Origin of the sequence: Vibrio zhanjiangensis (genome assembly GCF_030161235.1) — a bacterium.
GTDB classification, from domain to species: Bacteria; Pseudomonadota; Gammaproteobacteria; order Enterobacterales; family Vibrionaceae; genus Vibrio; species Vibrio zhanjiangensis.
Map to the genome: position 1 here is coordinate 1 of NZ_BSPW01000054.1, position 57,671 is coordinate 57,671.

Annotated in this window: 46 protein-coding genes (1 of these 46 running past the window's edge); 19 read left to right on the forward strand and 27 right to left on the reverse strand. The window is 42.2% G+C overall.

Annotated elements, in window-relative coordinates; genetic code table 11:
- Positions 1 to 49: 49 nt before the first annotated feature.
- Both hutZ and hutX read right to left on the reverse strand, forming a co-directional pair.
- Positions 50 to 529, reverse strand: a complete 480-nt coding sequence (gene hutZ / locus QQK21_RS12975; protein WP_284192616.1) for a heme utilization protein HutZ — start codon at positions 527 to 529, stop codon at positions 50 to 52.
- A 41-nt stretch (positions 530 to 570) separates the two neighbouring features.
- Positions 571 to 1,086: a heme utilization cystosolic carrier protein HutX gene (gene hutX / locus QQK21_RS12980; protein ID WP_284192617.1), complete on the reverse strand. Its 516-nt coding sequence runs from the start codon at positions 1,084 to 1,086 to the stop codon at positions 571 to 573.
- Between the two features lie 214 nt (positions 1,087 to 1,300).
- On the opposite strand from hutX, the gene QQK21_RS12985 reads away from it, so the two are divergent.
- The 7 genes from QQK21_RS12985 (at position 1,301) to QQK21_RS13015 (ending at position 7,059) form a co-directional block, all read left to right on the forward strand.
- Positions 1,301 to 2,014 carry an energy transducer TonB gene (locus QQK21_RS12985; RefSeq protein WP_284192618.1) on the forward strand — a complete coding sequence of 238 codons (714 nt, stop codon included), beginning with the start codon at positions 1,301 to 1,303 and terminating at the stop codon, positions 2,012 to 2,014.
- Positions 2,015 to 2,016: 2 nt separating this feature from the next.
- Positions 2,017 to 2,688, forward strand: coding sequence for a MotA/TolQ/ExbB proton channel family protein (locus QQK21_RS12990; protein ID WP_284192619.1), 672 nt, complete (start codon positions 2,017 to 2,019; stop codon positions 2,686 to 2,688).
- Positions 2,685 to 3,101 (forward strand): ExbD/TolR family protein, encoded by a 417-nt coding sequence (locus QQK21_RS12995; protein WP_284192620.1) that lies wholly within the window; start codon positions 2,685 to 2,687, stop codon positions 3,099 to 3,101. Before QQK21_RS12990 ends, QQK21_RS12995 begins: the two co-directional genes overlap by 4 nt.
- Before the next feature lie 10 nt (positions 3,102 to 3,111).
- The gene (locus tag QQK21_RS13000; protein ID WP_284192621.1) at positions 3,112 to 3,966 is read left to right on the forward strand and encodes a heme/hemin ABC transporter substrate-binding protein; all 855 of its coding nucleotides are present in this window, start codon (positions 3,112 to 3,114) and stop codon (positions 3,964 to 3,966) included.
- A gap of 10 nt (positions 3,967 to 3,976) precedes the next feature.
- Positions 3,977 to 5,014, forward strand: coding sequence for a FecCD family ABC transporter permease (locus QQK21_RS13005; protein WP_284192622.1), 1,038 nt, complete (start codon positions 3,977 to 3,979; stop codon positions 5,012 to 5,014).
- On the forward strand, positions 5,014 to 5,796 hold the full coding sequence (locus QQK21_RS13010) for a heme ABC transporter ATP-binding protein (RefSeq protein ID WP_284192623.1): 783 nt from the start codon (positions 5,014 to 5,016) through the stop codon (positions 5,794 to 5,796). The genes QQK21_RS13005 and QQK21_RS13010 overlap by 1 nt, the downstream gene beginning before the upstream one ends.
- A 570-nt stretch (positions 5,797 to 6,366) precedes the next feature.
- Positions 6,367 to 7,059 carry a MaoC family dehydratase gene (locus QQK21_RS13015; RefSeq protein ID WP_284192624.1) on the forward strand — a complete coding sequence of 231 codons (693 nt, stop codon included), beginning with the start codon at positions 6,367 to 6,369 and terminating at the stop codon, positions 7,057 to 7,059.
- 28 nt (positions 7,060 to 7,087) lie between these two features.
- Here QQK21_RS13015 and QQK21_RS13020 read toward each other — a convergent pair whose 3' ends face one another.
- Positions 7,088 to 7,906 (reverse strand): phosphate ABC transporter substrate-binding protein, encoded by an 819-nt coding sequence (locus QQK21_RS13020; RefSeq protein WP_284192625.1) that lies wholly within the window; start codon positions 7,904 to 7,906, stop codon positions 7,088 to 7,090.
- 137 nt (positions 7,907 to 8,043) lie between these two features.
- On the opposite strand from QQK21_RS13020, the gene QQK21_RS13025 reads away from it, so the two are divergent.
- Positions 8,044 to 8,397 carry a DUF3024 domain-containing protein gene (locus tag QQK21_RS13025; RefSeq protein ID WP_284192626.1) on the forward strand — a complete coding sequence of 118 codons (354 nt, stop codon included), beginning with the start codon at positions 8,044 to 8,046 and terminating at the stop codon, positions 8,395 to 8,397.
- 73 nt (positions 8,398 to 8,470) lie between these two features.
- Here the strand turns inward: QQK21_RS13025 and rnb are convergent, their stop codons facing one another.
- Positions 8,471 to 10,456: an exoribonuclease II gene (gene rnb / locus QQK21_RS13030; protein ID WP_284192627.1), complete on the reverse strand. Its 1,986-nt coding sequence runs from the start codon at positions 10,454 to 10,456 to the stop codon at positions 8,471 to 8,473.
- Between the two features lie 493 nt (positions 10,457 to 10,949).
- Between rnb and QQK21_RS13035 the strand changes: the two genes are divergently transcribed.
- Positions 10,950 to 12,830: a DEAD/DEAH box helicase gene (locus QQK21_RS13035; RefSeq protein WP_284192628.1), complete on the forward strand. Its 1,881-nt coding sequence runs from the start codon at positions 10,950 to 10,952 to the stop codon at positions 12,828 to 12,830.
- Positions 12,831 to 12,877: 47 nt separating this feature from the next.
- On the opposite strand, the gene QQK21_RS13040 is transcribed toward QQK21_RS13035, so the two are convergent.
- Positions 12,878 to 13,846 (reverse strand): ABC transporter substrate-binding protein, encoded by a 969-nt coding sequence (locus QQK21_RS13040; RefSeq protein ID WP_284192629.1) that lies wholly within the window; start codon positions 13,844 to 13,846, stop codon positions 12,878 to 12,880.
- A gap of 128 nt (positions 13,847 to 13,974) precedes the next feature.
- Here QQK21_RS13040 and QQK21_RS13045 point away from each other — a divergent pair, with 128 nt between their 5' ends.
- On the forward strand, positions 13,975 to 15,909 hold the full coding sequence (locus tag QQK21_RS13045; protein ID WP_284192630.1) for a sensor histidine kinase: 1,935 nt from the start codon (positions 13,975 to 13,977) through the stop codon (positions 15,907 to 15,909).
- 14 nt (positions 15,910 to 15,923) lie between these two features.
- Here the strand turns inward: QQK21_RS13045 and QQK21_RS13050 are convergent, their stop codons facing one another.
- Entirely contained in the window at positions 15,924 to 17,474 is a 1,551-nt protein-coding gene (locus QQK21_RS13050) for a DUF3369 domain-containing protein (protein WP_284192631.1), read from the reverse strand.
- Positions 17,475 to 17,926: 452 nt separating this feature from the next.
- Here QQK21_RS13050 and QQK21_RS13055 point away from each other — a divergent pair, with 452 nt between their 5' ends.
- Entirely contained in the window at positions 17,927 to 18,367 is a 441-nt protein-coding gene (locus QQK21_RS13055; protein WP_284192632.1) for an RDD family protein, read from the forward strand.
- Positions 18,368 to 18,665: 298 nt separating this feature from the next.
- Positions 18,666 to 19,214: an MSHA operon transcriptional regulator gene (locus tag QQK21_RS13060; RefSeq protein ID WP_284192633.1), complete on the forward strand. Its 549-nt coding sequence runs from the start codon at positions 18,666 to 18,668 to the stop codon at positions 19,212 to 19,214.
- A gap of 17 nt (positions 19,215 to 19,231) precedes the next feature.
- Here the strand turns inward: QQK21_RS13060 and QQK21_RS13065 are convergent, their stop codons facing one another.
- Positions 19,232 to 19,969 carry a substrate-binding periplasmic protein gene (locus QQK21_RS13065; RefSeq protein WP_431313118.1) on the reverse strand — a complete coding sequence of 246 codons (738 nt, stop codon included), beginning with the start codon at positions 19,967 to 19,969 and terminating at the stop codon, positions 19,232 to 19,234.
- A 304-nt stretch (positions 19,970 to 20,273) separates the two neighbouring features.
- On the opposite strand from QQK21_RS13065, the gene QQK21_RS22410 reads away from it, so the two are divergent.
- Both QQK21_RS22410 and QQK21_RS13075 read left to right on the forward strand, forming a co-directional pair.
- A complete protein-coding gene (locus QQK21_RS22410) occupies positions 20,274 to 21,584 on the forward strand; it encodes a methyl-accepting chemotaxis protein (protein WP_284192635.1) in 1,311 nt (436 codons plus the stop codon).
- 136 nt (positions 21,585 to 21,720) lie between these two features.
- On the forward strand, positions 21,721 to 21,972 hold the full coding sequence (locus QQK21_RS13075; protein WP_284192636.1) for a DUF2999 family protein: 252 nt from the start codon (positions 21,721 to 21,723) through the stop codon (positions 21,970 to 21,972).
- Positions 21,973 to 22,018: 46 nt separating this feature from the next.
- Here the strand turns inward: QQK21_RS13075 and QQK21_RS13080 are convergent, their stop codons facing one another.
- Both QQK21_RS13080 and QQK21_RS13085 read right to left on the reverse strand, forming a co-directional pair.
- Positions 22,019 to 23,845, reverse strand: coding sequence for a M4 family metallopeptidase (locus QQK21_RS13080; protein ID WP_284192637.1), 1,827 nt, complete (start codon positions 23,843 to 23,845; stop codon positions 22,019 to 22,021).
- A 394-nt stretch (positions 23,846 to 24,239) separates the two neighbouring features.
- Positions 24,240 to 24,815: an aldolase/citrate lyase/malate synthase family protein gene (locus QQK21_RS13085; protein WP_284192638.1), complete on the reverse strand. Its 576-nt coding sequence runs from the start codon at positions 24,813 to 24,815 to the stop codon at positions 24,240 to 24,242.
- A gap of 160 nt (positions 24,816 to 24,975) precedes the next feature.
- On the opposite strand from QQK21_RS13085, the gene QQK21_RS13090 reads away from it, so the two are divergent.
- Positions 24,976 to 26,496 carry a DUF3612 domain-containing protein gene (locus QQK21_RS13090; RefSeq protein ID WP_284192639.1) on the forward strand — a complete coding sequence of 507 codons (1,521 nt, stop codon included), beginning with the start codon at positions 24,976 to 24,978 and terminating at the stop codon, positions 26,494 to 26,496.
- 345 nt (positions 26,497 to 26,841) lie between these two features.
- On the opposite strand, the gene QQK21_RS13095 is transcribed toward QQK21_RS13090, so the two are convergent.
- From QQK21_RS13095 to QQK21_RS13105, 3 genes are all read right to left on the reverse strand, one after another.
- Complete coding sequence (locus QQK21_RS13095; protein WP_284192640.1) at positions 26,842 to 27,276, reverse strand: Mpo1 family 2-hydroxy fatty acid dioxygenase; 435 nt, start codon at positions 27,274 to 27,276, stop codon at positions 26,842 to 26,844.
- An 85-nt stretch (positions 27,277 to 27,361) separates the two neighbouring features.
- Positions 27,362 to 28,714 carry a diguanylate cyclase gene (locus QQK21_RS13100; RefSeq protein WP_284192641.1) on the reverse strand — a complete coding sequence of 451 codons (1,353 nt, stop codon included), beginning with the start codon at positions 28,712 to 28,714 and terminating at the stop codon, positions 27,362 to 27,364.
- A 294-nt stretch (positions 28,715 to 29,008) separates the two neighbouring features.
- Positions 29,009 to 29,944 (reverse strand): DMT family transporter, encoded by a 936-nt coding sequence (locus tag QQK21_RS13105; protein ID WP_284192642.1) that lies wholly within the window; start codon positions 29,942 to 29,944, stop codon positions 29,009 to 29,011.
- Between the two features lie 91 nt (positions 29,945 to 30,035).
- Between QQK21_RS13105 and QQK21_RS13110 the strand changes: the two genes are divergently transcribed.
- Positions 30,036 to 30,923, forward strand: a complete 888-nt coding sequence (locus QQK21_RS13110) for a LysR substrate-binding domain-containing protein (protein WP_284192643.1) — start codon at positions 30,036 to 30,038, stop codon at positions 30,921 to 30,923.
- A gap of 314 nt (positions 30,924 to 31,237) precedes the next feature.
- Positions 31,238 to 32,410, forward strand: a complete 1,173-nt coding sequence (locus QQK21_RS13115) for a GGDEF domain-containing protein (protein ID WP_284192644.1) — start codon at positions 31,238 to 31,240, stop codon at positions 32,408 to 32,410.
- Here QQK21_RS13115 and QQK21_RS13120 read toward each other — a convergent pair.
- Positions 32,397 to 32,684, reverse strand: coding sequence for a hypothetical protein (locus QQK21_RS13120; protein WP_284192645.1), 288 nt, complete (start codon positions 32,682 to 32,684; stop codon positions 32,397 to 32,399). The two genes, QQK21_RS13115 and QQK21_RS13120, sit on opposite strands and share 14 nt — an antisense overlap.
- 333 nt (positions 32,685 to 33,017) lie before the next feature.
- On the opposite strand from QQK21_RS13120, the gene QQK21_RS13125 reads away from it, so the two are divergent.
- Positions 33,018 to 33,509: a DUF2850 domain-containing protein gene (locus QQK21_RS13125; protein WP_431313117.1), complete on the forward strand. Its 492-nt coding sequence runs from the start codon at positions 33,018 to 33,020 to the stop codon at positions 33,507 to 33,509.
- Between the two features lie 163 nt (positions 33,510 to 33,672).
- The gene (locus tag QQK21_RS13130; protein ID WP_284192646.1) at positions 33,673 to 34,770 is read left to right on the forward strand and encodes a mechanosensitive ion channel family protein; all 1,098 of its coding nucleotides are present in this window, start codon (positions 33,673 to 33,675) and stop codon (positions 34,768 to 34,770) included.
- A gap of 95 nt (positions 34,771 to 34,865) precedes the next feature.
- Here the strand turns inward: QQK21_RS13130 and QQK21_RS13135 are convergent, their stop codons facing one another.
- The 14 genes from QQK21_RS13135 to QQK21_RS13200 form a co-directional block, all read right to left on the reverse strand.
- Positions 34,866 to 35,480, reverse strand: coding sequence for a fumarylacetoacetate hydrolase family protein (locus QQK21_RS13135; RefSeq protein ID WP_284192647.1), 615 nt, complete (start codon positions 35,478 to 35,480; stop codon positions 34,866 to 34,868).
- A 177-nt stretch (positions 35,481 to 35,657) separates the two neighbouring features.
- Positions 35,658 to 36,665, reverse strand: coding sequence for a porin (locus QQK21_RS13140; RefSeq protein ID WP_284192648.1), 1,008 nt, complete (start codon positions 36,663 to 36,665; stop codon positions 35,658 to 35,660).
- Between the two features lie 447 nt (positions 36,666 to 37,112).
- Positions 37,113 to 38,504, reverse strand: a complete 1,392-nt coding sequence (locus QQK21_RS13145) for a sensor histidine kinase (protein ID WP_284192649.1) — start codon at positions 38,502 to 38,504, stop codon at positions 37,113 to 37,115.
- Positions 38,505 to 38,577: 73 nt separating this feature from the next.
- A complete protein-coding gene (locus QQK21_RS13150) occupies positions 38,578 to 39,231 on the reverse strand; it encodes a response regulator transcription factor (protein WP_284192650.1) in 654 nt (217 codons plus the stop codon).
- 93 nt (positions 39,232 to 39,324) lie between these two features.
- The gene (locus tag QQK21_RS13155; RefSeq protein WP_284192651.1) at positions 39,325 to 39,939 is read right to left on the reverse strand and encodes a class I SAM-dependent methyltransferase; all 615 of its coding nucleotides are present in this window, start codon (positions 39,937 to 39,939) and stop codon (positions 39,325 to 39,327) included.
- Between the two features lie 134 nt (positions 39,940 to 40,073).
- The gene (locus QQK21_RS13160) at positions 40,074 to 41,075 is read right to left on the reverse strand and encodes an HlyD family secretion protein (protein WP_284192652.1); all 1,002 of its coding nucleotides are present in this window, start codon (positions 41,073 to 41,075) and stop codon (positions 40,074 to 40,076) included.
- A gap of 34 nt (positions 41,076 to 41,109) precedes the next feature.
- On the reverse strand, positions 41,110 to 42,126 hold the full coding sequence (locus QQK21_RS13165; RefSeq protein WP_284192653.1) for an NADP-dependent oxidoreductase: 1,017 nt from the start codon (positions 42,124 to 42,126) through the stop codon (positions 41,110 to 41,112).
- Positions 42,127 to 42,215: 89 nt separating this feature from the next.
- Complete coding sequence (locus tag QQK21_RS13170; RefSeq protein ID WP_284192654.1) at positions 42,216 to 42,842, reverse strand: hypothetical protein; 627 nt, start codon at positions 42,840 to 42,842, stop codon at positions 42,216 to 42,218.
- Positions 42,839 to 44,428 (reverse strand): MDR family MFS transporter, encoded by a 1,590-nt coding sequence (locus QQK21_RS13175; protein WP_284192655.1) that lies wholly within the window; start codon positions 44,426 to 44,428, stop codon positions 42,839 to 42,841. Before QQK21_RS13175 ends, QQK21_RS13170 begins: the two co-directional genes overlap by 4 nt.
- Complete coding sequence (locus QQK21_RS13180) at positions 44,425 to 48,510, reverse strand: amino acid adenylation domain-containing protein (protein ID WP_284192656.1); 4,086 nt, start codon at positions 48,508 to 48,510, stop codon at positions 44,425 to 44,427. The genes QQK21_RS13175 and QQK21_RS13180 overlap by 4 nt, the downstream gene beginning before the upstream one ends.
- 93 nt (positions 48,511 to 48,603) lie before the next feature.
- Positions 48,604 to 54,132 (reverse strand): type I polyketide synthase, encoded by a 5,529-nt coding sequence (locus QQK21_RS13185; RefSeq protein WP_284192657.1) that lies wholly within the window; start codon positions 54,130 to 54,132, stop codon positions 48,604 to 48,606.
- A 137-nt stretch (positions 54,133 to 54,269) separates the two neighbouring features.
- Complete coding sequence (locus tag QQK21_RS13190; protein WP_284192658.1) at positions 54,270 to 54,545, reverse strand: phosphopantetheine-binding protein; 276 nt, start codon at positions 54,543 to 54,545, stop codon at positions 54,270 to 54,272.
- Between the two features lie 18 nt (positions 54,546 to 54,563).
- Positions 54,564 to 56,060: an amino acid adenylation domain-containing protein gene (locus QQK21_RS13195; RefSeq protein WP_284192659.1), complete on the reverse strand. Its 1,497-nt coding sequence runs from the start codon at positions 56,058 to 56,060 to the stop codon at positions 54,564 to 54,566.
- Between the two features lie 55 nt (positions 56,061 to 56,115).
- Positions 56,116 to 57,671, reverse strand: partial view of a non-ribosomal peptide synthetase gene (locus QQK21_RS13200; RefSeq protein WP_284192660.1) — the 3' portion only. Its footprint extends 1,498 nt past the window's final position; only the last 1,556 of its 3,054 coding nucleotides appear in the window; its start codon lies off the right edge, out of view — the gene reads right to left on this strand; it ends in the stop codon at positions 56,116 to 56,118.

Consider the following 57,671-nt stretch of genomic DNA (forward strand, 5'->3'; position numbering starts at 1 on the left):
AATGTAAGGATACGACAGAGTCGAATGGTATTTATCCCGTCAAGATCCCTCAGTAATGACAAGAGACCTGATAAGCTTGGCCAAAGCCCTTTACATAAAGTCCCTTCTCAGGTCGCATACTAAATAAAACAAAATCCTGAAGCTGACTGAGGTTATCAATAATATCACCAAATCGAATCTTCATTTGTGTAATCGCCTCGAGCCATAGCGCTGAGTCTCTTTCCACCATCGTAGCAACCGCATCGAATGTTAATCGTTTACGAGCAAAAAGCTGTTTGGCCCCCCCCTCGTCTTCAATCATCATAATTGAAACATTCGGATTGACTTGAAGATTACGTGCATGACGAGCGATTTCCGAAATTAAAACGAAATAGCCGTTAGAGTTTTGGACAAATGGTGCATAGCTCACATTAGGTTGGCCTTGCTCATCCACCGTCGCCAGCTGAAGCGTGTATCGTTCTTGACGGAACTCCTGAATTTCTGGTCCCAAGCGATTTTGTAAGCGCTCTTGTTTAACTTGTGTCTCCATCTCTAAACTCCTTAATTAGTACGACTTGTTCTTCGAACGCGTTACACAAATGCTCGTTCGCGTAACTCTTGTTGCCAACGCTTAAAAGCGGCCACCTGCTCAGTAATCAACTCTCGCTGTTCATTTCTGCCAAGATACACTTTAAAAATATTATTACCCTTTTCACAAAAGAAGCCAAAGTAGTGACTTTCTCGTCCTCTGAAAGGCTTACTAACCAAAGCAATATTTTCCACATTACTCAGCTTCAAATGGCCATGAAGTTCACCATTTGTTCCCATAAGGTTGTAATATCCCCGTGCAACTTTGCCTTTTGGAAAGGGCGCTTTCACTTCAAAAATTGAACCAAATGAATGGACAATGGTAGTCACTGGGCCAAAACCAACTAATCGCTCAAGATAGGTTTGAGCTTGCTCTCCAGAAGCAAGTGCGATCATCTCATCGGGTAATGAACTCACCACCTCATACTCAGAAATACCCAATTTTTCAGCCATTTCCACAGGCAATATCGATGGCTCGTCTTCAATCAAGCGGGAAACTTTTTCCTTTAGCGTTTGCATAGCAGTTCCTCATGACGCCTTACTAAGTAGAAAAATTATTTCAATAATATAGATAAAAGAATCTTTATCGTCGTAGTAAGAGGTCTGTGCAATAAAATTCAGGCAATATTAGAATCATAGAAATGATAATGCAATTGATAATTGATATTATTTAGATTCTAATGGATAATAAGATTTCTTGGTGCTTGATTGTCGTGAAAATCGATGTGAGTTTATGAATTTGAGAAGGTATTTTATTGCGGGTAGCTTATCGATCGCTATCCACAGTTCTATTTTTTGGACCGGCTACGAAACCAAAGCGTATGCCATGCCAACCGGTTCCCATTCCTCATCCGTCACGATTCGATTTTCACCCGTATCTGTTCCGAACACAGTACAAAGTACCAAACCCAAACAGGAACCAGCACCATCGGCTAAGTCTGCCTTAAATGAGATCAAAAGCGCACCTGTTGCAAAAGAACTAACCATACCTAAAGGCAAACCAGCGAGGATAAAAGCTGAGACTGACATTATCGCTAGTACCACGTCTCAAAAGCTTATCGAACAAAATCAACCAAAGAACCCAATAAAAACACCGTCAGTTGAACAACCAAGTAAAGAGACGCTTCCCCAACCTACCGACGTACAACGAGGAGTGAGTACTAAGCCTTTGCTTGTCAACCAGCCGAGTTTTCTCTCCAAACCGACACCACCGGTTTACCCGCGTTTGGCAAGAAAGCGAGGCCTCACTGGTGTCGTAACTTATGAAGTTTGGCTTGACGAATATGGTATGCAAATTTCACAAACGCTCATTTCTTCATCTGGTCAAGCTATCTTAGATAAATCCGCACTCAGGGCTATTAAAACGTGGAAGTTCTCTCCGCACAGTGTCAATGGTCAGAAGATAGCCCATAGAGTAAGAATTCCCGTACGTTTCAATATGGATTGACAATGGAACACATACAACAACTTCAACAACAATTGGGCCTTATGACTTGGCCTCTCATACTCTGCTCTGCGCTGACAGTTATGATTATCCTAGAACGACTGATTCAAGTCGTGATCAGCTCAGGTGCGGGAAGGCAGACCATTCATTTCGAGCTCAAGCAACTGTCTCCGTCAGACGAACCACAATTGCGTTCCCTTGCGGAAAAGCTCGCAAACCGTCGCCCTCTTTTGTGCCAAGGGGTGGCTATGTTACTGAGCCATCATTCTTTTCCCAAAAACTTGAGAGAAGACACTGCTGGGATGTGGTTGGAAGAACAGCGCATTCTATTGAATTCTGGCCTTAAACTCTTAAGCTTAATTGGTGTTATTAGCCCTTTAATTGGATTGCTAGGCACAGTTCTTGGCCTCATTGAGATGTTTAAGGGTGTAGCCGCTTCAACAGGTAATATTACTCCTAATGACCTAGCCGATGGTTTAGGCATTGCGATGAGAACAACAGCAGCTGGTCTAATGATTGCGTTACCTGCGCTCGCTAGCGCGCAGCTGCTCGGCCTCTGGGCTGACAAAATCATAGCTCGACTCGAGCACACGCTCAATTTTGTCAATTTATGGTTGGAAGGCGTAAATCTTCAAAGTGCAAGAGATCAAACCATATCCAATGAGGCAACAAGATGATCAAGGTGTCTCGACAATCTCATGATTTAGGGTTAACGCCCGATCTGACTCCGTTATTAGATATCATTTTTATCGTGATGGTTTTTTTGATGCTAACAGCCGCAGTCAAACTTGAGTCTTTAGAAGTCGATTTACCCACGACTGACACCACGGTTACGTCAAATGTAGAAAACCAATCAATTACCGTCAATATTCTCCCAACAGAACCTCATTGGGCGATAGACGGCAATCAATACTCAAGCTGGGATGCTTTTTCACAAGCGGTAATCGAAAAACAAAGATCTAGCCAAAAGCCCATTGTGATTGGTGCTGAAAAAACCGCTGATGTTCAACATCTAGTGAAATTGCTCGCTTTCTTACAAGAAAACCGTATCGAAGCCACCCAATTGCTGATTCAAGACCCCCAACAATAAGGCCTACATCATGCTTAACTCCATATTTACTCGCGGAATAGCGGCTATCTCGCTAATCATTCTTGCTGCATCAGCAACCGCCACTGAAAGAATTATCAGCGCAGGTAGCGCCGTTACTGAATTACTAGTAGCACTTGGTAATCAAGATCAGCTCGTCGCAGTTGATATCACCAGTGAATTACCTTCTGAGATGGAACTGCCAAAGATTGGTTACCACAGAAACTTATCAGCCGAAGGATTAATGTCTCTTAATCCAACCCTGATTATTGGTTCGGAAGAGATGGGCCCGAAAAATGTTCTGGGGCAGCTCAAATCATCAGGAGTAAAGATCAATATCATCAACACAACACCAACGCCTGAAGGCTTGTTGGAGCGCATAGATAGCATTGCCTCGCTTACTCAAAGCCAGAACAATGCACAAGCTCTCAAGCTAGATATTCAAAAGCAAATCAAGCGTATAGAAAATAACAAGTCACGATCACAACGTAAACAAAAGGTGTTGTTTCTCCTTGTTCATGAGGGGCGAGCGGCAAACGTAGCAGGAGCCAATACAGTGCCTGATACGATTATAGCGCTGGCTGGTGGAATTAATCCGGCAGCTCAAAAAGTTGATTCCTACAAACCACTTTCTACAGAGGCAATGTTGGAAATGCAGCCTGATGTTATTTTGGTTAGTGGCCGAAGTCTTAGTGAGCTTGGTGGCGTTGATACCATCTTTGATAAAATGCCAATGCTTGCTGCGACGCCTGCAGGAAAAACCAAAAAAATCATCTCGATTGATGGACACGCAATTATTGGCGGATTGGGGCTAAAAAGCCTCTCTGAAGCTGAACGCCTAAGTAAAATGCTTAATCCGACACTATAGAGCCCTTTTTATGCTGCTGCGTCATACTCCTCTTTTTTCTACCTTAGCCTTTTTGGGTTCGTTCCTTGCTCTTACGACGATAGTATCGGTAAGCGTGGGACCAATGGATATAAGTTTCAAAGACAGTGTGGTGAGTATCTTTGCAGATTCGAATCAGTTGCCGACTCAAATTAACTTAGTGATCCATGAAATCCGTTTACCTCGAACTTTGCTGTGCATAGTAGTCGGTGCGATATTGGCCATATGTGGTACTGTCACACAAGGGCTATTTCGTAATCCCCTTGCAGAACCGGGAATTATTGGTGTATCTGCTGGCGCGTCTTTAGGTGGTGCTCTCGCGATAGTCTCTTTTTCCCAATACAACGCTGACTACCCAAATATCATCAATATTGTTGCGGTGCCCCTGTTTGCCTTTTTCGGTGCGATATTGGCCACTGGTCTGGTGTATAAACTAGGTACAAGTAAATTCGGAACATCGGTTACCATCATGCTATTGGCTGGCGTCGCCATGACCGCTCTATCATTTGCGGGCTTAGGCTACATCAATTTCATTGCCAATGATCAGATGCTCCGAGACATTTCCTTGTGGCAAATGGGATCTTTAGCAGGAGCAAATTGGACCAGTGTTATACTTTGCACCGCCACTCTTTTTCTGTTGGTGCTCTATTTCACCCGCAATGCAATGCCTTTGAATGCATTACTACTGGGCGAGGCAGAAGCGTCTCATTTGGGAATTTCAGTACAAAAGTTAAAGCGTTCATTGATGCTTTGTACAGCAATAGGAGTTGGGGTAGCCGTGAGCGTGTCCGGCATGATAGGCTTTGTAGGGCTAGTCATTCCCCATCTAGGCCGTATGTTGGGTGGTCCTGATCATCGTACCCTCATACCAATATCAGCGTGTATGGGCGCGTTGCTCCTCACGTTTGCCGATATGATTTCACGAATTGTTCTTGCACCGACCGAACTGCCTGTTGGAATCATCACAGCATTGATTGGTGCGCCATTCTTTATCTATCTCCTATTCCAGCAAAGAGGGAAAATTCTCTAATGAGCATTAATGCACTTTGTGCGCACAACATTTCGATACGCTTAGGTTCTCGTTTTATTCTGAATAATGTAAGCCTGAGCATTCGGGTTGGGGAAGTGACCACCCTGCTGGGCCCAAATGGTGCGGGAAAAAGCACCTTACTCAAAGTTCTTTGTGGTGAAATCTCATCCAACGCAGAGATCGAATATTTTGCTAAACCCAAACATCAATGGGATTCCAAAGAGTTAGCGAAACATCTAGGTATGTTACCCCAGCACAGTACACTAAGTTTCCCATTCTCAGCACAAGAAGTGGTCGAGTTAGGCGCTATTCCACTCATGTTACCCAACAAAAATGTGCAGGAGTTGGCAAGTTACTATATGAAAATCACCGATGTTGGACATCTAGCAACGCGTCTCTATCCTTCCTTGTCAGGAGGAGAGAAACAAAGGCTGCACTTAGCTCGTGTGTTGTTGCAATTAGCTCATTCAGATGAGCAAACAATATTGATGCTCGATGAACCAACATCCGCACTCGACTTGGCACATCAACATAATACTTTGTCTTTGGCTCGTAAGTTGGCCGACACTCACAACGCTGCGGTTGTGGTCGTGCTCCATGATTTAAACCTTGCCGCTCAGTATTCAGACCGTTTAGTCGTGCTCCATGAGGGTCATCTTGTATGCGATGCACCACCATGGGATGCGCTAACTAAAGAAATGCTTGAGTCGGTATATGGGTATCGCTGCCTGGTAGCAAAACACCCAACATTGGACTTTCCGGTAGTTTACCCCTCAACCTAGAAAAAGTTTGCCGTGCTGAGAACAACTTATTGCCGCTGAAAGAAATTAACGACTTTCTGTACAAAGACTCCAAGAGCAAGATAAGGTTTACAATGAAGTCGTCAACAACCAGAAGACAAAAATATACAAATCCACTTAAAAACAAAGAGTTAGCATTTAAAAATAGCCGAGAGATACGGATTTTAACCCTAGATATGCTATTAACATTTGTCGGTTTTCAAAACCGGTACGTTCAACCACTCAGGCATTTCTTTCTTCACCATTCAACGTTAAATATTGGCACGAGTTTTGTTAAGTGTGTATTTGGTGGTTCATGTTGGAGTGAGTAGTTAATACCCACTAAAGCAGGCATTAATTATAATAATGGCAGTAAAAACTGGGTATTTATGTAGTATTAATACTCTAATGAAAATTATCTAATAAAATAATGTTTTTTTGATATGGCATTGAATTTAAAGGATAAACAACTAAATAGGCAACATGTGTACGCTCGAAAGTCATTGCGTACAATTGTGAAGTGTTTCAAAATTAATACGTTGACGTATATTAATATCAGATTTCTGAGGTTTTATGAAAGTCGCAGACCTATTTAAACATCGCGGTGAAAAATCACAATCCGAATTTATGCAGTGGATGTCTCCTGCTGTTCGTGAGTATTGGGATGATTTTATGCAAAAGACGCAAAATCACCAGCTATTCGCGCGTTTTTGGGATATGCAAAGACCTGCGGTCAACGATGAGGTTCAGACGCCAGAGACAATCAATAGTGATCAACAAAAAGCGATCGAGTTAAAGCCTGAAGCGCAAAAATTATATGACCAACTGAAAGAGCAGATCGGGCAAGTCATTCATACTGGTGATTGGTTAGACATCTCTCAGCAACGTATTGATCAGTTTGCTGAAGTGACTGAGGATATGCAGTGGATACACACAGATCCAGAGCGTGCTGAAATCGAGTCTCCTTTCAAAACGACGGTTGCTCATGGCTTCCTAACTCTGGCGATGCTGCCTAAGCTCACAGATAGCGTTGATCCCAAGCATTCTCTTTTCCCTACGGCAAAAATGGTAGTCAATATTGGCCTCAATCAAGTCCGTTTTCCATACCCGGTCAAGGCCAATAGCCGCGTTCGTGCAGTCAGCAAGTTATCTAAGGTGACTCCGATTAAGAAAGGACTGGAGATAGAAAGAGAAATTAAAGTGGAAATTGACGGTATTCGACGTCCAGGGGCTATTGTCGTTTCTGTTATTCAACTTCATTTTTAGGGTAGAGAAGTTCTCTACCCTAACTTATCTATTGGCTTACTGGCGCATAACCATATTGAAGAATTAAGCTTCGTGCTTGTTGCCCGCGTAAATATTCAATAAAGGATTTTGCCTGTTCATCGAGATCCGAGCTTTTGTAGAGCACAAGAAAAGGTCGAGACAGACCATATTTGTTCGTCGCCAAAGTTTGATTGCTTGCCTCTATCCCATCGAACTTGATCGCTTTAACGGAATTATCGACTGAACCTGTCGATATAAAGCCAATGGCTTGCTTGTTGTGGCTTACTATGGTTTTTACCATGCTATTGCTATTTACAACAAGATTATTTGAACTAATCGAAGAGACTTGTTGACCGTTAACAACTTTGGTCAGTCCTAGCAGGCTTTCAAAACTGTATCGTGAACCCGATGAGGCCTCTCGTGTTACAACCGCAATTTTTTGATCATAGCCTCCCAATGTTTTCCAGTTGGTAATCTTACCTTTATAGATGTCAAAAAGCTGCTCTCGACTAATATCGCTTATTGGATTGGACTTATTCACAACCACAGCTAACCCATCATAAGCTAAAGGGATAACTGTAAGCGTTTCATCCTGCTCACTGTCCGTCAGATAACGTGAACTCATACCGATGTCAGCGACACCTTTTTTTAATAAAGTAATACCAGCAGTTGAGCCAATACCCTGAACGGCAATATAAGTTTCTGGGTGACTTTGATGGTAGTTTTCCGCAAGCACATCCATAACTCTCGCCACAGAAGTAGAGCCTGATACATTAACTTCATTTGCTAATACAGGGCTTAAGCTAAAATATAAAGCTAACAATGCGGTTAAAACAGCGCGAATCATAACAATCTCCGATTCCGATAATAGAAATACATTGAGTTATGATATTTCGATAAGATTACATTTTTGTGAAAAGCTATACAGACTATAAAAGCTGATGTACATACTATGTATCATAAGACACAGAGCTTGGGGTCAGAATGGGACTGGTCAGTTTACTGCAAAGACAAGTAGAAAGCCGAGCGCAGATTATTTGTTCTCAAAGAAACAAAAGTCTGCCGGCTGAGTTAGGTAAGGCGAGCTACGAAGTCACCGAAAATGGTGTCGTATTTATCAAACAGCACTTTTTGCTTGATTCAGCACACTGTCATTACATGCTACCAGTGGCTAAAGTGGTGTGGGACCCAGAGAAACGTATTTGGTTATTGATGGTTCCAGACGAAGTCAGTGAATCAAATTGGATTCCCTATCCCTACCTTGCACAAAGTCAAGATTTAACGGCGATAATGCGTGAAGTTGGCAAGGACCCAAAATCATTATTTTGGGAAAACTAGGAGTCCAGCTCTATAGATAGGTAAGAAAATTTTTTTTCCCACCTATCTATTTTTATCACTCAGGCTGTTTTTATCACTCAGGTTTTTCTACCTCAGCAAACACCTCAAGAGGTTTAGCAATAATACTTCTTGTCTCTTGATTTACGTCCGTAAGCACCACCTTAATCACATCACCTACACGGTAAATTGTCTTATCATCAATAGACACTGAACCTTGGTCAGAATGACATTTTAAGCGCTCTTTATTAGCCAAAATCAGTGCACTAGGAATAAACACACTGGCCCCATTTTCAAGTATACGAATACGCAGCCCTGCCCTAGAGACATCGAAAATCTCACCATTAAAGATGGTACCTTTAGCGGGTTCATCAGCTAAAGTGCGGACATAAAGCCAGTCTGCGACACTTCGTTCAGCGGTTTTATGATGCTTACGGTGAAGTGCTAATTCATCACCAAGATGACTATCAGCCACTTGAATGGGTTCTTTGCCCAAAATATGAGCCTTTAGCATGCGGTGATTCACCATATCCCCATATTTACGAATTGGGGAAGTCCAAGTAGCATACAGATCAAGCCCCATTGCAAAATGAGGTAATGGCTGATTACCTATTTCACTATAGGCTTGATACTTGCGAATTCGGTGATCAAGATAGCCGGTTTCTTGCTTAGCCAACCAACGACGAATCTGTGAAAATCCTTCAAGCGTCGCAATCCCATCAACCGTAAATTGTTGGGCACCACCTTCGTTATGGATAAGTTCGATAACCTCACTCAACTTGTCGTGCTTAAACCCAGAATGTGTATTAAAGACACCAGAGTCAAAACTGCTTTTTAACACTTTACCAGCGCATATATTGGCAGTAATCATACATTCTTCAACTAAACGATTGGCGCTACGGCGAACATCCGCATGGATAGCGACCACATCATTGTCTTCACTCAGCTCAAAGCGATAATCGGGTCTATCGGGGAAAACAACCGCATTTGTTTCACGCCATTGAACACGAGCTTGGGCGCAGTCATAAAGCGCACGAACTACAGATGCAACGTCTTCGTTAGGCTGCCAATCATCTGATTGACCGTTCTCCAGCCAATCCGATACATACTCATAAACCAAACGAGCATGGGATTTAACTGTCGCTGCAAAGAATGTCACCTTGTCTTCTAGCTCCCCATCCGGCTTAATTCTCACTGAGCAACAAAGCGCAGGTCTTAATTCTCCTTCAAGCAAAGAGCATAATCCATCGGCCAATTCTCGCGGAAGCATGGGAATATTGCGCCCGGGCAGGTAAATGGTAAAACCACGCTCACGAGCAACTTTATCCATATCGGATTCTGGTGCTATATACGCTGTGGGGTCGGCAATGGCGACTGTCAATTCATAGCTACCGTCATCCATTTCCTTAGCGTACAAAGCATCATCCATATCTTTAGTGGACGCACCATCGATAGTCACAAAAGGAACATGGGTCATATCGACTCGTTCTAGATCGACATCATCTTCGATTTGCCAGTTTTCAACGCCCAGCGGTTCCGTATTGGGTAGATCATTTTGCGCTAACGTCACCCACCAAGGTGCTATTTTGTCGTCAGCATCAGTGATCTTGTTTGATATTTCAGCCAAGAAACCATTGTCATCAGACAATGGATGTTTGATAAGGTGAGCAACAACCCAGTCGCCTTCTTTGAAGTCATCGCGTTTAAGCCCAGTAGCCACGCGAGCTTTCAGTGATAGCTTTTTGAGTTGGGGAAGATCTGGATGAACATTTAACTTGCCTTTGAACCATTTAACTCGCCCGATAAAACGGTTAACACCTTGCTCTAACAAAGCCTCCGGCTCAGCAACTTCACGGTCTTTCTCCGTGCGAATAATGGCTCTAACTTTATCGCCGTGCATACATTTTTTCATGTACGGTGGGGGAATAAAAATACTCGTTTTGCTGTCAACCTCTAAAAAGCCGAAGCCTTTTTCCGTTGCTTTGATCGTACCTTCTTTCTTAGGAAGGTTTTCTTGCATTTGTTGCTTAAGTTGAGCCAATAGGGGGTTATCTTGGAACATGTTAACTTCTAACTAAATTCGTTTTATGTTCTGGATGGGATACATCCAACGTCGTGGTATTGCCTATAACATCAGTCATCAACATAGACCAATAGCGGCCATTGCTAGCGGGACCAATTTTCTACCTTTCATACTACTAGGTAATGCCATCAATGTATATCGTAGAAGTTTGTCAGAAAAACACACCGACATTTTCAAAATAACGCAAGTGCTAATAAAAACATTTATTGCCCAAAGCACCATTCACCGTAATATAAGAATCATTCAAAATGTTCTATTCAATCAAAGCTAGGAAAAATATGTGATGTATTTCAATTTTTTCTGGCTTTTTTTATGCTTTTAGGGAATAATACGCCCCCTTATATTTGTCCCTAGCGGCTTGATGCGATTTACGACTTATCCGCATCTGAACGGATTCAGCACTCACTGGATTGGTAATGGAATTGGTAGAGCTCATGGGACCTTTTGTTGACATTAATTTAGTAGGATCCCAATGACAGATTCTGTAATTCAGTTTAGCGACTTGGCGCTAAACGACTCTATCCTTTCCTCTCTTGACGGTATGGGTTTTGTAACACCCACCCCCATTCAGGCGGCTGCTATACCTCATCTTATGGAAGGTACTGACGCACTAGGCAAAGCTCAGACTGGTACTGGTAAAACGGCAGCATTTTCTCTACCTTTACTGAACAAGCTGGATTTAGCTCAGCGCAAACCTCAAGCGATTGTCCTTGCGCCAACTCGTGAGCTAGCCATACAAGTTGCCGCAGAAATGAAAAACCTAGGCAAGAACATTTCTGGCCTAAAAGTACTCGAAATCTACGGCGGTGCATCAATCGTTGATCAAATGAGAGCACTTAAAAATGGTGCACATATCGTTGTCGGTACACCAGGTCGTGTTCAAGACTTGATCAATCGTGAGCGTCTACACCTAGATGAAGTACACACGTTTGTGCTAGACGAAGCCGATGAAATGTTAAATATGGGCTTCGTTGACGACGTGACCGAAATCATGGAGCACGCTCCTGAATCTGCTCAGCGCGTTTTATTTTCTGCAACTATGCCTCCAATGCTGAAAAACATTGTAGAGCGTTTTCTGCGTGACCCAGTCACCATCGACGTTGCTGGAAAAAACCATACCGTAGACAAAGTAGAACAACAGTTCTGGGTAGTGAAAGGCGTTGAAAAAGACGAAGCAATGTCTCGTCTGCTAGAAACGGAAGAAACGGATGCATCGATTGTCTTCGTGCGTACTCGTCAAGATACAGAACGTTTGGCTGATTGGCTATGTGCTCGCGGCTTTAAGGCCTCTGCTCTACACGGCGATATCCCTCAGTCTTTGCGTGAACGTACTGTTGACCACATCAAACAAGGCGTAATCGACATTCTAGTTGCAACTGATGTTGTCGCTCGAGGACTCGATGTCCCAAGAATTACGCACGTATTTAACTATGACATCCCATTCGATGTTGAGTCTTATATTCATAGAATCGGCCGTACAGGTCGTGCAGGACGTAAAGGTAAAGCGATTCTTCTAGTACGAACTAACCAGATTCGTATGCTTCGCACTATTGAGCGCGTCACTAAGTCATCAATGGAGGAAATTCAGCTTCCCCTACGTGACAAAGTAGCAGAGGCTCGCCTAATTAAATTAGGCGAAGAGCTTGATCAAGACAAAGAACATAAGTCGTTGGAAAAATTCACGGCTCTAGTAGAAAAACTTCAAGAGAGTTTGGACATTGACGCGACAACACTGGCTTCTATTTTATTGAAACGTCAGCAAGGTAAACGCCCATTATTTTATATTGGCGAAGATCCTATGGTTCAAGCGATCGAGCGAGATAAACAGCGTCGTAAAGAAAGACGTGACGGTGGCAGAGATGGTCGTGGAAAAGAGCGTAGCTTTAACACGCAAGATTGGGATACTTACCAGTTGCAAGTTGGACGCGATCAAGGCGTACAAGTGAAAGACATCGTAGGCGCACTAGCAAATGAGCTTGGCTTAACTAAAGGCTCTATCGGTGCTATCAAGCTTGCTCAAGGTGAAACTTACGTTCAGCTTCCTAAGGCTATGCCTTCTGAGACTGCAGGCAAACTTCGCAAGCTTCGTATCCGCCAGAAACAAGTGGATGCAGTGGTGTGTGATTTCGATGACTTCCGTGAACCTCGTGGGCGTCGTGATTCAGGCCGTGGCCGTGATGCTGGTCGCAGAGATGGTGGTTTCAAAGGTAACCGTGAAGGCAGTCGTCGTGAAGGTGGCTTCCGTGGCAATCGCGAAGGTGAACGTCGATTTGATCGTAATCGTGGTGGAGATCATCGCGGAAATTACCGCGGTGAACGTGGTCATGGTCGTGACCGCCGAGCTGAAGCATAACGACATACAATAATGTTAAAAAGCCCACTATAAAGTGGGCTTTTTTATCAATTCATTACGCTCCAATGAGGTGGTGGCGTCAATCCCCAGCGCTGCATCTCTTTTTCAGAGTATATGGCTCTTCCTTGCTCACCAATGGCAATTGGGAGGTTGTTCGCATCTTTACCCGCCAAAATCTCGTTCACAAGTCCTGCAGCCTGCTTGCCTTGACTCTCTCCGAACAGCACTACGCCACCACTGGCCTTACCCTCTCCAACGGCAAAATCCCAGAACGCGAATAGTGGCACTGTCGAGTTTTCATTTGTCCAACTTAATATTTCAGATGCAGGAACACTCTTACCATCTTGATCCACCAGCGTATGATACAGGCCAACAATAATGACTGAGACACCCTCTTTTTCAGCGTTGTTAACCATTGTCTGCCATTCTTCTTTCGTTCCTATGAGCGCTATTTCAGCCTCAACTTTGAGGTTTTTTTCAATCAGCTCATATTGCCTTTTAATGTGCTTAGCCGCTTCCTGAGACGTAACACCAGAATCAAACATCACCCTGAACTTGTGCTTCTTCTTCGGTAACATCTGTGTCAAATCACGGATATTTTTAACGAATAAGGGCAGTTCTAACACACCTGTAACTTTGGCTTTACCTTTGTATTTAGCCAATAGCGCTCGAGGGTTGGAATTTATACCTAAGAAAACGATCGAAATCGGCTCTTGATACAGTTTGGGAAGCATGAACTTTAGCGCATTGTCATCACCCAAGATGACAATATCTGGTTTCACTTTCTGATAGTAGTCAAAGGCTTCCTGTGCCTTAGTCTCATAGTGTTCAGAAGGCACCCGCTTTGTATCCATCTGAAAGGTTAACAGTTCAGTCGAAGATGAGATTGTCTCCTTAAGACCCTTTACATAGCTCATATCCCATGGATATTCAGCATGATAGCTCTCAATCAGTAACACTTTCGCTGCCTGAACACTACCTGTTACTAGCAACAAACACATTATCAGCACGCGCATAATCGCCTCCCAAATTTATTTAGTACGTAGATAGTTTAGGTTGAAATATAAGAATAAGTTGGTTTTATTCTTGATAAAAAATCAAAACAGCAAGCTATACTCAAACTAAAACACTATCTCTGAGTATTATGAGTCGAAGCAAAAAAGTAGAAGAAAGCATTAACAACCCTTTGCAGAGTCGAATTGGACGGCGCATCATTCTATTGATGGTGACGCTAAGTAGCTTTGTGACTTTATTTACTACCGTACTGCAACTGTCTTGGGACTATAAAAAGGAATTCAATGATGTCGAACAACGCCACATAGAAATACGCGATGTTCATGCTGGGCTTCTGGCTTCATCATTATGGTCATTCGACTTAGCCGTTTTACAGGAAAGACTCGATGGCCTAGTCAATTTGCCCAAAATTGACTATCTCAAGGTAGAGTCTGGTAACTATACCTTTCACTCTGGGAAATCGGAGACTAAAAATGTCGTTCACGAAACTTTTGCTTTAACCTATCGCGATCCCGAGGATGGCCACTCAGAGCAAATCGGTACCATTTATGTCGAGTCAAATGCTCAAGAAATATATAACTACTTAATCAACCAATTCATTTCTACACTCATACTCAATGGCCTCAAAACAACGCTCGTCTGCTCGATTATGCTGTTAATCTTCCATGCCAGTGTGAATAGACGTATATTCCAGATTGCTCAATATTTGCGAGCCTTCAATCCAAGGCACCCTAGCAAGCCCTTAGTACTAACCAAAAAGCGTTGGATTTCAGAAAAAGATGACGAGCTGGATTGGTTGGGAGAAAGCACAAACAAAATTAGCAGCAATATGACACTGCTGTATAACAATATTAAAGAAGAACAGGACCGATTGGCCGATTTTACTAATGTCTCTTCTGATTGGTTATGGGAAACAAATGAACTGGGTCAACTTACTTATTGCTCTGATGCAATGAAAGAGGCACTGTCTCTTGTTGCGGTACATGGCGTAAGTTTATCCGATGTCGAAATTCTTAAGGATGCCAATGAACTGCACCAAGCAATAGCAAGGCGTAATGACTTCGCTCAAATAGAAGAAAGCATAACAATCAATAGCATAACGTTACATTTGCTTTTTCAAGCAACAGCAAGATATGAAAAAAGCCAGTTCTTAGGTTTTAGAGGTACGGCCATTAATATCACTGAATTAAAGCTGACTCAAATTGAACTCGAAGAACTTAATCAAAACCTAGAACGAATGGTGGCTTCCAGAACGCTAGATCTTAAACAGAGTATGGAACAGCTACAAGATGCGCAAGACAAGTTAGTCGAATCTGAGAAACTGGCAGCACTGGGAGGATTGGTAGCTGGTGTCGCTCACGAAGTTAATACGCCTTTGGGAATTGCAGTAACCGCAACTTCTGTTATCCGAGACGTCACCAGCGAACTTAATGCGGCGTTTGCATCACAAACTTTAACGAGTACCCAGTTCGAATCGCTCATGAAGCGTATGTCTGACAGCAGCCAAATGCTCGAGCACAATCTCAATCGAGCAGCTCAGTTAGTCAGAGACTTTAAACAAACCGCCGTAGACCAAGTTTCCGAGGCTCGCTCACAATTTAATGTCTCACAGGTGTTGGATGCCTTGTTGGCAAGCTTACATCCAGAAACACGCAAAGTACCCGTTAAGCCTGAAATAACAGGCGATCGTGCTATCGTTATGAACAGTTTACCAGGTGTTCTGACGCAGATAATATCTAACTTAGTGATGAATAGTATCAATCATGCTTTTGATAACCAACCCCAAGCAGAAATATCGATAAGCTTCTATCAAGAGGGAGATACGATCATATTTGAATATCGCGATAACGGTAGTGGTGTAGATGAAGCATTACATCAAAAAATCTTCGAACCTTTTTATACAAGTAAACGAGGCCTTGGTGGTTCAGGGCTTGGACTCAACTTAGTGTTTAACTTAGTACATCAAAAACTTAAAGGAGAGCTGGAATTCAGCTCTCAAGTGGGCAATGGTGTGTTTTTTAAACTTATTGTTCCCTTGAATTTACCATTAGAAGTCAATACCTAGCGGGAACTTCTCGTCTAGTCCGGAAGGGAATTTCTAATCTCCAAAAACTCATCCCAATGCTTGACGAGAAGCTCTACTAATTCCGGTTCAAATTGCTTCCCTTTCTGAGCAACAAGTTCAAGCATTATTTGTTCATCAGTCCAAGGTTCTTTATAACTGCGTTTAGACCCCAAAGCATCGAACACATCTGCAAGTGCAGTAATACGGCCAGCAACAGGGATGTCAAGCCCAGATAGACCGTTGGGGTACCCCGTACCATCCCATTTCTCATGATGGTAGCCGGCAATTTCTTTGGCAACTGTCATCAATCGACGTTTTGATTTGCTTAAAATCTCGACCCCATGATCTACATGCTTTTTCATAATCTCCCATTCATCAGCATCCAACTTTCCTGGCTTGTGAAGAATAGAATCAGGTACAGCGACTTTGCCAACATCATGAAGTGGTGAGGCATGTTTAATCATAGAAGCATCAGACTCACTAAGGCCGTATAAAAGCGCCAACTTCTCACTAAATAGTGAGACTCTTTGTACATGCGCTCCTGTTTCCTTACTTCGCGCCTCTACAGCATTAGCGAGGTTATAAACTAGTTCTTTTGATGTTTCACGAACATCCAACATTAAGCTCAAATTCTCAAAAGTAAGACCTATATTCTGCATATAGATCTCTAGAAGCTGCATATCCAGCTCAGTGAGTTCTCGGTTAACATTGACATAAAGAATACAGTCAACACCTTGCTCATCATGAGAATACAGGACATAAGCATCACCAAAATTCTCTGATTGGCAAGATTGAAACACCTTCTTACAGCGACTCGCGACCTCTTCAGGCAATTTATCAAACGTACATTCACTGTATGTGTCAACAAACGAGCCAGTAGCCGCTAAGGTCATAGCTCGAGATTCTTCGCCCTCTGGTCTTGGCTGAACAATACAATAAAGCGCTGAGTTATCTAGCTTTAATAAAGAGGTAAGTTGCTCTAGAACTGAAGTAGCATAAGTTTGAAGTGTTGTCGTATTTTGGACACATGCAGACGCTTCAATGACTTTGCTCAGGCCTCTCTTCTGTTGCTCTATCAAGCATAAATCTCGATAGGAGCGTAACATAGAGTAAAGGAGGGTCTTGAGCTTTTGAGTGGTCAGCTCTGTTTTTTCTTTATAGTCATCAATATCGTATTCACGGATAACTCTATCTTCCGGGGCTTGGCCCGCTTGACCCGTTCTCAATACCAGTCTTACCAAGCTATTTTCTAGGGTTCCACGAATATATCTTACTAGATCTAAACCGGCGTGCTCAGTTTCCATTACCACATCAACGAGAGCTAATGATATATCGTCATGCTGAGTAAATAATGCTCGAGCTTCGTCCCCTGAAAAAGCAGAAATTAGCTCTAGCTTTCGTCCTTCAAATTCAAAGTCTGACAATGCAAGCTTAGTGACTTGATGCATTTGTTCGTCATCATCTATCAGAAGGACTTTCCAAGGCAGCAAGGGCTGTTGAGCTAGCTTATGAGCATCACCTTTATCAGGCTGGTCTGACTGTCGTTGGTCCGCAAACAATTCCATCTATCTGGTTTCCCCTTGTCACACTTCTCTATCTTTAGGTTTAGCACAAACTGGCAAAAAAACCCTAAAAATGAACCTATATCAAATCGAATTACAACCATGTTTTTCAACCATAGATAGAAAAAATTAGCACGTAGATACAGAAGGTTACTATTACATAAGAAAAAGGTAATATTGATAAGGCATACCCATTGACTGAATAACGAAAGTTACCAGTCCGGTACCCATCTTGAAAGACTATTTTTCCTCAGCTATTTAATAACTCGTTATATTCACACATTGCTTAGGCAGTACTTAGTAAGTATCGCTATCCATGTCATAATTAAGTGAAAATTTATTCCAACAGGCCCCAACACCCTTAGCCTCTGGTATATTTTTCTTCGATTAAAAAATATAAGAATGATAAGCTCTTATAATTCATTTGCTTTTCTCATATTGATAAGGTTAATACAATGAATAGCAGTTCGCTTCAATACGCGGGTTTTTGGCTTCGACTTGGTGCAACATTGATTGATACAATCCTGTTGATGGCATTGATTATGCCACTAATGTTCTGGGCATATGGTGAGCTTTACTGGAATTCAAATGATTTTCTATTGGGAGGCTGGGACTTGCTACTTAACTGGATATGTCCTCTATTTGCGACAGTTGTATTTTGGATATACCGTTCAGCAACACCCGGAAAAATGGCTTTTAAGCTTGAAGTAGTAAATGCAAAAACAGGTGACAAGCTAACCATTTCCACTTCAATACTACGCTATTTATCATATTACATAAGCGCTATTCCATTATGTTTAGGGTTTATTTGGATAGGTTTCAATAGCAAAAAACAGGGCTGGCATGACTTAATAGCGGGAACTTTTGTGGTGAAAAAAGTCACTCACAAGAAATAGAGTCAACCATATCATCACTATAACAATGAATAAACTCATTCAGAACAAAAATTCACATTATACTCATTTCAAATAAATTTTCGGTATGAATACAGCCTCAATTAACTGGAAAATTTTTTAGTGCATCAGTTATTTTACTCCAAATTTGGCTGATAACTACTAGAAGTAGACGTAATAATTCTCTACAATGTGCGTCGGGTTCGCGTGCTGCCAGCCCAACCATTATTTCAGAGTGATAATCACCGACTACTACCTTTGAGATAGGCTTTACTCAACCTGACGATCTGTGTATTCATTTATGGACCAAGATAAGTTTACCCACATCTATCGATTACCTACTGCGATACAAATACGTATTGCCAAATGGCAACAAACGTTTAATGGAACTTCAGATATTGTTATTCATAAAGCGATAGAAGTACGCAATAAACAATACCGTAAACCAGACTTTTTCCTTACCGGCTGGAGTGTAAACTTATTCGACAAAAACGACATCTCGATTACCAACCACGGTAAGTATATTCAGACGGCAATGAGAACAATGCTCGACCGTAAAGTATCATACAAACGTATCTACCTAACACGATTACCATTGGAGCAAGCAGAACCTGCATTGACAAATTTTAAGCTAGAGTGGATATCTAGACATAATCACGTAGCTCGTAAGTATAACCAAATTAAGAAAAAAGAATTCCTACGTTATGCTCGCGAAGAAGAGGAAACACTCTATCCCTCCATACCCAAAGGAGAATTTGATAAATCTCTGTGGAATCGATTGGTCGTATCTGAGCTGGGACCTGAGAAAAAATTTGATAACCCATATTTTGTAAAAAAGGCCAAAGTGTAGCGCTAGATTAACATCAACTACTCGTACTTAGACATAATCTCTTGATAGAGCGAGGTTCCTGACTCACCTTTAGTATTTTTAAGTAGGTCAATACCTTTTTGTAGTTTAGCTTTAGCTTCATCGCTCACATTGGTGTTGAAAGCAAAGTAGACCTCCCCTTCTTTTAGCGTGTACACCGACTCAAACAAATCTGGATCAACATTGGCTTCTTTCGACCACCAAATCGCAGCTCGGTGTGCGTAAACCAATAGGTTAATCCGCCTTTTCATCAGTTGCTCGGATAGCGTTGTCACATGATTCGCTTCCTGCATCGCCGCTCTGGGAATCCCAATTTCTAATAAAGACTGCTCACCAATGTCGTCTCTTATTACGCCAATACGGTACTTCGCCATATCCATAGGCTTACTGATTTTTATATTCGCATCTTTGCGAGCCATAACGACTATCTTTATATCGGTTATTGGGCCAACCCAGCTAAATAGTTTTTCACGATGTTCAGAGCGAGTAGTCGAAAACAGCACTGAATTATCTTCTGTTAACGTTGTTCGGTAAGAGCGAGCCCAGGGCTGTAGGGTAACTTGTGACAAGTCTATTTCCTCGCCCACAAGTTTACTGGCTTCTACAAGTATATCGACAGCATAACCGGATATTTCACCATCTTTTAAATAATTGCCTGGGGGGTAAGATTCGGTGAAATAAGAAAGCTCACGCAAGTCAGATGTGCCTTTCGCTAGACTTGCAAAACTCACACACATTGTCGACAAGATAGCCAAGGACAGAAGACTCTCAAACCGCTTCATTACCTTATTCCCAAAGTTAGTAACCATTATATAAACTTAGTTCATCAAGCCGGAGTTCTAAAGAAAAATGCCCATAAATACATGAGGCTTAGATAACTAATTAATTTCTCGCATAATCTTTTGCCATAATCTTCCAATTACCTAGCTGTATATCCGCTCTCTAGAACATTCTCGATAAATGTTATGCGTCTAGTTTGATTTACCAAGAACAGCAGCCATACTTACTAGTGATAAAAAAATCATTAGGGAGAAAGGCACTATGTGGCCCTTTAAGAACCGTGTCGATAGTGATAAACAAGCAGAAGGCGAACTCCAAGGTTACAAACACATTGTTGAGTCGATGAATCAATCGCTGATCACTATACATTTTGACCCAAGCGGACATATTCAGTCTGCCAGCCCACTTTTTCTTAACGCCATGGGTTACCAATTAAGTGAAATACTAGGGAAGCACCACAAAATATTTTGTGATCCTCAATACACAGAAACACAAGAGTACCGTAATTTTTGGGCTGACTTGGCCATGGGTAAGGTTAAAACGGGAACTTTTGAGCGCTACAATAAGAGCAAAGAACGGGTGATTATAGAAGCAACCTATTTCCCAATAAAAGGTGAGAGCGGCCAGATTGAAAGCGTAATAAAAATTGCCAATGACGTTACCGAGAAAATGACGAACGCCAGTTCACAACAGGATCTAATAAAAGCGCTTCACCAAAATTTCGCGGTCATAGAGTTCCAACCGGACGGAACCATTATCGAGGCGAACAACAATTTCCTCAATGCTCTAGGTTATACCCTTGATCAAATAAAAGGAAAACATCACAAAATGTTTTGTTTTGACGACTTTTACCAGCAAAACCCAAGTTTTTGGAAGGACTTGTCTAGCGGGCGAGCTTTCTCTGGACGATTTTTGCGTAAATCCCAGCATGGTGAAGAAGTCTGGATTCAAACGTCGTATAGTCCTGTGTGTGACAGCAAAGGTAAGGTTTATAAAGTGGTCAAGTTTGCCTCTGACATCACAGATGATGTCACAAGAGAGTTAGCGGTATCGGATGCTGCAAATATTGCTTACAGTACTGCATTGGAAACTTCCCAAGTTACCCAAGAAGGAAAAAAAGTACTAGAAGATACTGTCAACATTTCTCAGACTATGATGAAGAACCTAAACCAATCCATCAATCAAGTCCAAGAGCTCGCCTCCTTATCCAACGACGTCTCAGAAATTGTTAAAACGATAGGTGGTATTGCAGATCAAACTAACTTATTGGCTTTAAACGCAGCCATTGAAGCAGCCAGGGCTGGCGAACAAGGGCGTGGGTTTGCAGTTGTGGCCGATGAAGTGAGGCAACTTGCATCCAGAACCTCTGAATCAACCGAAGAAATTACTCAGGTTGTCAACAAAAACATGTCTCTAACTCAAGAAGTCACCAAGGCAATGAATGACGTAAATAGCGTAGCTGAGCAGACAAGCTCGCGAATCGAGGAAGTGTCTCGCACAATGGATGAAATATACAGTGGAGCAGAAAGCGTTGCGTCTGCGGTCAATAGCTTTAAAGCGAACAATGCTTGATAAAATAATTCACTTAAATACCAGCCTGAGGGAACCGTTTCACTTTCCTCAGGCCGAAGATTGCCATTTGACGTTCAATAACTTGTCACTCGATGGTACACTTTTGTTATTTCTATATCTAGGCACAAGGTAAGACATGAATCCAATCATTGATATGTTGAAAAAGCACAATATCAGTAACGAACAAATTAACCAGCTATTTGAGACATTAACACAAAACCCTCTTGCCGCTATGTCAAGTCTAGGGCAGTTAGGCCTACCTCAAGACCAGTTACAAATCCTAATGGGACAGGTAATGCAGAATCCACAGATAATGAGAGATGCAGTAGATGAATTAGGATTAGACTTTTCAAAAGTAGAACAGGCTAAAAATAAACTACAACAATAAATTAAGGGCTCCTCATAGGAGCCCTTAACGTTAATGACCCAACGACCTAGTCCAATCTGAGAGTAACACCCGAATAGCTGCTGTATGCACGAAGCATGACGTGATAAGTCATACCAGGCATCGCCGATACAGTGCATTGCTCGTTGTTACCATATTTGTATGGACGGCAATCGAAGCTGCTGGTGGTAGGTTTGCTACCTGCCTTTACATATAGGTCTGCATCACCAGTTCCACCAGACATAGTGACAACTGCATTTGACGCAGAATCAACAGTGAAGGTGTAGAAGGTTTCAGACAGGCGTGCACCTGAAAGATTAGATACTGGTGTTCCTTTTACCAAAACATTATCAGTTGGAGGAGGAGGAGTACTACCACAAGAAGCATTCACACCTACTGTGTTAAATGCATCTTCTACATCTGAAACGCTGTAGCCCATATCAGACGCAGCCTTCGCGACACCACAACCACCTTCATCAAAAGTACTGTTGGCAGTCCAATAGACTTGGTTGGCTAAAGTGAAAATTTCAAACCCTTTACGGACATTCCAACCTGCTTTGTTTGCCAATAAGTAGAAAGCACGATTGAATACACCACTAGAATAATGCACGTTTAAACCATTATAGTAGTCCGATGCATGATCGATTGAGCGGCCATCTCTAGAAGGCTGATCAAAATAGCGTAGCCCACCTTGTGATTTAAAGATGTCAGCCCCCACGATCCAGTCAACAGAACCTTTCATATAATATTCAGCCGCTTCACCTGCGATATCAGAGAAGGCTTCATTCATACCACCAGACATGTTGGAATATACTAAGCCAGAGTTTTGCTCTGTAAAGCCATGGCTCACTTCGTGAGCACTAACATTGATATCTACCAGAGGATAAAACCGACTTTTTCCATCACCAAATGTCATGGATGAGCCATTCCAGAAAGCATTTTCATAACTGTTCCCATAGTGTACACGCATAGTCAATTGGAAAGTTAATGGTGCGGTATTCATCCAATCTCTGTACATGTCGAAAACAACCTTACCAAAATAATGCGCGTCGTTAAGGGGTGAATATGCGCCATTGATGTACTTATAGTCATTGTAATTCGAGTCATCTCCACATGAATAGCTATAAGCTGTACTGCCTGACGTACCACCATTTAAGTTAACTGTCTTCACCGCATTATTGTTCATGATACAGGTACTACCCGATTTACTAATCACAAACCCTGGGAAATCTGAACCGAAGTTATACTGACCCGTTTTTTCATTCCCTCCAGGTCCCGTACCTGTTGCTTCGACATGGTTTAGCCCTTCCCAATGCTTAAGCACACTCCCTGTGTTTGCATCGATAAAGTAAAATGGACGTTGTGGAACCTCTGCTGCTACAAAAAAGTCAACCAAGTAAACGACTTTGGCAGTATTTGAATCATCCATCCAGACCATGAGTTCGGATTGAGTATTTTCAAATGATGTATCAGAACCGACTATAGCGTTCATTTTAAACGCATTCTTAGCCGCAGAAATCGCTTGTTTTTCATCTAATACAGGTGAAGGAGTTGCCACATCTCCACTTATTCCCTGCATCATAGTGCCATACACTTCGCTTTGAGTCTGTTTGTTCTGAGTCGCGACCACTGAAGTATTGAATACCGGAAGCCCCATGTAGGTCTGTTGATAACGGACCTTTACTTTTCCATTTGGTAAAACCACTCGCTTAACTTCAGCAAAGCCTGTTTCAATCGGTACAATACTATTAGATTGAGCTTTTAGACTTGCTTGCAATAATGCATCACTGTCGACTTTAACCATTTGTGCGGCCGTTGCTGGAAGGCTAACTCCTAAACCAGCGGCGATTAGCCAAAGAGTTTGATGTTGTTTCATTTTACTTTCCTGTTATTGGTATAGAATTCTTCTCCCCAACGACTGAATAGGAAGTGTCTTTGCGTTCACTCGCTCCATTAACATGGTTGATAATAAGTTAATCAAGCAAACGACAAATGAAATTACAATTTGTCTCATGGCAAAAAAATAAGACATCAAATAGTCAATAAAATGCTAAATTTTTGATTATTTCGTTCCAAGAGCTATAAAAAACAACAATATATATACTAATTATATTTTTATGTCCTATTTTTTTAACACCCAAATATCATTTATGACACCTGATAAAATACGGCACTTTATACCTTTGTTTCATTATTTTACAGAACATCAGATACAATAAAGGCTCCCTTTATCAAGAAGCCATTAATAACAATACTCACTTTAGTTACTTTTATTTATATGATTTATAGCAACAAACCAATTCATAATCTTCACCAGATTTTGACGTGTATTCTTTAGCTTCTGTGTATGCACGCAGTTTTCCTTTCTCATCACCTTTAACCAGACTGATCCAATGACGCATCGCTGACATTTCATGAGTTTCTAGTGGAAACATGGTGCATGTTTCTAACTGAACATCATCAATATTAACCAGTTCAACACAGCCTGTTCCCCGATGAGGACCGAACGTAACTTCCACATGACTTCCTGTACCATCTCGGAAAAGGATAGACTCTGGCTCTTCCTTATTACCGCAGTAAGCGACAAAGTGCTTGGGGTATTTTAAGCCGCTATGACAACCATCTTTGAAATAAGCCATAACATGGCGGTAATCTATTACATAGGCTGTAACATCGTTGTGAGAGCCGTTTTCTAATGGAAAAAGGCGATCAAGCAATTTTTTTGCTTTAGCCTGCTTTTCAGATACCCGATCAGCACTTACCTTTTCTACCTCAAATACAGCTTCAGCGATATAAGTTGAGCGTTGTTGATGATTTTTCGTCTTGTCGAAAGTAAGCATATTCATATTGTATTCCCTCACGGAGTTTCAACGTTTATTTCTCGAAAGCGAGTTTTTGGAACTTTTATGTCGCGATATGTCGATTTGTGACCTTGCTTACTTGGTATACTAGTTTGTTTTTTACTACAATTTCACAACAAAAATTTTACAGTGTGAATTTTACAAAATGCTGCCTAAAAGCCTTATCCGTCAATCTCATTTTTTGGGAACCAAAATTCGAAACCTTAGAAAGCGAAATAACCTAACAATGGAAGATCTTTCGGCACGCTGCATTCGCATTAACCCCACATCAGCACCTTCAGTATCTTATCTTTCAATGATTGAACGTGGGAAACGAGTACCCAGTAGTGAAATGCTAGAGGTCATCGCAGATGTCTTCCAAAAACAACCGTCATGGTTTCTAGACGATGAACCCGAAAAGGCGGACATTACACCAGTAAAAGGAAACAGAGGCGGGATTCATGGAATGGCACTTGAGCCAAGTTTTCTTTTCTCAAACGACATCTTACAAATTGCCATACCAGAGATGTTATCTCAAACCGGCATCTCTGGACGCCAATTTGCTCACCTGCTTATAAGAGCTCATCAAGAGAGTAACCAAAATCACTTTCCAGACCTCGAACGAGCGGCTGAAGAAGTGGGACAGAAACGTCTTAATTTATCTTGGCAAGAGCTCATGGATATGGCTCGAAGCATAGGGCTTGTAGTACGGTGGGTATCTCGCCCCCCAAAAGATATCGTTGATGAGCTGGGAGTCAGTACTACACAAATGGTGACTTCATTTTTTGAACCCCCTAACACTATCTATCTAAATGATATTCTAAAGAAGCATCCTACTCGCCTAAAGTATGATCTCTCTGTTTATATTGGGCACTGTGTCTTACACAACAAAGCAGGCCTAAAAAGTGTTCTCTCTGTGGGTCAGTCCAATCGATGGGGGGAAAATGACCAATCCAATTCGACATCAGAACTCAAATCGAAGGACATATTACAAGCTTGGCGTGATTTTGAATCAAGCTTCTTTGCTGGCGCGTTACTATGCCCCAAAGTCCCTTTCCGACAATTGCTCGATCGCAATGGCTATGAAATTGATACTCATCTCAAAGCTGGGGTATCGCCTTCTGTCGCAATGAGACGCATGACAGTCGTATCCCCCTATCCTCACTGGCACTATTTTGATGCCTATGGTCAAAACAAGCTCAAAGCCGTATATCGAGGTAATGGTATCCCACTGCCTTGGGGAAATATGCGACAGGTTAATGACCCTTGCCAGCATTGGGCTGTGTTTCGTCGATTATCACAGCCACAAAATGAAAGCTCTGCACAAATTTCTATTCTAGACGTCAATGACAGACCTAGAATATATTGCTGTGAATCCGTCAATATCACAGACCCTGCCGGCAATAATAGAGTGCTCTGCGCGGGTATTGATCTAAACCCAGCTATAGATGCACAAGGGGGAGACTCCCAGACAATCGCAGAATCACTAAAAACATTGTGCGTCGAAAATGGAGGTACTGCGTCAATCCCGAATAACATCAGAAAGGAATTTACGACCGTTGCAAAAATTCTAAATATTAACTGGATAGAACGCGGTATACAGGCTGATGCGAGAGTCATATGCTCTCGCGGGGCCTTTTGCCCCAGAAAGCCAAGCTGCTATAGCCTCAATAAAGAGTGTATCTAAACAAACTCAGAATAAAAAAAAGCCAATCACAAAAATCTGTAATTGGCGATATAAGGCGTGAACAATGTATATTCACTAACAACGTCAGTTGGCTAGGTGACCCTCGGCTTAATAAGGGTCATCTACAGTAAAGCACAAGTCGTGCCAACTTTAATAGAAGCCAAAAACCCATTAAATTGGCGACAATTCCACCAAATACATACAAACGATACGCATAAAGTCTTTGCAATATTAATAAATTTTGCAATATGCTAAAAATTACATTTGCATATTGCAAAAAATAACTATAGGAAATCACATTGTTGATACACTGAAGGTTGCGAAGCCAAAATCATCAGATGTGGATCACTTTTGGTGAAATACCCAGATAGGCCCGATTAAGATAAACCATAGCTTGTCGGTCAAAGAGGGCGATTTTCCTTCCAACTTATACCCAATCAATTGCACCACTTCTAATAGAATGAATAAAGCTGCGGAAATAGAGAACACTGGTAACTGTAAGATATCTAACGACCAAATTAAGGATATACAGGCAATGGTAAACCCCAGCATCATCAAAAATATACTTACAGACAGCTTGAGATAAAAAACCATAATAGGTACCAAAGCCATCCATACCCAATTCACGGTAAAGCCAAACAAGGCTGGTGACGGAATTGTCCAAATTAAACCAACCGCGCCAAGAAAGGCGCCCGGCACCGCCACTTTACTAATCCTCTGATTTAGAGGGTTTTGGTGACTGCCATCAAAATCGCTTAACCATTGAGTCAACTCTTGCATTATCTTCCACCAACTTTATTATCTTAACCAACCATCCTACGATTTAGTTCGCGCTCATGAATAGTCAATTTCACTCAAATTATTCTTAACTCCGCTTGTCATCGTACATATTTTCATCAGCAACCTTAAGCATCTCATCCACCTCTTTGAATTGCCCATCGTATATTGCTACTCCAATACTGACATAGATACTTATTTCATTTTTTTCATACATTACGGGGTATTGGCAAATCGCTTTCTGTAACTGATTGTTTATAGTATCCACGTCTTCTTTACTCTTAACTCGAGTTAAAAGAACCAAAAATTCATCTCCCCCAACTCGCGCAACGACGTCACATGACCTCAACACTGCTTTAATTCTCTTCGCTACCGCGATGAGTACCTTATCTCCAGCCGCATGACCATAGGTGTCGTTAATCCATTTGAACTTGTCTAGGTCTACATTTAGGATGGCAAAAGATTGTGCTTTGGCAGAAGCAGCAATGAGTCCAAAATGGCGCTCAAGTGTGTACATAAAATAGCGACGATTAGGCAAGGACGTCAGTGAATCATGCAAAGCACGTTGGTTGGCAGTATGGTAAAGATAGTAAATCGCGCCATATGCCAGCATCAGCAAGACGATCAAAGGATACCCTAGTAACCTTGCGGCATGAACACGATACCAAATACCAAATTCAAGCAAATCATGTTTCGTCGCTGCAGCGATTAACCAAGTACCATATGGGAACTTAACTGACTCCGTAGCGAAAGCATCATCAAAAGTACTCTTAGTTCCATAAAATATATCTCCCTCCTCTCCCGAGCCATCGACTCCTCGCATCGCCAAATAGTATTTTCTGGCGTATGATTCAACCCCAACATCACTAAATAAGTTCTCGAGTGAAATGACTAAACTGCATACCCCCCAATAATCTCGATAGTATATGGGGTCGGAAAAAAGTGGCACCTGAGCGATGAGCACTCTTCGGCCATGAACGGAATTTACAGGTCCAGCAATCAAAATCTCATGTATATCTCTGGCCTGATTTACTGTCCTCCACTGATCTGGAAGAGTGCGATAATCTAAATCGAGCAAGTGCTCATTTTCTTCATATGGATAGACATACTTCACGACATCATCTGGTGCCAATGTTATAAGTTCAACATGGTGTGTTTTGCGTATAACGCTAGAGGCAAATAACTCCCAACCAGAAAAGTCAAAATTCGGCTTGGAAGCAATAAGTGCCACCAGACCATTTGCAACGAATATGTCATTGAAAATCGCTATTTCTAACTCTGAGCGAATGATGGACAACTCTTCTTTTGCTCGTAACAACATCCTATTGTGCATGAAGGCCTTTTGGCTACGGTCTATAAACTCAACCAGTCCTATGCCGACACCACTTAATAGCAGTGCTATCAACAAAGCTGCCCATCGACTGCCAAAACGCTCTCTCATTAAACCCTCACACAAATCCACAACTACCCAATGTAGCAAGCCCTATCTCTGCACTGTCTAGGGATAAACTACTCGGCTAAATATTTTTTGGGTGCATGACGACATGGACATTACCTACACTCCTACTTAAAAACTATATGAACTTGAGTAAGTTTCCATTAATAGTGATAAAAATATTATCTTTATCGCCACAGTGAGCATGATAAATGCTTGTGTACCATCATAAAAAGCGCCTTTCTTTAATACAGTTACAACAAGCGCTCCAACCGACTTACGACACAACATAGTATTTATCTATTTGCAATTATCTAAACTTCCTTTAGATGAAGCAGTAAACTTCTTAGCAAATGAATGAGATAAACCAGCACAAACAACATTAGTCATTACGATCAATGCGAGGCCAACTAATTGCAAAGTGTTATACGTCTTTTGATAAAACAGAAATTGCCAAAGAGCTGTAAATAACAAATTGGTATAGATGATTGGAGCCAGCTCAGAGTTAGAGCTTGAAAGATGATATGCCTTAGAGCGGAAAACTTGAGTATTGATGATCATCAAACCCAATAATCCAAGTGCACCCAAAACCAACCACGCACTATTATCGATTGGCTGATACATACTGCGCCCTTCTACGAAACTAAATGCTAACATGGGGACTACTACCACTGCCGCATAAAGAAAACTCCACAGATTGATTTCAAATGCATTTAAGCGGCTCTGACTAATCCTAAACAAACTGAGTTGGGAACCCGCGTTGAATAGACCCGCACACAGACCAACCAATAGTTCAAATCTCATGTTAAGGTGGGTACCGTCCGCCGATAACAACAACACACCGCCAAAAGTGACAATCAATCCGATTATATTCACTGTTTGAACTTTAGTTGAAAATATAAGGTTTTCTAATATTGGGATAAACAAAGGTCCCGTTCCAAACAGCACCACACTTTCCATTAACGTCAAGCTTTGAAGAGAATATATGAAGCATACTTGGCTCAAACCTATACACAGTGCTCTAATCCACAAAGCGTACTGCTCATTCCGGCTAGGCCACCTAATTTCACGTCCAGCGAATATCAGAATTAGAATCATTGTGGGTATAATAAATCTAAGGAAACTCAGTAAACTAACTTCAAAATGATCGGTTAAAAATTTAGACACTAATCCAGTTAATGACAAACTGAATGTAGACACCAACATAAATATGATAGGACACCATTTATTTAACATAACTCCTCCCAACCAACGACTGCAGTTTACAAATTTGTCATTGAAATAAAAAGCGAGTAATGTTTACAGTATTAGTAAGAGAAACTTACATATGAAAAGACCAGTTCCACTAAAATCTGTGTATTCATTCGTTGCGGTAGCAGAAACAGGCAGCATGACTGACGCCTCAAAACTACTCAATGTAAGTCATTCAGCAATCAGCCAATCCATTAAGAGTCTCGAATCTCAAATAGGTCAGGCACTATTTATACGCCAGGGAAGAGTGGTCGTTTTGAATTCTACGGGACGCCAATACTACAAACAGGTTGCACCAGCCTTGGAACAGATAATCATCGCAACTGAGAAACTTATAGAACGCCCACACAGCCAGCGCCTAACTCTCAATATGGTTAACTCCTTAGTCATGCATTGGTGGATTCCACGTGTCGACCAATTTAGCCAATACGCGCCGAAAGTCGATATTCGACTATCCAGTCTCACTGGGAACTTCAAAATGGAGACGGAAGGTGTGGACGTTGCAATCATTCATGGAAAAACCGATGCTTGGTCAAATTATTACTGTGAATTATTGGCAACTGATGAACTTGTGTTAACTGCCAGCCCAGATCTTATTGATCAAGACACCACGCCAGCATCAATACTAAAACAATACCCCGCGATTATTGTGACCAATGATCGACGGAAACATGACTGGAAAATATGGTGTGATAGCTACAAACTGCCAGAACCTGAATACGCTCAGCACCTAAAATTTAGTGTTTCTGTCCAAGCCGTTCAAGCCACAATCCGTAAGCTTGGCGTTTTTGTTTCCCATAAACAATTTATCCGTGACGAAGTAGACCAAGGTTCTCTTATTGAGATAGGAACACCTGTTCTCAATCCAAATCAGGATTTCTATTTTGCATGTCCACCAGAGAAGCTAAAAAATGAAAATGTTCTTCTGTTACGTAACTGGTTACGTCAAGAGTTCAGAAGATGAACACTATCTATTATTGAACTCTCATTTATAGAACATTTTGTTATAACAATAGGAATTATCGCTTTATCTTGACTAAAAAATCAGTAGCAAACGGTTAGGCAATGCTCTGATGTATGTATTTTTTCATAAATTAATCCATATAGTTAAAGCAAAACCATCTAGCGCTTTTAATGAAAAAAGACAAAACAATATGAATTAAAACTCATATAAAGACTTGATATTGAGTGATTTATTTTCTTAAACCTTGCTCCAGACTGAAGTTTTTCTTCTAGACTTAAATAGCCGTATTGTAAACTTTGTAGGCAAGGGAACGTATGACAAATTTTGTAGGACAGCATCTCGAAGAAATGGCGGATATGCGCTCTGCCAGAAAACGTAAGATCGTACTCCTGTGTTCTGCCATCGCCCTTTTAATCATGACCTACTATGGTCTTAACCATTTTATCAATCTCGATTATTTATTCGGCTTTCTAAATATATTTTGCGTGCTGGTGCTAGCCGGAAACCTGCTGTATCAACGATTAAACCCATCCGTAAATGTTTCAGACATTGTGTTGTCCAGCGTGCTACTTTTCCAAGCCTTTATGTTGCTCTTCTATGGCGAGCATATTACCGACAGATTACTTTGGCTTTATCCCATTCTCGCTGCCGTCATCTTCGCGTGCGAGTTTAAGACTGGATTGATTATGAGTGCATGTTTTTTGGGCTTTACTACCCTAGTGTGCTTATTAACTGATATTGTGATTGTTCCAGAACAATTTGCCATAGACCGATTTCTAATTAGCCTCTTTGCTCTTTGCGTACTCTGCAATACATCGGCATACTTTTATGCGAAAGTCACCAGTTATATACAGTCACTTTATAAGGAAGGGATTGAAGATCTCGCCTACCGTGATCAGTTAACTGGACTGGCCAACAGGTGGAGCTTTGAGAGTTGGGCACAAGGTAAACTCGAGCAAGTGAAAAATAACAAGACCCTAACTGCGATGGTGTTTCTGGACATAGATAACTTTAAAGCGATCAACGACACCTATGGGCATGAAATAGGTGATCGTGTCTTGCAACATTTTGCCAATCGCCTCAAAAATAATATCCGCACTAAAGATCGCAAAACCCAAAAAAACGACTATTCAATCGCACGTTTTGCTGGTGATGAGTTCGTACTTCTTATCTATGGACTCAATAGCATTGATGATTTGAATGGGATTTTGGAACGTATATGTCACTTATTCGAAGACAGTTACCAAAGTACAGAAAGGATAAATAAACTCACAGTGAGTGCCGGTGTTGCTCTTTATCCTGATGATGCGGATTCGTTGTTAGAATTAACTCGGTGTGCGGATAAAGCAATGTACTCTGCCAAACACAGTGGCAAGAACCAGTATAGATATTACAATCCTCATCAAACTGAGACTCTGACTGAAGAGTCTGAACTTGGTTTGAGTAAAGTCACGCCGCTTAAGACAGCAAGACCTAGCGAGTCATAAACATCACCCACAAACCGATCGACATCACTACCAACATCCAAGCAGCATACCTTACAGAGTTTGGCTTGTCTTTTTTTGGCGCTACAACTGGCTTTAACGCTTTATCTTTCACTGCTTTGGCTGCTGATGACAAAGTACCGCCCTGTTCCCTAAGCTCACGTCTTTTCTGAGCTTTATTGGCAACTTTGCCAAAACGGTGCAATTGATCCGCTGTCAACTCCTGGCTACCATCATAACGCGCATGCGGATCTTTGTGTTTAGGTACAACAGACATATCTTACTTCCCCCCCAAAAACAATTCCACATCTTAATTATAGTAAACACTTCTATCAATTGCGACAGTTCGATTCAAGATCGAAGACAATCATGCTTTTTCATATCATAATATCAGTATGCTCGTTTGGTGTTGTCGAGTTTAACCCGTCATCATTACCAAGTTCATACGTGAGTAAACAGATTCATTTGCACCGTTTTCAACGCATATCGTTTTGCTCAATGCGTCCTCATCAACGTGACAGATTTCAGAAGTTCTAGATTAAATTTTTCACTAACGCAGCCGGTTTAAAGTTATACTTATCTTTTGACATAATTAAAAGAGCGGTTAAATGTGGCGTTGAATAAGCAAAACAATAACTCCGAACAAGAAAAACGCTCCAATTTTACGAAAGAAGCTTGCCTGAAGTTATGCGGCGGCACGTTGCTTATCTCTCTGGCTGTTGCCTTCTCTGCTATCTTGTATTTCAGCTATAAAGATTATATCCATCCGAAACATGTTTATGGAAAGTGGATCGAAATTGGTACACCAGACTATGATACGGAAATTCTGACATTCAGCGAACGTGGGGTCTTTCGTAATGAAAGACTGATAACCACAGATTTCGAGTTTGATGGTACACTCATTACGGTTGCAACAGGCAGTGGTCAATCTGTATATCAAATGTCAGGTACCTTTAAGTCCCCGCAACTTAAACGTATCACTCCAAGTAGTCCAACCCAGCGTTTTATTAAGTCAGGTTATGAAGACACAGTCAAAAGTGGTGGTGGTGCAGCCAAAAACCGTCGAGCCGCTCTATCTGAACATTTCAATAGTAAAAATTAGCAACCCGATTTCCCCTGCGAACTTCAAGAAAATAGATAGAAATCACAACGAGCCTTCCCTTTATATGTACATTTTCTAGAGCTTTTGCTTAGAACATAACTAGTTTGATAGGTGACATATCATTATACTGGGTGGAAAAGTTGACAACGACAAGAGCTAATCAATGATGGATCCTTCATCACCCTTAATACAACCCATAATTACATTTCTTCAAAGTTGGAATACTAACTTTCTGTTTATTACTCTCGCTAGCCTATTGGTTTGGATCATATGGCGAATTGTGTACAATCGACTAGAGTTTCTGTCAAAGAAAACCAAGTTTGACTGGGATGACCTTACATTACACGCGTTAAAAACCCCAATCAGTACACTTATCTGGTGCTGGCCAGCCACAATATCGATTGACTGTTTCATCCAAGAGCACTTTGGGATTAAACTCCAATGGCTCAGCATGTTAAAAGTCCCTATGGTGATCGCTACCTTAGTTTGGATCACCATACGCTTTATTAGCAACATGGAGCGATTTGTTCTAAACCAAAAAACACACGATGAAACCACAGTACAGGCTATTGCGAAAGTTGCTCGGCTCATCTTCATCGTCATTGGTGCACTCACCATCATGCAAGCTTTTGGTCTAAGCCTATCTGGTCTACTGACCTTTGGAGGTGTCGGTGGTTTGATTGTGGGTTTAGCCGCTAAGGATTTGCTGTCTAACTTCTTCGGCGGCATGATGATTTATTTTGACCGTCCATTCAAAGTCGGAGACTGGATTCGCTCACCCGACCGTCAAATAGAAGGAACCGTTGAACGGATTGGATGGAGAATGACTATTATTCGAACATTCGATAAACGTCCTCTGTATATACCCAACTCTGTGTTCAGTAATATAGTCGTAGAAAATCCTTCCCGAATGCTAAATCGCAGAATAAAGGAAACCATCGGCGTGCGTTACAGCGATAGTGATAAAGTCGAGAGTATTGTGAGCGAGATTAAATCAATGCTTAAAAGTCACCCAGATATTGATAGCAAACAAACTCTTATCGTCAATTTTAATGCGTTTGGCCCCTCTTCACTTCAAATGCTAGTGTACACGTTTACCAAAACGGTCAACTGGGTGCGTTATCATCAAGTGAAAGAAGATGTATTGCTAAAAATCATGAACATTATTCGTCAACATAACGCTGATATTGCCTACCCAACTCAAACCTTGAAATTGGAACCACAAGCCCTAGAACAAAGCGAACAAGAGCTGTTGTATTAGTCATTCAATAGATTAGATTTGGGGTTAATTAACGATACAAATTAGCCTAGACCTGACTTCTCACAGGATAAAGATTTTCTCCATATCGAAAATCTCTATCCTGCCACCCACTCTACTTCCAATACAATTTGGTCTTGGCAACTTAACCGTCCTAAGAATACGTCTCCCTGATGTACCACCCCGACACCTTGAGGCGTCCCTGTCATGACAATATCACCATCAACTAAACTTGTATAAGTTGCCAGCTCCTGCAAAATGGTTTGAGGGGAATAAATCATGTCAGATACCGAACCTTTCTGAACTCGAACGCAATTGATAAATAATTCAATTTGCAAAGAGTCAACGTGAATTCCTTCTATCGCAATAAAGCGACTAAACACAGCAGATCCATCAAATGCCTTGGCGCGCTCCCATGGTAAACCGTTACTTTTCAATTCGGATTGCAGTTGGCGTTTAGTTAAATCCAAGCCCAAGCCGACAGCGCAGAATTGCCCTCCATTGATCATAAAGCAAATCTCACCTTCGTAATGAAGCGGCTCCCCTTGGTATGAATTTAGCTGGGTAGTGATCGATGAAGGGGGTTTGTTAAACACTACCATATGATCAGGGACTGGATTATTTAATTCTTTAATATGATCAACATAATTTCGCCCCACACAAAGAATCTTTGTTGGTTGGATACTTTTACTGCCAAATTTAACCGAGCCCATGCTTATTCCTTACCCTGAGTCACTATCCTAGATAGTAATTGAAATCAGTATAGAATCGACGCAAACCAGAATAAACATTGAGCTTATGCACAAAGTTTATTGGGTAATAGAAAAGCGCCTAGTCAAAATTGAATAGGCGCTGACACAAATGCGTGTTAAGGCAGTTGGATTACCGAATTATAGGTAGTAACGCATACCAACGATCCACTTATCGTCATCTTCAGTGGAGCTGAAGTCATCACCTAGATCAATCTGATAAGCAGCAAAAGTGACAAAGCTTGGTGCTACGGTATACTCGAACTGAATCGCAGACTGGGTGTATAATGTGTACTTCCCTGCCTCATCATATGCTTCTTCATAGTTAACACTCATATTTAGACCATTGTCCATACCGTAAGCTAGTAGGCCTTCAATATGCGTTGTTTCTTTGTAGTTATTATAAAAGTATTCGTTAAAACCAAATACTGCTGCGACATACACACCTGCACCATATGAACCATAATTTAGCGAGAAAATATGCGATGTTGCGTCTTGTGTGACATTTGCAACAGTAAATTCTTTTTCACCACCTGAGTAGGCATAACCCGCGCCAAAGCCCATCATCTGAGCACTAAGTGCCACTTGAAAACGAGCATCAGTTTTTAACACAATGCTAGTATGCTCACCTTGCCAACCAAGGCCAAAATTCACCATACCGTCATCGGCTAGTGCGAAGGATTTTCTATAACTCACCATACGGTCTGCACGGGCACCACCCATACGAGCTTGGTTTTCATATAAAAAGTCGTTCGCAAACGCGATTGGCATATCCGCAACACCGCCGACATCGTAATAAGGCGACCACTGAGTACCCACGACCATACGGCCCATCTCTTCGTGGGTTAAACCAATGTAACCTAGACGGGTAGAGAAGGTTCTATCGCCTCCATCGAGATAATCCATCGCCCATTCACTTTTCATATCAACAACTAATCCATTGCCAATATCTTGAGTGCCTGCAATGTTAAGACGCGGTGAAACTTGCTCTACTGCGACGTCGTCGTCTGAACCATATTCACCGACACCCACAGAGACGTGGCCGCCGATAGAAAGAGTTGTGCCTTCACTGTTGTAAACTTCTGCTGCAAAAGCGTTAGTACCACATGCTGTTGCCGCAACCAAAGCGGCTAATAATTTAATTTTCATAATTTAACGTCCATATAGGGTTATAACCTTTGTTCACATAACACTCAGAAAACCAAGCTTTTTTCATGAACATTTATAAAGTAGTACGAAAAAATCAAAAGTGAAGTGCAATAAATTTCATATTTGAGAGACATTTTGGCAACAGCTGAAGTAACAAAAATGTGATTAAATGTTAAGCAATTGAATATAATGAATTTTAGTCCCTAGTGACAATTTTGAAATGAATTACGATCAAGTTCACATTTTTTGAAATTAAATTGGAACTTTCTTAAAAAAAATAAAAAGCCCTCTATCAATAAAAGGGTTTTGACTGCTTTTTTTACTATTTTAAAGCCAATATTACTGGTCAACCATCACCTTATTTGAACAATCTTATTCTTTATGGCGGGCAAATATCGGCAAGATTCTCACAACAACTTACCCCAATAAACCAACCCAACATAAAATTTATATACTTGTAATAGAGCGTTCTTTATCACGCTGAGTAGGTAGAGTAACAATAAATGCCAGACCCGGTTTTTGTGGTATCACAGAAATTGTACCGTTATGCAGCGCAATGACTCTTTCGACAATAGCCATACCCAAACCGGCACCTTGCACCTTATTTTGGGTCTGCCTTGAACGAAAAAAGCGGTCAAAAATACGCTCAATATCCTCTTCACTCATTCCTCGGCCACTATCGGATATAACGATTTTTACACTATCGCTAGTCGGAATTATTTCTGCCCATATACGTGTGCCTTCACCAGAATAACGAATAGCATTGTCAATCAAATTGCGAAAAAGACAATTTAAAAAGATATCATTACCTTGGATAAAATAAGAGTCTATCGCAGCATCGAACGTAATTTCTTGATCTTGTTTTAACGCCAAAGGAACCAATTCTGCAATGACACAACGCAGTAAAGAAACGACGTCAACGGGTTTGTTCAAATCGACGATCAGGCCACTTTCTACTTTTGCTAAGGTAAGTAACTGCTCAATGGTCCGCTCAGAGCGAACAATACTCTGCTCTATTTGCTCCAAATCATGATTTTTCTCTTGCGCATTTTCGGTTTTGATAGCATTTTGAGCATTGAGTTTAATCACCGCTAACGGTGTGCGGAGTTCATGTGCCGCATCTTGATTAAAGCGTTTTTCTCTTTGCCAAGCCGCATCCACTTGATCAAACAAGAAGTTCAAACGCTTAACTAAGCCGTCTATTTCGGTCGGAACATCAGAGATGTTTACGTGAGAAAGGTTGTCTATCGATTTTTCAGAAATTTCCTTCTCTAAACGACTAATAGGCGCAAAAAGATGGTAAGTAAATAAAACTAGTAGTAGACACAGCAGCGGCGTCGCTACCAATAAAGGAACAATCGCTGGCATCGCGATTTTATTTTCAATTTTACCTCTCAGCTGCTTATCTTCACCCAGCCAAAGCCAAAGTAATTCGCCGGTTTTGGGCTGAGTTAACACCATAGTGATTCCTCGCCAAGTATTTCCCTGACTTTGATCCTTTATGTCATTGAGACCTGGCTGCCTCATCAATGATAAATCGACAGGTGGTGCGTTGGAAGATTGAGCTAGGACAGAGCCATGCCTATTCAACAGAAGATAGGCAAAATCATCTTTGAGTAACTTCTCTGATGACCATTGCTCTAGTTTATCCTCTGGTGAAGTCTTACTCTTAATCTGGGCCAACATGTCTTCCGGTGACATGTCTTGATTCTCACCAAGAACAGAAGGATCGGTCATCACCAACACCTTCAAAAAGCTTTCACTCAAATCTTCAAGACGTGCATCATTGACATTATTAATGGCCTTTGAGGTATCAAAATAAACCCAAATTATAGACACAGTAATTACCGCCAAACACAGTTCAACGCTCACTGTTGCAACGCGTCGTTTTATCGATTTCAATTTCATACTTCTATTGAATAATGTATCCCACACCACGGATATTTTTTATCGTATCTTTGGGCATTTTTTTTCTCAAATTGTGAATATGGACTTCAATCGAATTCAGTCCTGCGCTTTCATCCCATCCATGCATATTTTGTAGGATCTGTGTTTTACTCAGTACTCGTCCTGAATTTGTAATCAGGTAGAGCAGTATTTTAAATTCATTGGGTGTTAAATTAATGCACTCACCTGCGACTGCAACTTTGTGTGAATTTACCGAAACAGAGACATCACCTATGACGATAGTATCATCCGCAATCCCAGCAGACCGTCTTATTAATGCTCCCATTCTGGCAAGTAATTCTTCAAGTTGAAATGGCTTTACTAAATAATCATCCGCACCATGATTTAGCCCATAAACGCGGTCATTCAATTCATCCCTAGCACTGAGAATCAATATTGGTGTTTTATCGCCTTTGTCCCTCAAATCTTTGAGAACTTGTAACCCACTGATACCCGGTAAACCAATATCGAGAATAATCAGCAGAAAATCATCTGCTTGCAGAGCGTGTAAAGCACTCTCTCCAGAAGTAACCCAGTCAGTGGTATAGTGATGTCTCGAAAGAGAAGCCGTAATGGCATTACCGAGCATAGGATCATCTTCAACAAGTAAAATACGCATTTCATCCCCCTACTTATTCAGAATCTAGCCAACAAAAAAGGCCGACACATGCCACCAACTTAATCTATCAGACTTAAAAAAGGTTTAAATTTTCTACGATTTTTTTTGTTTCGTTGCAACCACAGAAAACAGGTGCCAATTATGTGGTTCACCCTCGGAGGTTTGCCCTGAAACCTTGTGTTCTTGCCACTTTTCAACGTTAAAGTCTGCAAATATTGCTTTTAGCTTTTCTTCAGTAAAAACATTAACTTCTGGCCAAAATGCCTCTTTATCGTATTGTGCGCTCGCCATAGTATCCTCAGGCCCCAAGAAGGAACCACAAAATACGCCTTGATTTGGATTGAGCGAGCAACAAATATCAGACCACACTTTTTCAAACTGGCTAGGAGGGCAAAAAAACAAACTCGCATCGGCAACCACCAAAGAAGCTTCAGGGTAAATGTAAGAGCTAAAATCACTACATGACAAAAAGACTTTATCATCGCTGCCATAACGCTTTGCACAGCGTTTTATGGACTCTTCTTCTACATCAAAGCCATAAACAGTGAAGCCTTTTGACCGCAGAAACGCAATATCTGAACCCGCCCCACAGCCACAATCGATAGCGATGCGCTCTCCATGTACAAGGTCAACAGCATAGCGTAGATCTTCTCTGACCTTACTGTTTTCTGTGGCATCATAATATGCTGATATTTCTTTACTGCTCACTGCCTACTCCTTACAAATCAAAGTTATAGCATTTATTACCTTGTTTGTGAGTAATCAGTCAAGACATGAATTATCTTCCACCTATTGTCATAAGTAGTAGAAAACGAGAAGCCAACTAAAGCGATTGATTAGGTTCAGCGAGTATCAACGGTCACAACAGCCGATAAACCGTTGTCGATCTCAACAGGTTGGTCAAAGATTATCTTAACCGGCACTCTTTGTACTACTTTAGTGAAATTGCCCGTAGCATTGTCTGGCGGTAGCAAAGCAAAAGTTGATCCCGTTGCAGCAGAAAGGCTATCTATTGTCGCCTCAAATGTCTTACCAGGATAGGCATCAATAGTGACATTGACTGGTTGCCCTTTATGCATGCGCGCCTTCTGGGTTTCTTTGAAATTTGCTAAAATCCATGGAGTACTATCGGAAACGATGCTCACCATTGATTGACCTTGTTGAACCATCATGCCAACTTGTAAATTTCGATTACTAATCACGCCATCTATAGGAGCAAGAATTCGGGCATAACCTAGCTCTAACCTCGTCTGAGAAAGGCTCGCTTCAGCTTGAATAACCATTGCATTAGCTTGCTCGATTTCACTTTTCAACACCGACAACTTATCCTGCTGCGTTTTCAAACTCGCTTGCGCTTCGTAGTAAGCTGCTTCATCAACTTTGTAGGCTGATGCGCTATTATCCCTTTCTCCTTTTGATATGTAATTTTGCTTTTCCAATGCTTGATAACGTTTGTATTGTTCTAGCGAATATTGGTATTTCGCTTTTGCAGAGATGACCTTACTTTGGTACTCCTCAATAGTACTTTTTTGCATCTGAAACGCAGCATCAGCATTAGACTGCTCTGCGCGACTTTGTGCCAAATTTGCCTGTGCTAATTTCTCCTTGATCAACAGCTCTCTATCATCAAGCTGTGCCAATACATCGCCTTTTTTAACTCTTTGATTATCATGAACAAAGACTTTTACCACCTCAGCATTTATCCGCGAACTAACATGTGTAATATCAGTTTGAACATAGGCATTATCTGTCGTTTGAAAAAAGCGACCATAATAGTACCAATATGCACTGCCGACCAATACCAACATCATCAGTGGAATCATAATCTTTATTATTTTTTTCATAACGTGACCAACCAATTAAAAAAGGCGCATAAAACTAGATCCGGACTAATTGTTTACCGAAATGATTCCCTTCAAGCAAATCGACAAAAGCTTGGGGAGCATTTTCCAACCCTTCAGTTATCGTTTCACGAAACTTAAGCTTTCCAGCTTCAGCAGCTTCTGTCAGCCAACGAACAGAGCTGGCGTAATCATTGAGCCACTCTGTGACTAAGAAAAAGCGGTTTTCCGGAGCATTGGGTAAAGAGGAATAAAAACGTGATAACGCCGATGCATCCACATCTTTCCCTTTGTTGTATAACGCGGCGCTACCACAAATTGGTACCCGAGCACCTTCATTCAGATGGCGGGCGACTATCGAAGATGTGCGCCCTCCAACATTCTCAAAATATATGTCAACGCCATCAGGACAAGCGTCTTCGATAGCCTCACTGAAGTTATCATCTTTATAGTTAACACACGCATCAAAGCCTAATTCATCGACAACATAACGACATTTTTCATCGCTGCCAGCAATCCCCACAACTCGGCAACCAAGCATTTTCCCAATTTGACCAGCGACTGATCCAACTGCACCGGAAGCAGCAGAAACCACCATAGTTTCACCAGCTTTGGGCTTCGCTATCTTATACAATCCAAAGTAAGCCGCACGACCTGGTGTTCCGGCAACACTGAGAAATATTGTTGGCGATAAATGGGTATCAGGCAGACGGTTGATCAAAAAATCTTCGTCGTTAGTTACGTGATATTTCTGCCATCCCGAGAAGGTTGCAACAATATCACCCACCAAATATTTTGAGCTCTTGCTCTCAACCACCCTTGCAATGGTTTCTCCCTGAATGACTTCACCAAGACCTATGGGATCAACATAAGCTGTCGTTTTATTAAGACGTGGACGAGTATAAGGGTCCATCGACAGCCACAAATTCTCAACCAAAATCTCCCCCTGCTGTAGCTCTCCAAGTGGCTTATTTGATAAACGAAAGTTATCTACAGCAACAGCACCCTGAGGATGGCTATCAAGAACAATCGCCGGATTGACTAATTTATTCATATTGTTTCCCTTTAAGTTTTTGGTTGTAAATAGTGATATAACGTCTGCCCATTGGTATCAACACCACTTAAAGTCATGAATCCTATACCTTAAGAGAGTTGATTAACTTTCTCCGATGCCCAGCGATAACTAGGCCAATAAAAACTGAAACCGATCATGGCTAGCGTCAAAGGCCATGCACCGACAAACACAAAGTAATCAGTGTAATCCGGTAAATCGTGTGAAAATTTAACTACGAGTATTGCTTTGACGGTATAGGCAATTATCCAAACTAGCGATATTTCCTGCCACACCTTGGCATATTGAGTCGTGCCGTACACAGACAGCTGAGTCAGGCGAGGCAATGCATTTTCGGCTTGCGTTCGCACCACAGGTCGACCAATCAAAGAATAGAAACCAAATACCAAAATAATAGACAGTGAACCACCAACAGAAAGTAACACGCTCTCTTGATTAATTCCGAAAAAACGATAGCCATGTAAATACAAATAATGAACGCTACCCGAAACTAAGATAAGCGCAATAATAGATAAAGAGCCAGAACGCTTACAAAACATCTCCAGCACTGCCGAATAACAAGCGGTAACAATTAACGCGAGTCCAGCGCCCAAAGTCCAGAAAATAGCATTATATATGATGATAGGAACAATAATCGTCAAACGAGCTTCAGAAGACAATAAATAGCTCCAAACACTCAATGCAGTTTTATTACTCACGCGGTTTCCTCCTGCTTTAATTGAAGCCGAAAATCACGATTCGAACACAACACCATAATGGCTGTGGCCAGCATCATGACACCCATAATCATAAACAAGTCGTTGAATGCCATAATCTGTGATTGCACAGCCATTCTTTCTCCAAGAATCGAGACCGCAGTGTGTTGTAAGTGTTCACTATCGGTCGGTAATCCCTGATTCAACAATATATTTTTTACATCACCCAAATAGTTATAAAACGGTTGACTTCCAATTGACACTCTTGACTTCACAGCATCAAGATGGAAGTCAATTCGGCTAATAAAATACGTCGAAAGTATCGCCGTTCCCATAGAGCCTCCTATACTACGAAACACATTGATCAATACTGCCGAAGATGCCGCATCTTCCGCTTTTATATTTTGCGTTGCAAGAATAGAAAGAGGGACCATAATAAACGGCTGACCTAAGGCTCTGACAAGCATGGAAGCTATCATCTGAGGTCCCGCAAAGTCTGAACTCATAAAACAATCCATAAAAGAGCTGATAGACAGGCCCATAAAGCCGATGAATATGAGATATTTCGGGTTATATCGACGAATAAGATAGGGAATAAATGGCAAAATAAATAATTGAGGCAATCCCATCCAAATGACCACATGTCCTATTTCAGTAGCATTGTAATCATGAATCATAGTGAGATAGTAAGGCACCAAAAACAGCGTGCCATAAATAGCCGAACCCAGCATAGCAAAAATCAGTAATGCGTAGGAGTATTGATATTCTCGAAACAAACGAATATTAATTAATGGATGCCGACATATAATTTGATCATAAATAAAAATTACAAAGCTGATTATCGAAATAATAGCCAAAATGCAGATCATTCTTGAGTCAAACCAATTCTCATCCCCACCTTTTTCCAAGATAACTTCTAAGGTGCCAAGAAATACCATTACAGTGACAACACCTAGATAGTCCCCCTGACGAATAATTTTCCAATCTATGAGTGGGTGATTCATCGAGCGTTGAATCAACACCCAAGCCAATACAGATGGCAAGACATTGACGTAAAAAATGGCATGCCATGACAAGTGTTCGGTTAACCAACCTCCAACCGCAGGGCCAATGGCTGGTGCAAAGGTGGCAATAATGCTGAAAAGTGACATCCCCATCGGTCTCTTTTCTTTGGGGAGAATTTCAATAATTAGCCGAAAAGACAAAGGGATTAAAGCACCACCACAAAACCCTTGCATGGCTCGAAAGACAATCATGGATTCTAGGCTCCACGCCATAGAACAAAGTAAAGATGAACCCATAAATCCACCAATACACCATAACGCATATCGTCCCGTTCCAAGGGCTTGTGACAACCATCCACAAAGTGGAATCGCTACGATTTCGGCCGTAAAGTAAGACGTCATCAACCAAGAAGCGTCGTCTAAAGAGGCAGAAAGCGCCCCTTGTATGACTTTCATCGAAGAGTTGGTAATTTGAATATCCAAAATGGCCATAAAACCACCAATAAGACCACCAACTATCGCCCACCACTCCTTGTTTGAAACAACGGCTTCACTTTCCGGCGTCACCATAGCAGTATTACTCAAAGTCGCTCCTCCTGCAGACGCTTAGCCAGTTCAGAGATAAATGGAGCATTCATCATAGAGATATGATCGCCTAAAGCTGGAATGACACTCACAGGCTGCTCACTAAAGGCTTGCCAGCCCAGTCCCCTTTCATTCAAACGGATACGACCGGGTAATATCTCTTGCGCCTCTGCAACTATCACTTGTCCACCATACACACGTCCTTGATATTGGTCGGTTGCTGTCATGTGCGCTTGCAAAATACTCAGAAAATATTGAAAATCTTCTACGCTGATGTTGTCAGGTACCAATTGGGCTCGTCGGAATCCATCAAGGAATACTTGACTCCTCTCAAGATCTGACATGGATAACAGCTGTGTTCCCGATGTGTTAAAAGATGCCCCAGTAAACCATTCAACCTTTTGAGCAAAATAGGCGAGTCGATCATATTCCGTCATATTTGCACTATCATCAACATTCACTGTGGGTGCAGGCTGATCAAACACCAAAACCTTGGGCGTATTACCGTTAAGTTCTTCAATCTGACAAGCCATTTCAAAAGCAATAGTACCGCCTAAAGACCAACCACCAATGATGAGATCGGTGTGCTGCGTTAGCTCACCTAACTGATCGACATAGTAGCCAGCCAAGTGAGATACTTCATGGTTGTATTCAGCCACCCCACTAAAGTCAGCAACTTGGATACCATAAACCGGATAACTCTTGTCTAAGCCGCGAGTAAACTCGCTATAGCACATCACATTTCCACCAGCTGGGTGCACTAGAATCAAGGTTGGTTTAACCTCTGGATTCCCCTTATTGAGCACAACAACAGATTGTCCTGTATCGCTACTGGTTGAGACTGTGTCTATGTACCTTGCAAGTTCAACAATACTGCTATTCTCGAGAAACTCACCCAGTGATAGCGTGGTTGCAAATGCTTTATTAAGGTCAATAAGAAGTTTCAGCGCGCTGATTGAATTGCCCCCAAGCGCTAAAAATTTGCTATCAGTGCTGACCTCATTCCGACCTAACGCCTGACTAAACAGCATCAATAAACGTCTTTCTTTATCATTTTTCGGTAACACAATCTCATGGTCACGTTGACATGTCTGCACCATGGGAAGCTGTCGATAGTTTATTTTTCCACTGGACGTAAGTGGCATAACATCGAGCCATACCCATACGTCGGGATACATATACCTAGGCAAAACATTCTCAAGTTGCTGTTGAATAGCAGCGTGGCTACTTGAGTACTCCGAAGAGCAATTAACATAAGCAACCAACTGATTCTCTTGACCAAGATGTTTTTGGACAACAGCAACACTGTCTACTTCAACCAGCTGACGAATTGTATTTTCGATTTCAGCCAGCTCAACTCGATAACCTCTCACCTTGACTTGTCTATCCAAACGGCCGAGATACTCAATCTCACCATGGCTATTTATGCGACCTTTGTCACCAGTTCGATATAAACGCTCTCCATCTAGGTATGGATGGTCAATAAATTGATCTTGACTGGAATCTGCATTGCCAATGTATCCAGATGCAAGTTGTCGCCCACCAATGCATATCTCTCCTGCTAAACCTGAGTGAACCAGCTGCTGGTTGGCATCTAAGATTAATACATGATTACCCTTTAACGGCTGGCCAATTGGAACAATATTCGCATCCCAATTGGTGAGTTTTCTGGGCAACTTGTAGGTAGTAACACCAACAGTACACTCAGTTGGGCCGAAATGATTGATTATCTCACACTCAGGTCTCATGGCTTTTACTTTATGCACTAAAGAGATGGCTAAAGGCTCACCACCAAGTACCAATGTACTTGTCGGTAATAAATCAGCAGCATTAGGTACATTCATTAGCGCAGAAAGATGAGTCGGCGTTATCTTGGCACAATCAATTGGATGATCTTTGAGATATTTCGTCAGCGTTTCTGGACTCTCCAACATCTCTTTTGTCACAACTACCAGTTCTCCTCGACCAACAAGTGAGGGAAACAGCATAGTGTGAGCCAAATCTGTCGCGAACGAAGAAAACATCCCGTAGCGCGCTTGGCAAGATTGCTGCAACACTGGTGCAATCGATTGACAATAAGCGCTTAATTGAGAATGGAATACGCACACACCTTTTGGGTTTCCAGTACTTCCCGACGTATAAATAATGTATGCGGGGCGCTCGCAATTGGGATCAGTAAATACATTTTCCTGAGACAGTTCATCATGCACAGATTCATCGGACATATTTATCCAATTCAATGAAGATAGCTGTTTCAGTGTTGCTAGGTTTTCCGGCAAGTTACCCTTGTAGAGCACATTTTGAACTTTGGCATCATTTAAGATGTAATTCACTTTTGATTCTGGCAAGTTGATATCGATCGGAAGATAGCAGCCTCCGGCTTTTAAAATGGCCAATATAGCCGTCACACTATGCTCATCTTTTTCCATCACAAAGGCAACGGGCTCACCCAAACTGATGCCCTCCAATAGCAGCCTTTGTGCTAGCTGGTTAGCGCGTCGATTCAACTGCTGATAACTGAGTTCCCTAGCCTCACACCGCAAGGCAATATCATCGGGGAAATCATCCGCAAGCTGTTCAAATTGGAGGTGTACGGGAAGCAATGGCTCGTTTTGAACCATAACGCATTCTTTCAATATTGCTTTTTCTTCAAGCGGGGTAAGCAGAGATAAACGACTTATGGTCTGATTTGGTGTCTCGACTATGGCAGAAAGTATGGTACATAAATCATCCAACATCCGCTCTATGGTCGCACGTTTAAATAGGGCGGTATCGTAATTGATGGTAAAGACTAGACCTTCTCCGTCTTCTTCTACCCAGAGATTAAGATCAAGTTTAGCCACACCATAGTCAATCTTTAGAGGCTTATAAGTAAATCCTCTTTTTGCTCGAGAATGAGGGTAAACCTGATAACTCAAAACGGCTTGATACAGTGGGTTGATTCTTAAATCACGTGGATGTTCAATGGCATCTAAAATGCGATTCAAAGGCACATTCTGATAAGCGACGGCTTGTTCGCTTTGCCTCTTCGCAGCATGAACAACTGACGCCAAACGGCTATTGTCATCAAGTTGAAAACGCAGTGGAAGCGTATTCATAAACAGCCCCATCATATCTTGCGTTTTCGCATCCAAACGATTAGCAAAAGGAACGCCGATGACAATGTCTTTTTGACCACTGTATTTGTGCAGTAGTAGTTTGTAGGCCGCCAACATGATATGGAAGGTCGTTGCATTTTGGCTAACCGCAGTGGCTTGAAGTCGCTGAGAAAAATCACTACTAAGGAACTTATTTACATAACTTCCCTCGAAGCTCATGCTCTCTGGACGAGGGTAATCAGTAGCAATATCCAATACACCTTCAGCGTCGCGCAGCTTTTCAGTCCAATAGGCTAAGCCTTTTTGATACTTTCCCTGCTCATACGCAAGGCTTTGGTCCAAGGCATAGTCTGTGAACTGCGGAGCCTGTTCGCTCGTTTGGCCAAAATAGATTTTCGTAAATTCTTGAAAACATAGACTGACCGTCCAGCCATCAGAAATGATATGGTGGAAAGTCAACATGACGACATATTCGCCAAGTTGTGTTTTTGCCATTCTCCAGCGAAACAGCGGCCCATTTTCGAGATCAAAGGCTTTGCACCCTTCCTCTCTTGCAACCTGCATCACCCATTGATGCTTTTGTTCCTCAGGCATTGACGTAATGTCATCAAATCCGATATCAATGCTAACCTTGTCTTCAACATATTGACATGGTTCATTGTCAATCATACGAATCTTGGTGCGAAAAATATTATGCCGCTCGGCCATTGTATTTAGAGCATGTTTAACACGAGCAGGATCAAAGTCATGATCAATGTGGCAAGTAATCGCGAGAGGATTATTATACGCCTTGTTACCTTTCTGATATTGCTCCAATGCCCAAATACTTTTTTGTGCATCAGTCAATGGGAATAGCTTACGAGTGTTGTCAGACGCTTGACTCTCTTCCTTGAGCTGTGCTTTGTTATTTTTCTTTTCTCTAGCAAGTCTCTTGAGCTCTTCAAGTCCCATGGATTGCAAAATTTGATGTGTTTTCGTTGCCACAGCCATACCCTTATCATGATTGGTAGATAAGGCTGCTTGTTAAAAGCAGCCAAAGATTAACGTTATTCCCAAGCACAAACTTGGGAACACGCTTTACTCGCTTTCCAAAACCGACTCAAAAGCGTCGATTATCAATCCAGCAAGTCCTCTTACGGTTTGATCTTGATAGAAAAGGTCAACCCGTATATCGACCTCAAACTTGGCTGATACCTTAGAGACAATCTGGACGGCAAGTAGAGAATTACCGCCAAGCTCAACGAAGTTATCATCGATACCAATTCCCGAAATGCCCAAGATCGACTGCCAAATAGCAATAATTTCCTTCTCGATTTCATTTTCTGGAGCAACATACTCAACCGAAAGTTCTGGACGTGCATGTCCCTGACTGGCTTGGGTATCGAGACTGGCTATTTCATTTTGTTCTTGCTCAGGAATCGCTTCGTATATCAGCTGTCCTAAGTCACTGGTAACAACCACCAATTGTTCAAACTCAAGGTGCGCGAGTTGACGCTTCAATGCATCTAACCCTTCGTAGAACAAAATGTCCTTATCAGAAACATCGACATCAAATCTCGCTTTACTGGCCAGCGGTAGCGAGTCTTGTACCTGATTCTCTGCCTTCATTCGGACTAGGGTGTAATTTTCTATGACCATCAATGGTTGACTATCAGCACTTAGGAAAGTCACATCCATAATGATGGTGCTGTCTTCTTCCTTATATGGCTGCTTAAGCTTGATATGGGCGTAGCAGTCACCATCAAGTGGAGACAAATAGCTGACCTTACCATAGCTGATCGGCAAGAAATTATCTCTGGTGATCAGATTGATACAACGAATCGACACAGAGTCAATCACAGCAGGGTGATAAGGATACTGCTCGAAGTCACCTTGATATTGCACGTCAAGGCCTTTACTGACTAACCATTCATTATCACCTTGCCAGGCTTCTTTAGTGCAGCTCCAACGCTCACTCAGCGATAAGAAGATGTCTCCAGTGACCGCATTGGTGAAATCTTTACCAACAACCTCATCCTCCAAGCGTTTAGAGCAGCGAGCTTGAATTGCCTCCAAAGGCTCAATATTGGCAGCGAGACTCTCAAGAGTTTCAACACCTACCCCTAGATTGCCGATCGCATGCTCTTCCCAATCTATCTCTCGCACACCACGACTGCGCAAACTAAAGCTGTATCCTGTGCCTTCCCCGCGTACAAATAAGCGCATTTCTCGTGGCCAGGCATTGTGATAAATCGCCGGCTTAGTCAGGAGTAGATTTTTAACCTGTAGGGGTTCTTGCGGTTTGAAATGATTGATAAAGCTATGAAGCATTGACAATATGGTGGTTCCAACCATAGTCGGCTGCTGAGACAGACAATGCTCATTCAATACCCAGTCTTTTTGGACGTCGAGATTAACTCTGTAGATTTCCTCCATGCCTTTGCGTCCAACCAATGTGAGCAGACCTTGTTCTTCAACAGGCGTCTGGTGTGCTTTATTTTTCTCATCAAGCTCACGTCCCCATTGAACCGCCATACCGACATCACCCCATTTGCCCCAATTTATGGCAACGGTATGACCGGTCCGATTTTGGTTGCGGTAGCACGCAAATGCATCCAAAAATGCGTTACCAGAACAATAATCGATGCGCGCTTCATCACCCACAATAGATGTAATGGACGAGAACAGCACCATAAAGTCAGGCTGATTCTCTTTGGTCAGTTCATCTAGAATCAGGCTACCGGTTAACTTAGGATCAATGACACTTGCACAATCTTGATCTGATTTGAGTGGTATGATACCACCACCAGCAATACCCGCAGTGTGGAAAATGCCATCAAAACGTGGATAGCGCTGGCACATTTTCGCCATTTCGGTGTAGTCACAAACATCCACATTAACCAAGTCTATCGTGTTGCCTTTTTCTTCAAGACGAAGAATGCTTACTAGCTTCTCACTCATGGCGTCATCAACGGGATGTTGTTCTATCCAGCTTTGCCATTGGTCTCTTGGTGGTAAGCTACTGCGATAAGTCAAAACTAACGTCGCATTGCAAAGATCGCTGATATGACCTGCAACCAAAATGCCAAGACCACCTAGTCCACCTGTTATGAGATACACACCGTCATCTTTGAACTGAGCGCTCACGCCGGAAATGTGCTCTTGCAAGCGGACCGCTTGATATTCTTCTTCCCAACGGCACCCACTTCGATAGGCAACCAAGCGGCCATCACTAGCGATATTGGCCTCAGCAATCAAGCTGCGAGCGATGAGCGAATTGTAGCCATCAATCTCATCTCTCTTGTTAAGAGGAATATCGATATCAACAAGGTGACATTGTACGTCAGGATATTCGTGATAGAACACGCGAGCAGGGCCCACAAGCAAGGCTTTTTCAGGGCAAGAGACTTTTTCTCCAGAAACACTGAAAGTATTGTTGGTGACTAAGAGCAAATGCACCTTATCGAGCAGATTTTCACTGATTAGGGCTTGTTGCAAGTATAATGGACTGTAAAAAGACGCAAGTTGTCCTTTTTGACCAAGACCTAAATCCTTACCTTCTCCTTGGGACGACAAATTCCACAACTCGACAATACGCACAGGTGTCAAACCTTGAGCTTTAACCGCCTGCAGTAATTGGATATAGTCTTCACGTTGGGTTGGATTGATGATAAAGCTCGATGCATGATCACCATCAATCACATTTTGCTGATAGCTTTCACCTTTAAACACCGTCACTATATGCGTATCGACATCACGAAGCTGCGCTTGAATTTGCTCTGCTACGCCATATTCATCAGCAAACACGATCCAACAGTCTGTCTCATTGTCTGCTTTTCCACTTGGCAAAAATTCAGCTGGAACCGTGCGCTTCCATGCTGGCATATAAAACCAATCCGCGACATCTTGTTTCTTGCGTTTAAGAGAAGACTCCGCCACTGCAACAGAAGGACTATCTGCATTCCCCCCTTGAACTTCAGGTAACTTAAACTCATTTCGTTCAAATGGATAACCCGGTAATGGCAAACGACAACGCCGCTCATCAGCATACACGAGTGTCCAATCTACTTTGATACCGTGAGCCCAGAGAGAACCCAGTGTTGATGCAAAGTATTGCCCAGATGATGAGACTTCTTTTGCCGTCGGTAGCGAAGAGAAAATATCCGCTTCAACGTTCGTTTCCTCTTTGAAGTGCTGTTTTGCTGCTGACTCTAGTGAGCGCCCTGGTCCCACTTCCAATGCCACAAAACCGTCTTGGTACTCTTCCATTAACGTCTTAAACGCATGGGAAAACAGAACAGGATTTCTAACGTGGCGAACCCAATAATCACTCTCTTGTGCCAGTTCATCACTTATCCACTCTCCTGTTACCGAAGAGACGAATGGAATTTTTGGCGCATTTAGATTGATAGCGTCAATTACGTCTTTAAATTCTGGCAACATCGGATCCATCATACTGGAATGGAAGCCATGTGATGTATCGAGGTGCTTACAGAAAATGCCTTCTTCTTCCAAGTCGTACTGGAATGCTTTCACGGCTTCCAGCTCGCCTGCAACAACCGATAACTCAGGATAGTTTACAGCAGCAATATCTAAGTCCAAATTGGCGATACGCTCACTCAACTCAGCCTCTTCCATCAGTACCGCCAACATAGCACCAGCTGGCAATGCCTGAACCAGTTTACCACGAATAGCCACCGCTTTTAGAGCATCTTGCAATGAGAACACTCCAGATAAGCATGCCGCTACATATTCACCGACACTATGGCCAATCATCACATCCGGCTTAATGCCCCATGACATCCATAATTTGGCTAGGCTGTATTCGACGACAAACAGGGCTGGCTGAGTGAATTTCGTCTGGTTAATATGTGCCGCGACTTCTTCGTCCTTAGGAAAGATGATCTCTCTCAGATCTTGTTCAAGGATCGAAGTGAGATAATCGCAACATTGGTCCATTGCCTGCTTGAACACGGGATATGTCTGGTAAAGATCAAACGACATGTTTGCGTATTGGTTGCCTTGTCCTGGGAACATAAAGACCACTGGTCGTTTAGATTTATTGTTCACAGCCACTGGAGAAGCCTTGCTTAGCGACGCGAGAATCGCTTCACGATCTTGACCAACCACACTCGTCGAAAATTCAAACTGTTTACGTCCCGTCTGCAGGGTATAGGCAACGTCAGCTAGATTGGCTTCTGGATGTGTATCTAGATAATTCACCATACGCTGCTTCATTGCATTTAGTGCGTTACGACTGCGTGCTGAAAAAGTCATGAGTATTGGCGCTTGATGATCATCACCAGATGGCCTTTCAGGAGCGGCTTCTAAAATAACACACGCATTAGTACCACCAACACCAAATGAGTTTACAAGAGCATTGTTTGGTTTGTCTTGTTGCTTAAATGAGGTCAGTTCTGTATTCATCACAAACGGACTGGTTTCAAAGTCGATGTTCGGATTGGGCTGAGAATAATGCAGTGATGCAGGAAGCTGTCCAGATTTCAGTGCCAATGAAGCTTTTATTAAACTTGCAACCCCTGACGCCGCATCCGTATGGCCAATGTTGGTCTTGACTGAACCCAGCCGGCAAAACTGCCTTTTATCTGTATATTGCTGGAAAGTTTGTGAAAGAGAGGAAAATTCTATCGGATCGCCAAGCGCTGTCGCGGTGCCGTGCGCTTCAACAAAACGAATATTCTCTACATCAATATCTGCATTAGCGATCGCTTGCTTAGCCACTTCGACTTGGCCTTCGATGCCCGGAGCGGTAAAGCCTGCTTTTAAACCACCATCGTTATTGATCGCGCCGCCTTTAACGATTGCATAAATATGGTCACCATCTTTGATGGCATCTTTAACACGTTTTAGCAAAACTGCACCCACACCACGGCTAAACACAGTGCCATTTGCGCGTGAATCAAAGGCATAACAGCGACCATCCGCTGACTCCATACCGCCTTGCATATACCTGTAGCCACGGCGCTCCGGTGTATCAATCGAAACCCCTCCCGCCACCACTAGGTCACTCTCGCCGCTAAGAAGGCTATTAATTCCCATTACCACAGCAACCATGGCAGTCGAGCAGGCTGTTTGCACGTTGACACTTGGGCCCTTTAGATTCAACTTGTAGGAGACTCGGGTCGTGACATAGTCTTTGTCGTTGTTGGTCACTACCGATGCGCCACTAGCAAATTGCGTTACACCCGGATGGGAGTGGACTTTATTCAAATGCCATGCGGTACCTGTTCCGCCAAAAACACCAACTTTGCCTGGATAACTTGCTGGCACATAGCCCGCATCTTCAAATGCATGCCAGCTGCATTCAAGAAAGGCTCGGTGCTGAGGGTCCATGATTTCCGCATCACGAGGCGTGATATCAAAAAAGTGAGCATCAAAGTGCTCCGCATTACCAAGAATACCTCGACGAGGAATGTAATGAGGTGAGGCGATCAATTCTTCATCAACGCCCGATGCCCTTAACTCTTGCTCGCTGAACGTAGTGATTGTTTCTAACCCTTCAGCAAGATTACTCCAAAAAGTTGAGATATCTTCGGCTCCCGGGAATCGGCCTGACATGCCAATAATAGCGATGTCTTTATCGCGCAGTATTGCTTGGTCTTTCATATGCTACCTCATGGTTCTATATGGTGATTTTCGAATAGGATGTATTGGGTTCCTGAATTCAGGGTAAATAAGTTCCTACCTCAAAAAGAGGAATAGATATTTCTTAATGACTACGAACGAGTAAAAGGTACTAATTTCTATATTTCACTGGATGTGTCGAGTAGTACATTCGGGTATTTATTGATGATATTTTTACTAAGAGACTCAACCGTAGGGCATTGAAATAAATCAATAATATTAATAGGAATATCAAACTGCTTTTTAATTTGTCGGTGAACTTTACTCATCAGCAATGAATTACCACCGGCCTCAAAGAAATTTTCATCTGTCGCTATTTTCTTAACTTCCAAAACTGACTGCCAAATAGCGGCAATTTGATTTTCTATTTCAGAATCCTGTCTATTGGTTAACATGTTATTCGAACCTCCTAGTTACTGAGCACTGAGTGCGGATTTGCAGACTTTTCCATTAGGAAGAGTGGGTAAACTATCTACAGCGTAGTAGCGCGAAGGTTGCATGTAGTAAGGCAATACCTTAGCCATTTCTCGCTTGATAGCTTGTATATCGGTCTCTTGATACTGATAAGGCACATAAAATGCCGTGAGATACTGATTTTTGCCGTCATCACTGCCATCGACAATAACAGCAGCATTTGAAACATAAGAGAGTGCCTGAAGCTGAGCTTCAATCTCTGCCAACTCAATACGATGACCACGTAGCTTGACTTGCGTGTCTACTCTGCCATGAAAGAGCAATGCGCCATCCTCTCTGACACTAACAAGATCGCCAGTACGGTACATTTTGGCTTTGCCATCTAAGCTATAAGGGTCGTCCAAGAAACGTTCGGCAGTGAGATCGTCACGTTTTAAGTAACCTAATGCCAATATGTCTCCTGCCAAGTAAAGCTCTCCACAACCGCCTTGTTCAACAAGTTCCAAGCTTTTATCCAATACAATGACGTCCGCATGAGGGATCGGATAGCCAATCGGAACGATGGCGTCTTTCGCATTAGCTTGACACTGCCAATGACACGCGAAAATGGTCGCTTCAGTCGGACCATATAGATTGTGAATGTGGCCACTAAACTGTGCAGAAAGATCATCAACCAAACATTGTGGGAGAGCTTCGCCACCCGAAAATATATGTTCTAAAGAGCGGCACTGACTTAAAACGCTCGCATCGACAATAATTCTCAGGGCCGTGGGTACAAACTGAGCGACCGTGACTTGATGCTGCAAAATAAACTCAGCCAGTAACACAGGATCATACTTAGCCTCCTCACAGATAAGCGCTGTACTGGCACCTGTCGTCAGCGGCCAAAACATTTCCCACACCGATATATCAAAGCTATAGGTGGTTTGGCTTAAGACTCGGCCATCTTCACCCAGCTGAAAGGCATCTTGCATCCAGTTGAGATAGTTAACAACCGTGCTGTGCTTTACCATCACACCTTTGGGTGTCCCCGTAGAGCCTGATGTATACATGATGTAGCAAAGCTGCTGCTCATCAACATCGGGCAAAATAGGCGACACCACGTTGGACAAGTCGACGCCCAGAATATCCATCCATGCGCAATCAACTGGCAACCAATCCATTTCATTGGCTCTGTTGGTGACCACAAGTTTAGTGTCTGAATGCTCGACCATGTAAGCCAAGCGGTTATGAGGATAATATGGGTCCAATGGCAAGTAGCATGCGCCTACGTTCATTATTGCCAATAGAGTCGCAACCAGATGATTGTTCCTATCCATATAGACACCAATCACATCACCAGAGCCAACACCAAGAGAAAGCAATTGATGGGCAATAGTATTGACACGTAATTCAAGCTCGCGGTAAGTGATATTTTCGCTCAAACTGCGCAAGGCAATGTTGTCTGGCGTTAAAGCGCATTGTTTGGAAAACTGGACGTGAACTAATCTCGACATCTATGCAAACTCCCACAGTTGAGTGACGTTGTTCTAACTAGAAAAATACTCAAAATCATAGCAATATGGTGTCCGAAATCATGGACAGATACTGCTCGGCAAACAGCATGACTTGTTGTTTGGTAAAAGCAGTACGCTCAAAATCAAAACTTAATCGAAACGCATCGCCATCATCGACTGTAAGGGTCAAATCGCAGCGAGCAAACTGCTCAATAATATGTTGAACAGCCAACTGACAACCGGCGACATTTTCCGCATGGGGAAGTGGTGATAAGTAGTTAAATGTAATCGGGAAACGAAGCTTATCTAACCAATCGTTACGTCTCATCTCATCGACAAGTAATGGGTAAGACACTGACTGATTATCCAAAAGTGAATACACCGTTTTACCACTCGATTGGAGTAAGGCGAGAAGATTATCAACCTTATCCACTGGCTGGTAGTATGTCACCATGTTGACAAAACACCCGATCTGCTCGTCATTTTGCAGCAGTGAACGACCTGAAATTGGCAGACCAATCGTGACATTTTTGTAGCGCGTTTCTCTATTTAACGTCAAATTAAACAGTGTTAAGAGTACAACATAACTTGTGGTATGGTGCTTACGAGCAAACTCTTTTATTTGCTGAGTAAACGTCTGGGATAACTCAATTTGATATCCATCAGGACTTGGCTGAAGCTGCACTGAGTAGCAAGAAGCATCAGCACCTTGATGTAAATACCTTTCGAAAGTAGATAACCAAAATTGAACTTGGCTTTTTTGCTCAATCATGACTCCGCGATGTTGCGTTAAGTTGAGATGATGTTTTAATTGGCTAGAAAAGCCTAGATCTCCTACCGTATAGGCCTGATAAGCATCGGTAAATTGCTTAAAAAACAGTCCTATCGATTCATGATCAAACACGGCATGGTGAACACGAATCAAAACAACATATTGCGTTTGATCCTTAGTGATAAGTGCCACATTGATTGCCGGCGTTGTATCCAAATCTAACGCAGGCATATCGGCCATAGCTAACCAGTCGTGCTCGCTGTAGTCCGTTAATCGCATTTCAAGATGTGCCAATTTGCGACAGTGGATAGTCAATTGATCCACCGAGAAATCCCCCTGCTTTGAGGTGAAGTCATCTAGGTCAAAGCGCGATCTCAGCACTGGGTTATTGTCCAAGACTCTATCAAGCGCCCACAAGATCGCTTCTTCACTCACTTGCCCTTCAAGCAAGATATGGAATGCCGGCTGATAAGCTTGAGCATTTGCACAGGTTTGTGACAAAGTAACGAAATAAGCTTGTGATGGCGAAAGCACACACCACTTATCTTCATCACCACTCGTAAAGTGTTGCAAACTAGGCTCACCATCAACACCATCGGTTAAATAGTAAGGAATGATGGCCGCCAGTTTACTGGGCGTCGAGTTGCCCATTAACAAATCAAAATCAAGGTCGCTATACAAGCGTCGACGAATCATAGTTCTTACTCGCATAGCTTGTAATGAGTTGCCGCCTAAATCGAAGAAATCATCATCCACTCCGACGCCTTTGACACCCAATACCTCCTGCCAAATATCAACCAGATCTTGTTCGAGGTCGTTGCTCGGTGCCCGATATTCGT

Bases quoted from the DNA above. Each gene is read 5' to 3' on its own strand.
- QQK21_RS13000 (WP_284192621.1), top strand. From the start codon at position 3,112: ATGCTTAACTCCATATTTACTCGCGGAATAGCGGCTATCTCGCTAATC.
- QQK21_RS13055 (WP_284192632.1), top strand. From the start codon at position 17,927: ATGAATAGCAGTTCGCTTCAATACGCGGGTTTTTGGCTTCGACTTGGT.
- QQK21_RS13065 (WP_431313118.1), bottom strand. From the start codon at position 19,969: ATGTGTGTGAGTTTTGCAAGTCTAGCGAAAGGCACATCTGACTTGCGT.
- QQK21_RS13075 (WP_284192636.1), top strand. From the start codon at position 21,721: ATGAATCCAATCATTGATATGTTGAAAAAGCACAATATCAGTAACGAA.
- QQK21_RS12995 (WP_284192620.1), top strand. From the start codon at position 2,685: ATGATCAAGGTGTCTCGACAATCTCATGATTTAGGGTTAACGCCCGAT.
- QQK21_RS13015 (WP_284192624.1), top strand. From the start codon at position 6,367: ATGAAAGTCGCAGACCTATTTAAACATCGCGGTGAAAAATCACAATCC.
- QQK21_RS13135 (WP_284192647.1), bottom strand. From the start codon at position 35,480: ATGGGCTCGGTTAAATTTGGCAGTAAAAGTATCCAACCAACAAAGATT.
- QQK21_RS13010 (WP_284192623.1), top strand. From the start codon at position 5,014: ATGAGCATTAATGCACTTTGTGCGCACAACATTTCGATACGCTTAGGT.
- QQK21_RS13080 (WP_284192637.1), bottom strand. From the start codon at position 23,845: ATGAAACAACATCAAACTCTTTGGCTAATCGCCGCTGGTTTAGGAGTT.
- QQK21_RS13140 (WP_284192648.1), bottom strand. From the start codon at position 36,665: ATGAAAATTAAATTATTAGCCGCTTTGGTTGCGGCAACAGCATGTGGT.
- QQK21_RS13110 (WP_284192643.1), top strand. From the start codon at position 30,036: ATGAAAAGACCAGTTCCACTAAAATCTGTGTATTCATTCGTTGCGGTA.
- QQK21_RS13115 (WP_284192644.1), top strand. From the start codon at position 31,238: ATGACAAATTTTGTAGGACAGCATCTCGAAGAAATGGCGGATATGCGC.
- QQK21_RS13035 (WP_284192628.1), top strand. From the start codon at position 10,950: ATGACAGATTCTGTAATTCAGTTTAGCGACTTGGCGCTAAACGACTCT.
- QQK21_RS13185 (WP_284192657.1), bottom strand. From the start codon at position 54,132: ATGAAAGACCAAGCAATACTGCGCGATAAAGACATCGCTATTATTGGC.
- QQK21_RS13045 (WP_284192630.1), top strand. From the start codon at position 13,975: ATGAGTCGAAGCAAAAAAGTAGAAGAAAGCATTAACAACCCTTTGCAG.
- QQK21_RS12985 (WP_284192618.1), top strand. From the start codon at position 1,301: ATGAATTTGAGAAGGTATTTTATTGCGGGTAGCTTATCGATCGCTATC.
- QQK21_RS13005 (WP_284192622.1), top strand. From the start codon at position 3,977: ATGCTGCTGCGTCATACTCCTCTTTTTTCTACCTTAGCCTTTTTGGGT.
- QQK21_RS13165 (WP_284192653.1), bottom strand. From the start codon at position 42,126: ATGAATAAATTAGTCAATCCGGCGATTGTTCTTGATAGCCATCCTCAG.
- hutZ (WP_284192616.1), bottom strand. From the start codon at position 529: ATGGAGACACAAGTTAAACAAGAGCGCTTACAAAATCGCTTGGGACCA.
- QQK21_RS13150 (WP_284192650.1), bottom strand. From the start codon at position 39,231: ATGCGTATTTTACTTGTTGAAGATGATCCTATGCTCGGTAATGCCATT.
- QQK21_RS12990 (WP_284192619.1), top strand. From the start codon at position 2,017: ATGGAACACATACAACAACTTCAACAACAATTGGGCCTTATGACTTGG.
- QQK21_RS13120 (WP_284192645.1), bottom strand. From the start codon at position 32,684: ATGTCTGTTGTACCTAAACACAAAGATCCGCATGCGCGTTATGATGGT.
- QQK21_RS13090 (WP_284192639.1), top strand. From the start codon at position 24,976: ATGCTGCCTAAAAGCCTTATCCGTCAATCTCATTTTTTGGGAACCAAA.
- QQK21_RS13095 (WP_284192640.1), bottom strand. From the start codon at position 27,276: ATGCAAGAGTTGACTCAATGGTTAAGCGATTTTGATGGCAGTCACCAA.
- QQK21_RS13025 (WP_284192626.1), top strand. From the start codon at position 8,044: ATGGGACTGGTCAGTTTACTGCAAAGACAAGTAGAAAGCCGAGCGCAG.
- QQK21_RS13040 (WP_284192629.1), bottom strand. From the start codon at position 13,846: ATGCGCGTGCTGATAATGTGTTTGTTGCTAGTAACAGGTAGTGTTCAG.
- QQK21_RS13050 (WP_284192631.1), bottom strand. From the start codon at position 17,474: ATGGAATTGTTTGCGGACCAACGACAGTCAGACCAGCCTGATAAAGGT.
- hutX (WP_284192617.1), bottom strand. From the start codon at position 1,086: ATGCAAACGCTAAAGGAAAAAGTTTCCCGCTTGATTGAAGACGAGCCA.
- QQK21_RS13020 (WP_284192625.1), bottom strand. From the start codon at position 7,906: ATGATTCGCGCTGTTTTAACCGCATTGTTAGCTTTATATTTTAGCTTA.
- QQK21_RS13105 (WP_284192642.1), bottom strand. From the start codon at position 29,944: ATGTTAAATAAATGGTGTCCTATCATATTTATGTTGGTGTCTACATTC.
- QQK21_RS22410 (WP_284192635.1), top strand. From the start codon at position 20,274: ATGTGGCCCTTTAAGAACCGTGTCGATAGTGATAAACAAGCAGAAGGC.
- QQK21_RS13160 (WP_284192652.1), bottom strand. From the start codon at position 41,075: ATGAAAAAAATAATAAAGATTATGATTCCACTGATGATGTTGGTATTG.
- QQK21_RS13085 (WP_284192638.1), bottom strand. From the start codon at position 24,815: ATGAATATGCTTACTTTCGACAAGACGAAAAATCATCAACAACGCTCA.
- QQK21_RS13130 (WP_284192646.1), top strand. From the start codon at position 33,673: ATGATGGATCCTTCATCACCCTTAATACAACCCATAATTACATTTCTT.
- QQK21_RS13195 (WP_284192659.1), bottom strand. From the start codon at position 56,060: ATGTCGAGATTAGTTCACGTCCAGTTTTCCAAACAATGCGCTTTAACG.
- QQK21_RS13060 (WP_284192633.1), top strand. From the start codon at position 18,666: ATGGACCAAGATAAGTTTACCCACATCTATCGATTACCTACTGCGATA.
- rnb (WP_284192627.1), bottom strand. From the start codon at position 10,456: ATGTTCCAAGATAACCCCCTATTGGCTCAACTTAAGCAACAAATGCAA.
- QQK21_RS13190 (WP_284192658.1), bottom strand. From the start codon at position 54,545: ATGTTAACCAATAGACAGGATTCTGAAATAGAAAATCAAATTGCCGCT.
- QQK21_RS13100 (WP_284192641.1), bottom strand. From the start codon at position 28,714: ATGAGAGAGCGTTTTGGCAGTCGATGGGCAGCTTTGTTGATAGCACTG.